A 46,507-nucleotide genomic window follows, 5' to 3' on the forward strand; every position below is an offset into this window, starting at 1 on the left:
AAAAAGAAAATGGCAGGGTTAGATGATAAATATCGTTCAACCCTGTTGGAGAGTGGGATTAAAATGCGCTAGCCGTACCATTATGTTGTTGAGCCATATAAAGCATTGACTGATGTGGAATAAGTAAACACTTTTGCGCCATTTCAACAGCCCCCTTTTGTTCATATAAAAAAGCGAGTTCATGATAGCTCGCAATCCAATCACATAGTACTTTTACACACTTAGGATCTTTGCTTAGCCTTTTCTCACAGTGATAAATAGCTTCTCTATGATAGCGCTCAGTATGAAAAAAATGACTATTTTCATGCGTTGAGAAATCAACGGGTACCACATTATTAAATACATCCATATAAACCTCACGTTACATTTGAAAATTAAACAAACCAAATTATGATAATAAGTATCATTTAGATTTAGTTAATTGTAAATGCCTATTCGAGTGATTTTATTAAAATGTGAGACAATCATATTTAAGACCCTTTTTTGATCGACTTAAAATATTCCTAGCTAAGACTCAAAAACAAAACACAATGTCGGCTAACAGTTAATTTAATCATTAATGATTTATTACAAGCCGATATCCATGCGTTATCATAAATAACTAAGACAATGACTCAATATAAGAAGCAATATAAATGAATGATATAACAGATATAAAAACGGAAAGGCTCATTTTGCGACCATTCCAAAATGGCGATTTTGAAAAAGCCTATCAATTATTCAGCGACCCTATTGTGATGCGATTTTCGCTTAATGGGCCTTATTCAGCAGAGAAGTGTAAAAAATTTATTGAGCAATGCATGTTGAAGTCAAAAAATAATGAACCTAGTTTATTAGCGGTTATCGATAAAAAAAGTAATCAATTAATTGGCTCTTGTGGTTTTTTTCCTCAAACAATACAAGGTATGGCGGAACTTGAATTAGGCTATCGACTATTAACTGATTTCTGGGGTAAAGGCTTAGCAACAGAAGCAGCAATGGCAATGAAGTCACATGCCTTCAATGAAATGGGATTAACGCGATTAATTTCCCTTATTGAAACAGAAAATATCGCTTCGGTTCGAGTTGCTGAAAAAAACGACTTTAAACTGGAAAAGGAAATGCTTTATGACGGAAGAATTGCTGTAGGGTTGTATGTAGCCATTCGCTAGGAATGGCTATTTAGCGTCGATTAGTGACTTTGGCTAAGTTAAAAGAACATACTCGCAGCCCATGCAACTAATACTAAAATAGTTAGTATTATCATTACCTTCGTTTTATGTTGACTGATAATGCGTTCAGCCTGATTACCTGCGTAATACACAACAATCGCTAACCCGAAATAACGAATAGAGCGTGCGATTGCAGAAGCAATTAAAAATAATAATAATGAGTATTTCGTTGCACCTGCGGCAAGCATCGCAATTTGAAATGGAATCGGAATGATGCCTAGTGTCATGACAAACCAAAAGCCTTGGTCTTGCATTTGCTGTCTAACATTTTCAAACTGTTCAGGGCTTGAGAATGTGTTTATCACCCAATCACCCACCACATCAAATAAATAATAACCTAACGCATAACCGAATAATGCGCCGACAATACAGCCTAATGTTGCCATTAACGCAATAGCCCACAGCTTTTCTCTACGAGCTTGCATTAACGGCACTAATACAGCTTCCAAAGGAATCGGTACAATAGTCGATTCTAAAAATGAAGCAATCGTAATACTACTAAGCATATGTTTAGAATCGATAAAGTGTCGTGTTTTTTGTTTAATTTTTTTAGGGATAGACATTATGCTTCCTTTTAATAACTAATATTGAACATGACCATATATTAAACATGACCATATAATGTTCGATATATAGTCATGTTCGATATTATGGATGTTCAATATGCTTAAATATCATTTGAAGTAAGGTTTGGCATTGCAGTTTCTTTTTTCAAATTAACTAACTTATTATCAATGGGCTGCACTTTTTGAAAAAACATTCATAATTACAACACCAGTAATAATTAGAGCCATCCCTATAATAGCCGCTGTATCAGGGATTTCTTTATATACAATGGCACTTATTGATGCGACCAATACAATCCCCATACCAGCCCAAATTGCATAAGCAATACCGATAGGGACAGTCTTAAGTACTAATGATAAAAAGTAGAATGCAATCACATAACTAACGATACAAGCTAAGCTATAAAACCAATGGGTAAATTCATTTGAAGCTTTCAGTGCTAATGTACCAATCACCTCTGAAACAATTGCAATTACTAAAAACCAATACCCCATCACATACTCCAGCTATAAATAAAAAAGATAAAACACCATTTAATCGTTCATAAGTTCATCTATATTAATAATAAAAAAATAGGATTAATCATTAATAATAGAATGAATATCATAAGCTAAAATACAGCATTTATATCAATAGGTTAAATTAAAAATTGAAACTTAAAACTAATTATTAGTCTCGATATTATTGATAAGCATCCTTCATAACATGTAATTTTTAGTTATAGCGCTTTAAAGTACAGTTATTCTTCCGTTATTTTAATTCAACATTTTTTAATTCAGCATTAAAATACTGTCACATTGTTCTACAAAATTAGCGTAATCCTAATATATTCAAGTAGTACTATTACTTCTTTAGGCGCTTAATAAATTCAATTCGAAGTAGTTCTCTTCAGCAAACTATCGTTCCTACTACTACTTTATAAATATTTTTTAATCATTAATTTTTCAATATTCCACCGGCTTATCTTCCTTATAAAGACTTTAAACCTACATATAAAATCTAAGCATTTGTTTTTAAAGTTCAATATTTATCATTGATTAAAAGTAAACCAAACCCTGAATAGCTACGTATAACGAGGTATAAACCAAAAAGGAGTTCACTATGTTTTCAATTTTTAAAAAAGATCCCACTAAAAAGCTCAAAAAAGAGTTATCTATTAAGCTAGAACAAGCAATGAATGCACAAAGAAATGGAGATATCCGAACATTTTCACAATTAAGTTTTGAAGCACAGGAAATTGATAAAAAAATTGAAGCGATAGAACAAGCTGAAGAAAATCTAGCTTAATAACTTATAAAGTTACTTATTTCAGCTTCTTTTTATATTGATGGGTGGGCGCAGTTGATTAACGCCCACTTAATTATCGAACTAATTGATAATTAACAACATGTGATAACTAAAAAACGATTAAGACGTCGACTTTTCAAACTCTTTCTTTGATTCATCTTTAGCCATTCCATATTTCTCTTGCATCTTGCCTTGGAATTTTTCAAGGTTACCATCAATTTCTTGTAGGTCATCATCAGTTAATTTACCCCAATTAGCCTTAAGCGTACCTGAAACCTGTTTCCACTTACCTTTCATAATATCGTTATTCATTAGAGTGACTCCTTCGTTCATTAAAAACAGCGGTAAAAATTAAAATGGCTTACCGCGAAAATACGTTCACTATTAACGTATCAAGTTCCATGCCAAAAAATAAAGCATTGATTTTAATATAGAATTTACAATCAAGCTGAATACAAGAAAGTTTACTATGTAACTATTACATAGCGTTTTGTCAGGTTTTCAATATCAATAAAATGAATTTTCCCATTACCTTGTGTTACTAAAAAAAACAAAAAGCCCTAACAAAAAAATAAGTTACAGATTTTAGAGCATAGGTTATATCCCGCTTACTTCTTTACTACATAGACTAACTCACTTAATAAAGGAAAGTGGTCTGAGTCGATCGATGGCATTCTGTGTATTGCACCTAATTCAAAATGTTCACTATGAAAAATATGATCTAAAGGCCAACGCAAAAAGGGATAACTAGCATGGAAAGTGTTAAACATACCTCTTCCCATTCTTGGATCTTTCAATCCACTAATACGCCTAAACGCGCGAGTAGTCGGAGACCAAGCCACATCATTTAAATCTCCGGTGACAATAATAGGCTCAGTTTTACCTGCAACTTGTTTTGCAATCACAAGTAACTCTCTATCCCTTGGTGTCGACGTTTCGTTTTCAGTTGGACTTGGAGGTGCTGGATGAAGAAAATGACATTTAACTTTAATCTCATTTTTTAATACTAAATAACAATGTATTGAAGGGATCCCCTCCTCTATAAGATTTAATAACTGCACATCCTCTAAAGGCAGTTTACTATAAAGGTGCATGCCGTATAAATTATCCAATGGTTGATTAACACGATGAGGGTAATCAACATGAAGGGGTTGTAATGCTTTTTGCCACCACAAATCAGTTTCTAGCGTCACCAACACATCTGGTTGATGTCGATTAACTAACTCAATTAATTTATTAGCAGAATGATTCGGCATCAGAACATTGCTGGTCATTATTTTTATTTTTGTTTGTTCATGGCTAGAGGCGGCTTTACGAACCTGTATCGGATAGAGCCTTGTATACGGGAATATCCAAGCTATTTGATAACTGGATAGTAATCCATTTACCACAATCAAAGTAATCTGCATGATAGGTGAATCAATATAAAAACTCGCAATAGCAAGAGAAACGGTAATCACTGCAATTTGTACTCTAGGAAACTCCCATACTCTCGATAACCAATGATTGGTTGGTAATAATGGCGCTAAGGTAATGCTAAACATAAGACAAGTTAGCAGTATGATGGACATTTGAAACATTAATTATTTTCCTCAATGTGACACTAGAATAATAGAAAAACGGTATGATTAGATAATTTTTTAATAAGACGATTATGATTAGCACCTAAGCACAATCTACTATTTAATTGACTAATATATTATTAATCAGTTAGCCCCCTTTCTTGACGAGCTTCTTCGATACTGCCTGCGTTGTGTAGGTTTTTATATCCCTCTCGTTCTAGAGCAGAAATTGCGATATCCGATCTCCCGCCTGTTTTATCATAAAAATGAAATTCAGTATTTTTATCTGGATAAAGTTTACGTACTTCTCTCACTATGTTGGAATGCGATATACGAAGATCTCCTTCAATGTTATCCCTTTGATTTTCAACCAAAGTACGAACATCGATCCACACTGTTTCAGCAAAAGAAAAAGAGCTAAACAGCGCGGTTATCACAAATAAAGCGGACAAATTAAACGCTTTAATTTTCATTATTTAACTCCTTCTGTCTCTAGAATAGATAGTTTAAATAAATTCATTTTATTCTTGAGTTGCAAGTGCAACACAACTCAAGAATAAAACCGTTTATAGATGGCAGTATTACACGTGTTTATTAGCGTTTTCTCTACATTCTTGCATAGTATAAACAGCTGATTCGACTCGTTCGATATAACTGTAATCTGCAAGAGGTGATAAACCGAATATGGCACGACGTAACATATCGAATGCAATAGCAACCGTTAAGTCACGTATGTGGTTTCTATTACGTTTAGCGGAAAACTTAATCTTTTGGCAAATAACCTGTTCACCTGTTTTCACTGCAATAACCACTGTGCCTACTGGATTTTCAACGCTGCCTCCATTAGGTCCAGCAATACCGCTAGTTGCTATAGAGAAATCTGACACTGCAGTTTTTAAATTAGCACAAGCGGCTCCTGCAGCCATTTGTCCAACACAAGCGAGTGAAACTTCAGATTGATCTGAAATAGTGTGTTCGTTAACCTTCAACAATCCTATTTTTGCTTCATTACAGTAAGTAACAATGGCATGTTTTAGATAATGAGAGCTACCTGAAAACGCAACTAATTGACTACATATTTCACCGCCAGTTAATGATTCGGCAATAGTAAGTGTTTTTTCTCTTTGTATAAGGAGATCATGTATTTCTGCCGCTAATGTCCCTTTATTACGAGCGACGATACCATCACCTAATAATGTTGTTGCCTGTAATATAGCTTTATCTTGTTCTTCTTTACTGACATCACGCGCAATTAACTTTAATTCAAGGTAAGGCATATATGAACGATAACCTAGCGTGATCCCTTCTGGCCAAGTTAATTGTTCCAATCGCCCTGCCATGTCTGACTCGCCAATACCTAAACTTAATAGTTTTGTTACTTCTACTTTAGTTTGTGAATTAGATTGCGATTTTACAAAGGGAATAAATTGCTCTAATACCATTTTTTTATATTCGTGTGGTACGCCTGGCGTAAAGAAAAACCAGCTTCGATTCAATTTAACGCGAAACCCACAAGCCGTGCCAACAGGATTATCTACAACAATTGCCCCCTTAGGTAATAAGGCTTGCTTTAGATTTTTTGGATTCAATTCAACATGACGCTCTTTAGCCCACAGCACCAATATTTCACGCCAAGCAGCATTTTCTTCTAACTCAACGCCCATCGCATCAGCCATCGCTTGCGCTGAAAGGTCATCCGCTGTTGGACCTAAGCCACCATTGACTAAAATGATATCTGCAAACGTACTGCGCTCTTGAAAGACTTCAACTAAATCAGCTAATCGGTCACCGACTGTCGTTCGACGGTGCATTTCAAAGCCATTATCCATCAATTGATTACCTAACCATGCAGCATTAGTATCGACAATTTGTCCCGCAAGTACTTCTTCGCCTGTGCATATCATTTCTAGTTTCATTAGCGTCTCATTATTAGATTGTTGGTGATTAGCAATTTAGTGATTTAATCTGTTACTAAGTCATTACTGGAAGATGTTTGAATAATAGTTAAGCCTAATTGGGTTTAATTAAAAGGCAGAATAAATTCTAAAGTGCATAACTTATTTACTTTAACATGCTCTCTACAAAACAATCACTAAGGAGTGAATAAAGTTAATCGTTTTATTTGTTTTTTCAAACAGGTTTATCTTCTATAAAAGTCATTCTATCAATGACTCTTTAAAAATAGCGCTGTTTTACAGTGCTTAATTTATCGTTCATTAAGTCATTTACTGACGTTATAAATCGGTAAGGTACATTATGATACGAAATTGCTGTAGCATGACTTTAATATCAAATAAGTCTTAGTTTTCACCTAGAAAAAGTCAATAATAAAAAGCATGGTTAAGTTAATATGAATAATGAATTACTCCCTGACATCGTGTCTTTTTTACAAACTATCCCCTCTTTTAATAAACTATCATCAGATACGCTTAAAGAAATAGCCGAGACGGTTAACATTATTCAGCTTAATGCGGGTAAAATTTTAAATCATGACCCTGATATTTCGTACCTTTATATTATTCGTAATGGAATAATCGAACAAAATAACCCCGATGGAAGCCTACGTTCAAAACTCGGCCATGATGATATTTTTGGCTTTAATCAGCAACCGGGTGATAGCTTTCAACATTATTCAATTAGTGCGGTTGAAGATACCTTACTTTATCAATTTAACTATGAATCTCTCGTTAAACTGATCAATGACTATCCGCATATATTAAACCAACTTGATTTAAGTTTACAAACTCGGTTAGAAGCAAGTACAACTGAAGCAGACGAATCTCGACACTCTTTTCATCAATATATGCGCCCATGTCACGATGTCATGAGTGCTAAATTAGCTTTGGTTTCTGTTAACGATACGATTCAAAGTGTCGCACATAAAATGCGTAACATAACCGGTATCTCTTGTGCTTTTATTGTCACAGAAGATAAAACCTTAATTGGCTTAGTAACCGATAAAGATATTACCCAGCGAGTTGTTGCCGAAGCGTTAGATGTACAGCAACCGATTGGTTCGGTTATGACAGAAAATCCACATACTATTTATGCGAATGAATTGGTAATGGAAGCCGTACAATTGATGACTAAATATAATATTCAAAACATCCCTGTTATTGATAAAAAACAGCATGTTATTGGTTATATTACACCGAAAGACTTGATACAAAACAGCGGTGTACAGAGTATTTATTTAGTCAATAAAATTCGTCACGCCAGTTCATTAAAACAACTTATTTCATTATCTGAACAACGTAACACTGCTTTTAAAGAAATAATGGAAAGTACCTCTTCACCAAGTTTAGTGGCACAGATTTTAACCACTATTTATGATGCTTTTAATTGTCGATTAATTGAATTAGCGATCGAAAACTTCGGTACACCTCCCTGTGCTTTTTCTTGGGTAGTGGCAGGCTCTCACGCCCGTAATGAAGTACATTTAGCATCAGATCAAGACAACGCATTAATACTCGATTCTAATGCCACAAACTCCGATCGGATTTACTTTAACCACTTAGCGATGACGGTATGCAAAGGATTGGCTGAACTGGGTTACACGTTATGTACAGGACGGTTTATGGCCGCAACACCAAAGTGGTGTCAAAACATTAAAGTATGGAAAGAGTATTACAATACGTGGAGCAAAAAGCCTGAGTATGAATCATTATTAAACTTGAATGTGTTTGTTGAGATCCGCCATATATATGGTGATAAGTCATTATTTAGAGAACTAGATACGCATCGCCATCAACAGGTCATTCAAAACTTTCCGCTGACAACTGCATTGGTCAGAAATGCATTAAGAACACGCCCTCCTCTTGGCATTTTTCAACACTTAGTATTAGAAAAAGATGGAAACAATAATAAGGTGCTTAATATCAAAAAAGCATCGATAGCTTGTATTGTCGATATTGCGCGTATTTATGCCATCATCCATGACTGTCGAGAGATCAATACGAATGATCGCATTAAGTGGTTATATCAAGCGAAGATATTAAATAAAGCAACCTATCAAGATTTAATGGGTACGTACCAGTATGTTAATAATTTGCGGTATCAACACCAGCAACAGTCAATTGAAAATAACGAGAAAATAGATAACCTATTAAAGCCCAATTTGTTTGGGAGTTTTGAACGTCAGCACTTAAAAGATTCGTTCCGTATTATCTCGAATTTCCAAAATATACTTAAGATGAAGTATGTAAAATAATAGTGTGAGTATCGATTTTTATGATGGGAAGATAGAATGAAATTACCTTCATACTATCTTCTCATCATCTATCTGAACTTAACATCTTATAATTAAAAAATAATAACAAAGGATAACGTTGGTTATTAACTCTCCGTTAACCTCAAACTAACTATGATTAGATTATACACATTAACTACTTTCAATTTTTATTAAGGCAACCCTATGCTTTTTGTTAATACACTAAAATATTCTTTACCGCTTTTGCTTACACTAAGTATCTTAGGCTGTAGTGACCAAACAGAGTCAGATAAAAGACCAGCGCAAACTATCCATGTTGATACAACTACCTTAGCTTATTCAACATTGCGTTTAACTACCGAATTACCAGGACGTATTACTGCATTTAAAGAAGCTGAAGTAAGGCCACAAATCACCGGAATAATAGAAAGCCGTCAGTATAAAGAAGGTAGCTATGTAGAAAAAGGAGATGTTCTTTTTCAAATAGACCCGACAACTTATCAATCAACCGTGAACAGTGCGAATGCTGAGCTAAAAAAAGCTTTAAGTAGTGAAAGAAATGCGAAAAAAGAAATGGCACGTTATGGCGAGTTATTAAAGAAAAAACTCAGTAGCCAACAATTATATGATACAGCAGAGGCAACTTACCTAGAAGCAAAAGCTGAAGTAGCAGTACGTCAAGCAACCTTAGATTACGCAAATATAGAATTATCTTACACTAAAATTAAAGCGCCAATCTCAGGTAGAGCAGGGTTTTCTCAAGTGTCTGAAGGTTCTTTATTAACATCAGGACAATCGGACTATATTACCACCGTCATTCAAACTGATAATGTTTATATTGATATGCAACAGTCAGCCGTTGCTTTTTATAAAATACAACAGGAGTTTAAAGATGCTAAGACTACTAACCCAACAGTGCCTGTCTCAATCACATTAGAAGACGGTACTGTTTATGAACAAACGGGCCAATTAGAGTTTACAGACACGCAAACCAATGGGTCAACGGGTACTGTTGCATTACGTGCGATTATTGCAAATCCAAATAATTCATTATTAGCAGGTATGTATGTTAGAGCTAACATTTCAATGCCTGAAGCCCGTGATTACCTTGTTGTCAAACAATCAACTGTCGTAAGAAGCCAATCAGGATTACCTTCGGTATTTATTGTTGATGATAATAATCAGGTAGTAAAAAAATCTGTCGTATTAGGCAATGAAGTAGATAACGGATGGATTGTTAAAGAAGGACTAGAAGCAGGTGATAAGGTCATCATTAATAATTTTAATAAAGTTAAAAATGGCTTAACAGTCATTGTTGATAATGCCTCTGATACGCCAACAACCAACGATGACAATCAATCAAAAGATCAGGATTAATTACATGTCTAACTTTTTTATTCACAGGCCCATTTTTGCTTGGGCGCTCGCCATTGTAGTTATGATGGCAGGTATAGCCTCTATATTTACATTGCCTATCGCGCAATACCCGACGATTGCACCGCCAGCTATTTCTATTTCGGCAAGTTACACTGGTGCATCAGCAAAAACTATCGAAGATACAGTTACCCAAGTTATTGAGCAAAGTATGACAGGGTTAGATAACTTGCTTTATATGTCCTCAACCAGTGACTCTTCAGGTAAAGCAGAAATCACTTTAACGTTTAGTGCAGAAACCGACCCTGATACAGCACAGGTTCAAGTATCAAATAACTTACAGCAAGTCAGCAGCCGTTTACCTTCTGCAGTGCAGAATGCAGGTACCTCTGTGACTAAAAGTACCTCTGGATTTATCTCAGTAACCACCATCTATTCTGAAGATGGTTCAATGAGTGCTGGTGACATTCAGGATTATGCAAACTCTAATATTAAAGATATCGTCAGCCGTGTAAATGGTGTGGGTAGTGTCACTATCTTTGGCCCCTCTTACGCCATGCGAATTTGGTTAGATCCAGCGAAATTAAACAGCTATAACTTAACACCTGTCGATATCTCAGCCGCAGTATCGGCACAGAATAGCCAAGTAACAGTAGGCCAATTAGGGGGTACTCCATCAACAGACACACAATTAATTAATGCGACTATTACGGCACAAAGTTTATTAACCACAGTAGATGAATTTAAAAATATTTACCTTAAAGTTAACTCTGACGGTTCTCAGGTACGACTTAAAGATGTGGCGCGTGTTGAACTTGCCAGTGAAAGCTCAAGTGTTATCCCTACTTTTAATGGCTATGCAACCTCAGGTATCGCAATAACACTTGCCTCAGGTGCAAATTCATTAGATACGCAAGCGGGAGTCGATGAAAAATTAGCACAGCTATCGGAATCATTTCCTGCCGGTTTAGAAATAGCGAAAGCAGTTGATACCAATGCCTTTATTCGTATATCCATTGAAGAAGTCGTTAAAACATTAATAGAAGCGGTTGTATTAGTGTTTTTAGTGATGCTGTTATTTTTACAAAACTTCCGCGCAACCTTAATACCAACGATAGCAGTACCCGTAGTATTACTGGGTACCTTTGCTATCATGTCGGTGTTGGGCTTCTCTATTAACACTTTAACCATGTTTGGCTTAGTGCTGGCCATTGGCTTATTGGTGGATGATGCAATTGTTGTTGTCGAAAATGTCGAACGAATAATGCATGAAGAGAAACTATCCCCATTTGAAGCAACCAAAAAATCAATGGGGCAAATTACCAGTGCATTAGTGGGTATTACCATGGTACTAATGGTGGTATTTATTCCAATGGCCTTTATGTCAGGCTCGACTGGCGTTATCTATAAACAATTCTCTTTGACCATTGTATCGGCAATGGGGTTATCAGTATTAGTGGCTTTAATCCTCACACCAGTGCTTTGTGCTACTTTATTAAAACCAGTTGATAAAGAAAAAAATCTAAAAATATTCAAAGCATTTAACCGTTTGTTTGACAAGTTATTAGGGAAATACCACGGCTCTATTAAACATTTGTTATTACGCCCAATACGCTTTTCATTAATCTATGTTCTATTATTCGGCGGTACTGTTTATCTGTATAACGCATTGCCAAGTTCTTTTTTACCTAATGAAGACCAAGGTTCATTTATGGTAATGGTGTCAACACCAACAGGGACAACCCTGAAAGAAACCAATGTAGTCATGGACGAAGTAAAAAACTACTATCAAGAAAATGAGCCAGATCTCGTTAATTCTGTCTTTACCGTTTCAGGGTTCAACTTCTCTGGTACTGGCCAAAATGCCGGTATGGCGTTTATTGGTTTAAAAGATTGGGAAGAAAGAACCGCACCTGGCACTGATGCAGACGCGATTATTGCACGTACAATGAAGCATTTTTCGGGTTATAAGAAAGCCTCTGTATTTGCATTTAGTAGCCCTGCGATTAGAGAGTTAGGGCAAGCGACTGGTTTTGATTTTTATCTTCAAGATGTAGGTAGTATTGGTCATGAAAAACTCATTGAAGTACGTAACCAATTATTGGGAAAAATAGCACAAAGTCCATTAATACAAAATGCGAGACCAAATGGTTTAGAAGATACGGCACAATTTTATCTCGATATTGATTATGAAAAGGCCAAAGTATTAGGTCTCGATATTGATGATATTAATAACTCATTATCTATTGCTTGGGGCTCTTCTTACGTCAATGACTTTATAGACCGAGGTCGCTCTAAAAAAGTGTATATTCAGGCCGATGCTGAATATCGTATGACACCAGAAGACATGGATCTTTGGTTTATACGTAATGATAAAAATGAAATGGTACCATTGTCAGCTTTTAGTTCGTCACATTGGGGAACAGGATCTCCACAATTAACGCGTTTTAATGGTAGCTCTGCCGTCGAAATATTAGGTGAAGCAGCACCAGGCTATAGTACTGGGGATGCAATGGCTGAAGTTGATAAAATAGCCGCAGAGCTTTCTAGTGATGTACAAGTTAGTTGGACGGGGATGTCATATCAAGAGTTAGAGGCAGGCAACCAAGCTCCTATTTTATATGGTATTTCAATATTAATGGTCTTCCTTTGTTTAGCAGCACTTTACGAGAGTTGGAGCATTCCAATCGCGATCATTTTAGTAGTGCCACTAGGTGTATTGGGTGCGTTAGCAGCCATAATGGTACGAGGGCTTGAAAATGATGTTTATTTCCAAGTAGGTGTACTCACCACGATTGGATTAACTGCAAAAAATGCGATTCTAATTGTCGAGTTTGCCAAAGAGCAATATGAAAAAGGTATTAATTTAATTGATGCAACCATACACGCTTGTGAGATGCGCTTACGTCCGATTATTATGACATCACTTGCATTTGGTTTAGGCGTGTTACCGTTGGTATTGAGTAGCGGTGCAGGTGCAAATGCACGTAATGCTATTGGAACATCTGTATTAGGCGGGATGATGGCAGCAACATGCTTAGTTATCTACTTTGCTCCTTTATTCTTTGTTCTTATCATGAAATTATTTACGTCTAAGGAAGAAACAAAAGAAGTCATTGAACAACAGAAATAGTCATTAAAACTTATTTACATGTTGTGGAAACAACATGTAAATAAGTATTCATTATCGTTAACCTCATAAACCATCAACTTAACAGCTTCCTTAACACTCAAAAAGCAAATCTAAGTTAACCAGGTTTATGCTTTACTAAACTCATGCAAGCATAATAGCGTTGTCATTTATTCGATAAAAAGGCATTGTACTGATTGATATTAATTTAGATTAGACTCGATTAAGTAACATTGTCCTGTAGAGTCAAAAATGTCATGTTCAGTGACAATAAACGCTTTACATTCAGTCATAAAAATCAGAATTTTCAGCGAAATAAATAAGCGAATCATTTCTTTCTATAAAGAAGAAACAAGACCAAACAACTATCCATACGCCTCAACAAATAGTTTTTTAATGTAAACGCCGTGGATGCTAAGCGCACTCGACTCTTTTAATTCCAGACCTCACATAAAAAAAAACCTAGAGTAACGCTTCTAAATCTCCAATAATCTCATTTATTTTTTCATTAAGATGCTTTAACTGCTTCTCATTCAACGATGTGATGATTTGGTACAACGTATTGACCCTCACTCTTTGATTATGATCTAATATGTTTGAATATTTGTCCGAACGTAATGAGTTTAATTCTAGAATTGATTGTTTTAATGCAAGTTCAAAACCTTTCTTTTTCTTGTCTGTATCACCGAGGCTTCGAGCTCGTATGACATAAGCTCCTCTTATAGAATCTGCCCATTGACGACGAAATTGAATGCGTTCTTGAAAACTAGATAATAATTGATTATTACCATCATTAAGGAGTTTCTTTTGTTGTGCATTTAATCTTCCAATAAATGAGCTCAACTGTTCTTCAAACTTTTCAAGCCTCTTCTCTGTTCGCCTTTCTTTGCTTTCTTGTTCAAACCTTTCAATTTTATCAAGATTCTGTTGCTCAAACTCAACTAAAAAACTACCAGCTTGTTGATCACTTAACGAATAAGCCAACGCAACGACTTCAGGCTCCGCCTTGGTTAAAGCAACGTCTAAAAAGGTTTTTACAGACGTAACATAACTTTCAATATCAGAAAGGGTAACGCCTTTATTGAAATCTGCTTGGATAGCTTTAATTTGAAGAATATAATTTTGTAGCTCTATATTTCTATGCCACACCAAAAAAGCATCTAACTTAGTATCAAACTCATCTTCTTGACTGTCAGTTAAATTTACATAGTCATCTACATACCAAGAAGCAAGCCAATCTAAATTATTATAAGCTAACTTTGTGCTACATGAGGTAATGCTCAACATCATCATGACTAACATAAAAGCATAAATTGAATTTTTCATTTTCAGAGACCTCCTTCTTATGCAACTAGCGATGTAATTGACTGTGTATTAACAATAAATTAGGGCTAATACCAATCACGCTAATTATTTATCAATACCCCGTTATTGCTTTAATAATTCGCCTAAACTACGCAAAACTAACGGCCCTGACTAGTCAAAAAATATAACCTTATGATGTTAAATATAATGACGCTTTCATTAACCAGAATTGAGGTTAAATAGATTGGTAGATTTGAAAATTAAGCGTCTGTATTAACAAAACGACTGTAATGTGAAAAATGGATATTTGACCCTAGGTGTTTATTTCTTTATTTCAGCTAGCTTAATATGGATAGCAAGTAACACCTCGTCACCCATTAATTCTGCAGTATGACCATGAATATTCAAATCAAAGAGTTCATTTTCTTGTAGGCGATCTTCAGCAATAAAAATATCTCCAGCGATAAAGTCTCGATAATCTCCATTACGTAGTCCTATACGTAATGTTCCAGAACGGACAATAATTAGAGTTGGGTCGCCTGCGACATGCCATGAACTAAAATAACCGGGCTCACTCATCCTGTGACGAAAATTAAGCGCATCCAATCTGTCAGTGATAAATAAACCGTTATAGTCTCGGATGGAATACTGCACATCATTAAAGGCTGAATAACCTGTATTACCAGAGCGGTTAATAATTGATGTTAGGACTGGGACATTAATATGGTTCAATATAAGAGACTCCTAATAGATAAGTGATTATTCATAACTTACCGTATTAAAAGCCTCTTTAACAAGTTCTATCTATAAGATAAAACTAATTTCACCGTTGCGGCCCAATAGTTTCGTTCCATAGAGTCACTTTGTTACGGCCATTTTGTTTTGATTTATACAAGGCCAAATCAGCTTGATGAATCAGATCTGCTGGCGTTTGAGCATTAAATCGAATAGATGTTACCCCAAAGCTACAGGTAACCGTTATCCCATCGAAATAACTCACTTCTATTTTTTGGCGGATTGCCTCTACAATTAACATTGCTTGTTCCGGCAAGACACCTGATAAAACAAGGCAAAATTCCTCGCCTCCGTAACGCACCGTAATATCATCTTGGCGAACACCAGCTTGTAAAATATTTGCAATGCCACGAAGCACTGTATCGCCCACATTATGTCCATGAGTATCATTAACTTCTTTAAAATGGTCAATATCCACCATGATAATACAATACTCGTCCAGTGACTCTAAATCAGCAAAGCTTTGATTCATAAGATCAAATAAAGTGCGTCTATTGAAGCAGTTAGTCAATGGATCTCGTGCAGCAAGGTAATCAAGTTTTTTATTCAATTTTCGTGATTGATTAAATTGACGGTAAATAAAACAGACTGCAAATAGACATATCAGCAGTAAAGTGGCTAAGATTAAGTTCGCATATTTGTTTTTCGTCAATTCTAAATCAGCGATTTTCTGATCTTGTTTTGATATTTCTATTTCATTGTTTTTCTTTACTATTTCAAGTTGATCTAATCGGGCTTTTTCTTTTAACTCCGCTAACTCTATCTCTTTTTTATGCGAATATAACTTAGCCTTAACTAAAACTAGCTCTTCATCCTCTCGCTCTTGTTGCATCACTCTAAATAGCTCAATTTCTTTTTCTGCATAATGTAAAGACGCTTCAAAATTTTGTCGTGACTTTTCCGCTTTTTTTAATTCTCGATAAGCGTATAACATATGGTTTGTTGAGTTAACTTTAGTCGACAAAACTAATGAATCTTTTAATAGCCTAATCGCCTCTTCATTATTTTTACCAATCAGAATACCTGCAAGCGGGATTTGTGCTTTTATTTGATATATCTCACTTTTTATTTGTATTGCTATATCCAAAGACCTTCTGTAATAAACAATAGCCGCCTCATCATCATTTTCTGCTCGGTATATATTAGCAAGAATACGAGCAGTCAATGATTCATTAGATTTTTCATTTTCTTTTTGATAAATGATATGCGCCCTTTTTATTTTCTTTTTCGCGGACTCATAATTGCCAGAGTTAAGATCTATTACTGCAAGTTCTCGTAATGCAGAAGCCATTGTTTTAGCATCTACTTCATTTTCAGGTAAATCGATTGTTAAGTGATAAAATGATCTGGCCTGCTCAAACTCTTTTAACCGAGTATAAATAAGCCCTATTTGATTCGATGTTTTTGCAATACCGCTTGAATTATTTACTTTCAGATAATATTGATGAGCTTTATAAATATATTCTAATGATTTTTCATAAAGATGAATATATCGATAAATGATACCCGCGCCCATTAAGGCTTTACCTCGTCCGACAGGGTCATTTATTGTTTTATGTATTGCTAACCCCTGCATTGAATAATCAAGTGCAGTGTTATAATTACCAAGATATCGCTCCGCTTCTGCAAGCGTATTTAAGGTACGAGCCATTAACTTTCTATCTTGTATCTCGGTATAAATATCCAAAGCATTTTTATAAGAAACAGCCACCAACTCTCTATTTTTTAAACGCTTGTAAGACTCAGCTAACTTAGTATAGGTTTCGCCAAGTTCTTTTTTGATTAGCTTATCATTACTTTCATTTTTTTTAAGATACGCTAATGCCTCATTATATTGTTCGATAGCATCTTCATAATGTTTTTGTCGGTAATAGCTTTTACCTTTAACAATAATCGCTACAGCTGTAGGGTATGGCTTCCCGTATTGCTTTGCTATAGATATAATTTCATTGGTTTTTTCACTTACTTGATAATATAGTTTTCGATCTAAAAACGAATTTATATAACCAACAGAAGCAAGGATATAATGTTCTTTATCATCAAGTTTTTCATAAAAAAGAGAAGCTTGTAGAAAGTGAAATGTTGATGGTTTTCTATTCTTTAATTTTCTTTCTATTTCACCTAGCAGAAAATGAGCTTCAGCACTGATACGAGTATTGTGATTTTTTTCAGAAAGTTGAAGAGCCCTATGAGCCAAAATACGACTTTGTTTTCGATTACTGTTAATTTGTGATTGTGCTTTAGTGAGAAGTTCTTTTTCAGTTAAACCAGAAAATTCATTTTGTACGACAGTAGTTTGAGATGCGATTGGAGACTTAATTTGAGAGATTGCTTCTTGCGAAGAAACAACTGTAACGAAAAGAAATAGAATAAATAATAAGAAGTAACGTATTACATGCTTAACAAGAAATAGATTAAACAAAGCTAAAAATATTCTGGTATTACCATGCGCATCTTGATGATTAAAAAGAATAAGAGGCAATCCATATCGGGTTGAACAAAAGCACATAATGACTACCTAAATATTTGTCCTTTACGGAAATAGCCGCAAATATGTTAAAAGTAAATATATATTTCAAGACTCTGATGTGTAATTTAAAATCAAGGGGGACACGAGAGCACTCAAATATCACACTAAATAGTTAGATAAAAATCAATTCGAAAAGATTCAGGCTAAATACTTACTGATTATTTCGTCATTAATAACAAAACTAATAAATACGTAACACTTCATTAGTCATATTTTATGAATATATAATAAACATTAAATAATTTATCTTATTTTAGTGAATTTGTCATTTTTATACCTACAAAAACTAATTTTTTGTTACCTACAACATATTTTCACTTTGTTTATTCGATATAATCGACTTACAACTCGTCATAACCTATTAGTTAGTCTAGCAGGTTTAAAATTTGTCCATTTAAAAGACAATAATGAATAATAAACATTAATTGGTTATGTAGGTTTTAGCATGCTTAAGCTAGGTAATATCAATTCTAATGTAATATTCCTGTCTCCTTAAATAAGACAAAATAATAAAGAGTTCAAATGTGAACTCTCTCTGAGAAATCCTCTTCGATTAGCTTTTATTTGTCTTTAGCTAAAAAGATTTTAAAGTCATCGCAAATGCTCTGTATAATCAAATATTAATCAAAATTAAAATGATTTATTGTCTTATTCGCTATTCTCTACTATGTTTTTATTTGGATTTTACAAAAAGAAAAGGAATTCTTTAGTGCCAAACATTGTAAGGCTGTGTATTTGTTTACTTGTATTATTTAGCAACCTACTATCAGCAAATGAATTGAAACAAGTAACACTACAACTATCATGGTACGAGCAATTTCAATTTGCTGGTTATTATATGGCCAAAGAAAAAGGCTTCTATAATGAAGCAGGTTTAACGGTAAATATAAAACCTTTTGATATAAAAAACCAACCTCTTACTGCGCAGAAAGTAACAAATGGTGAAATTGATTTTGCGGTAGCCAAAGAAACCCTGATTCTTTCTAAGTCTCATAATGAAAAAATAGTCTTGTTATATGCACTCTTTCAATCAAGCCCCCTGGTCTTATTAAGCACTAAAGCATCACGCATAAAAGCATTTGAGGACTTTTCGGATAAAAGAATAATGGCAAGCATTACTGATGCTCAGCAGGCATCATTAAAAGCCATGCTTACCTCTAATGGCATTAAAGAAGATAAATTAACCTTTTTACAACACACTCATCGCATAGAAGACTTAATAAATAATAAAACAGATCTTATATCTGCTTATATCTCCAAAGCTCCTTATTATTTAGAAAAAATGGGCGTGGAATATAATATTTTTAATCCAAAAGATTATGGATTTGATTTATATAGTGACTTTTTATATACAAGTGAACGCTTTATGGCCAACGATCTTGATACCGCTAAGGCATTCAGAGAAGCATCTCTAAGGGGATTTAAATATGCCTTTGATAATATAACTGAAACGGTCGATGTCATATTCGAACAATATAATGAACAAAAATTAACTAAAAAAGCATTGTTTTTTGAAGGTACGGAACTTAAAAAATTGGCTTATTTAAACACCTCTAAAATTGGAGTGATCAACGAAAACAAAATTAGAAAAAGCTTCGAACTTTATAAAGTATTAGGCATTGAAAAAGAGACGATTGATTTCACTCAACTTATTTACAATGCTAAAGAACCGACGATATTTTTAACCGAACGTGAAAAAAGTTACCTAGAAAAAATACAAAAAATAACACTCTGTATCGATCCTAACTGGTTGCCTTATGAAGGATTTGACAATAATGGGAAACATATTGGCACTAATACAGAGTTTCTTGATATTTTTAGAAAGCAACTTCCTATCCCAATAGAAACAGTCGAAACAACTTCATGGAGTGAATCTGTTGTATTTGCACAGCAAAGAAAATGTGATTTATTATCTTTAGCGGCATCAACCCCTGAAAGAAAGAAGTATCTTAACTTCACATCCCCTTATTTAATTTTCCCTCTTGTATTGGTTACTAAAACACACTCCCCTTTCATCAATAACTTCACCCTCTTAGCAAATAAAATTATTGGGGTACCTAAAGGGTATGCTCATCAAGACATTATTAAGAAAAATTATCCGGACATCATAATAGTAGAAGTTGAAACAATAAAAGATGGACTTGAAAAGGTAGCGAATGGCAGCCTTTACGGATTTATTGGTAGTTTGAACACTATCGATTTCTTTTTAGAGGATGAATTCTTAGGTAAACTCAAAGTAAGTGGTAAATTTGATGAAGATAGAAAAGTAGGTATAGGGGTGAGAAATGATGAGCCATTATTATTGAGTGTTTTTGAAAAGTTAGTTAGCAATTTATCTCAAGAACAAATAAATAATATTACGGAAAAAAAGACATTAATTAAATACGTAGATAAAGTCGATTACAACTTATTGAAGTGGATATTATTTATCGTATTGATGATCGTGTTGGCATTTTTATATAGGCAAAGTGTACTAAAAAGTTTAAACAAAAAACTTAATAGGAAAGTAGCAGAAAAAACCAAAGCTTTACTCTATTTAAATGCGAGTCTTGAACTCAGAATTCAAGAACGTACTGAAAAAATAGAGCACTCAAAAGAACTATTACAAAATGTTGCTTATCGAGATCACTTAACGGGTATTTTTAATCGACATTATCTTTTAGAAAAATCCGACTCCTTTTTTCAAGAGTCTGATTTATTTAATCATCCATTATCTATATTGCTGATAGACATCGATTATTTTAAAAAAGTAAATGATGTTTATGGTCATATCACTGGCGATAAAATATTAAAATACTTTGTAAAAAATATACAGAAAACATTAAGAACAGATGATTTATTTGCCCGATATGGGGGAGAAGAGTTTATATTACTGCTACCTAAAACGAGTCTCAATGAAAGTTTAATCGTGGCCGAAAAACTCAGAATTATCATAGAGCAAAACCCATATCACTCCGAAAGATTAAATACTGCTATTAATATCACTATTAGTATAGGAGCAAGTCAATATAAAAAAGGAGATATATTAGAAGGGTTAATCGATAAAGCTGACTCCGCATTATATCGCGCTAAAGAAGAAGGAAGGAACCAAGTTCAAATAACCAGTAGAGAGAGCCTTTAATGCAATAAAGTAGAGTCATTTATTAGAGAACATAATGCCAGTGATGACAAGCATAACGTCATAGAGGTGCAATATTGTAAGTTATATTAGATAAAACGTTTAAGCATGTGATCAATGAGTAGTATTGGTTTATGATTTCATAGTATATTTATTTTTTACAATAATTTGTCTTTACACTCGCATTATTTACTCCTTTATTTTTGTGACACTCTATACCTATCATTTAATATCTATAAGTAAGAAAAATTATAATAAGGCAATAAGTAATATAGAACAGTACGAATAATAAACTTATATCGGCCAAATCAGCTGTACAGCAAGGAAAAGAAATGGCAGAACGCGAAGATCATTCACCAATATCACTAAAATTACAGTGCTTTTTATATGCTTTCTGCTATTTATATTCCTTTCAATATAAAGTGATTAATCAACTCGTTTTACCTATAGAAAGAGATAAATTAAATTTAATCACATTCATTTTAACAGTCACTCTCATTGTATTTTTGTTTTATACCTCACTTTTATCTAGTCAAAAGTTATGAATGTAAACTCATTTCCTAACTTGGTACTGAATAATTCAGATCCGTTATTTAAAATGATTTTCAGCCAACAGCTTCAATATATGGCGGTTCTTTCTCCGGATGGGCAAGTGCTAAAAGTGAATGACATCGCTTTAACTTTTCAAGGTAAACCAGAAGTAGATTATATTGGAAAGCTATTTTGGGAATCCCCTGCCTGGTGTAATACACCAGCATGGGAAAAAATTTGGAGAAAAAGATTAAAAAAATCTTCTAATCTAAAGCAAATGGTTATATTTGAAGACAGCTTTCAAATGACAGATAGTCTTCGAATGAATGACAACTCTAACGTTAATATTCCCCTCCAAATTAAAAATACGATTGACGATAACGATAACGGTGACGTTGACGTTGACGTTGAAAGCAGTTTTCAAATTGACCACAATGCTATTTACTATGCAAATACATCTATCACCCCTCTCTATACACCTGAAAATAATGACCAACTATCAGGCTATATTATTCAAATAGTTGATATTACCAAACAGCGTAATATAGAAAATCAACAAAAAAAGAATGAAACTAAATTAGAGTTGGTTTTAGAACAAAGTTGTATTGGTAATTGGGAACTTAATCTTGCAGATCAAACGTCTCATCACTCTCTGATACATGACCAAATATTTGGTTACGACTCACTAGTGCCTGATTGGACCTACGATACATTTCTTCAACATGTATTACCCGAAGAAAAAGACGAAGTTGATAACAAACTCCAACAAGCGATGGCGAATAAAGTTAATTGGCATATCGAATGTCGAATCCGTCGAAAAGATGGTGAAATACGTTGGATTTTAGCCTCAGGCGGGCATACCTTAGATGTATCAGAACAAACAAAATTGATTGTCGGCATAGTACAAGATATTACAGATTTAAAACTCGCAGAAGAAATTAACTTACATCATCATGCTGAATTAAAGAGTTTATTTAATGCTTTACCTGATACTTATTTTCGAATTATGTCCGATGGGGTTATTTTAGATTACCATACACAAAGTAATGATAAATTTTATAATGATTCAAACGACTTTATTGGTAAGCGCTTACAAGATATTTTTCCACAAGATATAGGCTTACTTTTTCAATCTAAAATGAATGAAGTACTACAGACAGATCAGATACTTACTTTCAAATATCAACTAATGATTGACGATAAAATCACTTATTTTGATGTCCGTCTTAATAATATTGGCTTTAATAATCAACTAATTTGTATTATTCGAGATGTTAGTAATGAATTACGTTCTCAAGAGTCTTTAGCCGTTAGCGAGCAATTGTTCCGAACTATTTTTGAACAAGCAACCGTTGGCGTTGCATTAATCAGTTTCGACATAAAAAGTGTCATTCGTATTAACCAACGATTTTGCGATATGGTTGGTTATGGTATGGAAGAAATGTCTGATGTGAACATTTTTGAAAAAATTACACACCCTGATGATTTAGAAAAAAACTTAAGCCATAGAAGAAAAATATTAACGGATGAGCAACATGAAGGGACGATAAAAAAACGCTATATTCATAAAGAAGGCCATATTATTTGGGTTGAATTAACCGTTTCACCTACTCGCCAAATTGGTTCTCAACCTAAAACTATTATTGTCATTGCTCAAGATATTAGTAAACGTAAAAAAGCAGAAGATAAACTTCAATTATCTTCAAAAGTATTTAGCGATACTAATGAAGGAATTATCATAACTGATGCTAATAAATTAATTGTTGATGTCAATTCTGCATTTTTTAAAATAACAGGCTATAGCAGAAAAGAGGTTATTGGCAAATCCCCCTCTTTGTTAAATTCTGGAAAACAAAGTCCTCAATTTTATGAACAAATGTGGCAATCAATTAAAGAAAGTGGTCATTGGCAAGGCGAAATATGGAATAGAACTAAACAAGGAGAGCTTTACGCAGAGCTCCTTAATATTACATCATTGACTAACGAAGATGATCAAATAACCCATTACATTGGTGTGTTTTCAGATATCACCAGTATTAAGCAGCAACAAGAAAAACTTAACTTGATGGCTCATTATGATGTATTAACTAAATTGCCAAATCGAGCTTTATTTATAGATCGATTCCATCAATCAATCGCCCATAGTATACGTACAGGCCATCAACTTGCCATATGCTTTTTTGACCTAGATGACTTCAAACCTGTGAATGATAGTTTTGGTCATGACGCAGGTGATCATTTATTAATTGAAGTCGCTGAACGCATTACAGGCTGCATCAGAGAAGAAGATACTGTGTCACGACAAGGTGGGGATGAGTTCGCAATATTGCTTAATGACATTAAATCCAATTCACAATATGAAGCAACGATTAAACGCATTCACCAAACCTTAGCAGTACCTTATATCATTGACGGTGTTCAACACCAGATAACCGTTTCTAGTGGCATTACTTTATATCCATCTGATGAAGGCGATATAGATACATTATTACGTCATGCAGATCATGCGATGTATCAATCTAAGTTAGCCGGTAAAAATCGTTCAAATTTATATAGCCCAGATTCCGATCAACGAATCATTAAAAAGAACCTCCAATTAGAAGAAATCAATAACGCTTTAGAAAACAATGAATTTCAATTGTACTATCAACCAAAAGTTAATATGGCAACAGGTAATGTCTTTGGTGTTGAAGCTTTAATTCGCTGGTTCCACCCAGAAAAAGGATTGCTTCCCCCGTTAGACTTCTTACCTCTGATCGACGGTACACCATTAGAAATTAAAGTGGGAGAATGGGTTATTAAAAATGCTTTACAACAACTTGATAACTGGCAACAACAAGGCATTAAATTAGAAGTTAGTATTAATATTGCTTCTAATCACCTGCACTCTTCTTCTTTCTTTATTATGCTTGAAAAACACTTAGCAGAGCACCCTTCTGTTAATGCAAAATATTTACAATTAGAAATACTAGAGAGCTCTACTTTAGGTGATCTCAATACAATTACTCATATTATCAAGGCTTGTCAGAGTGGCTTAGGTGTCACCTTTGCATTAGATGATTTTGGTACAGGCTACTCATCACTAACACACTTAAGAAGTTTACCTGCGGAAACGATAAAGATTGATCAAAGCTTTGTAAGAGACGTGCTTGATGACCCAAGTGACTACTCTATTATTGATGGTGTTATTTCGTTAACAAAATCATTTAATCGTAATGTTATTGCTGAAGGCGTTGAAACAACAGATCATGGGTTAATACTTTTACTGATGGGGTGCGAAAAAGCCCAAGGATATGGCATCGCTAAGCCGATGCCTGCAATAGACTTTTTTCAATGGCTAAATCATTACACACCAAATACAGAGTGGCTAGCCTGTGGAAGCACACATTACACAAGGAAACAAAACACGTTAGCAATTTTCAAATTAATGACAACAAAATGGAAAGAGAAATTACAAAATAAGATTTTATCGTCACATGACGTCATTTCATTTTGGCCTATCTTGGATAATGAATTTTGTCATTGTGGTAATTGGCTCTATCTTCAAAAACAAACACAGTTACTTGATGAAGAGGAAATCCAAAAAATTGAAAACATACATTATAAAATTCACGACATTGCCAATTCAATACAACATAAATATCAAACAGGAAAAATCCAAGAAGCGCGGAATGATTTAACAGAATTAGAATTAGCTTTTAAAGAAATGCATAACGCACTAAGTTCAGAATAAATAGTGAATAACTCAAAGCGTTTAGGCAATTCCTAGCGAGATAACATAGATAGATAAAGTATAGGTACATAACATGGATACATAACATAGATACATAACATGGATACATAACATAGATACATAACATGGATACATAACATAGATACATAACATGGATACATAACATGGATACATAACATGGATACATTACATGGACATACCGCTCTATATGCTAATTACCGATGTTTATAGAGAGTCATTAGCATATAGACAAACCATCGTTAGCTTGGTTGCAATACTGTTTGTTTACAACGAGAAAATAAAGGTTTCTTACGTTGAGTCAATACATTCCCTAATATGACTAACACCAACCCTAATGTTGACAATAACGTCCAGTGATAATCTTCAAAAACAGCGGATGCACTTAAGGCTACAATTGGTGTTAATACTAATATATAAGCGGCATTACTCGCCCCTAAGCGATCTACCAATATAAGATAAAAGGTAAATCCAAGCACAGAAGCAGGAATAGCAAGATACAATAAACTGCCTATGTATTCTGTCGTCATCGTAAATTCAAAAGACAGCCCTCGAACTAAAATAATCAACAATAATGCAGCACAACCATAAAACATCGCATAACTGGTTGCCGTAAAAGGCTGAATATTATTTTTTGTATTACGTATGCTAAGCATATTACCAATGGAAAAACACCAAGTGCCTAGTAGGGCAAAAAACAGTCCGTATAACGTATCTTGTGACCAGTCTGTTTTCAGTAAATCCCCTGTAAATAACAAACTAATGCCAGCTAACCCTAACACCACACCTAACCAAAAATTAGCACTAGTTTTAGTTTGATAAAAAAAGCGACTATGCACCGCATTAAAAATAGGAGCCGTCGCCATGAAGACAGCGACTAAACCGCTCGGAATATATAAAGTTGCACTGTAAAAAGCTAAGAAATTACAACAAAATAAACAAAGACCTTGCAGCGCTAAAAAAGGTTGATCTCTTGGTTTTACTGGTTGAAGTTTTCGCCAACACTTTCCAATGATGAACATAATAATGACAGCAATAGCAAATCGATAAAAAATAGACACTTCCATTGGTACATTACCATGTTGCCATTTAATCGAAATCCACGACAATCCCCAAATAAAAACCATTGATATATAAAGTAATACTGACATTGTTTACCCTTAAGAATAAAACTTATAATAGAATCACATCATGCAGTATTTAACTTATAAGAAATATCACAATCCCATTAAAACTAACACAATATTGCGGTTTTATAATCATGGCTAACGTCGAAAGCAGAGTATAAGTTGAGCTATTTAATATTAGTGTTAATGTGAGTATTAGAGTTGTCTTGGCCATTTTTTAGTCGTTGATAAAAACGGCTTATAACCATTTACGTCCTCCTATAATATTTTATAGAGGAGCCTATCAATGCAATGTTTATGAATGATATTACTATGGATAATCTTAGTGCGGTGCATACCAATATAAAGAAAACCAATTTACATTTTGAGTCTTCTAATACTAGCTTTCAACAATCAGCTAACAAAGTCTGTTTAAGAGAAAGATCTTTAACGGATGCATTATCTTGGGCGCATTATCAGAATAAAAATGAACATGTCTATTATATAAATGAAAAACAACATACCTTAAGTTTATATCTAACAGGTGGGTATCAAACACATCGCACCGACATTCGTTCAAGATTTGGTGCACCAGGTAAATTTTGTTTAATGCCAAAAGACTCTGAAAGTCATTGGCAACTTGGTCAAATGCAACAGTTTATGCATTTGTACTTTAATGATGACTACCTTAAACAACTTGCCTTGAAAGTATTTGATATTGACCCACGTATGTTACAACTACCAGAATTAAACTTTACTACCGATGTGGCAACTGAAGCTTTATTTCGACACTGTATGGCAACCAGCGATTGGCAAAGTAAAGATAACCATTTAGCGATGGAGCAAGTTACCAATACGATATTAGTGTCCATGATACAAAATATGGGAATGGCTAAGCTAATAGGCCCTATCAAAGGAGGCTTATCGCCAAAGGTGACATCATTAGTGTGTGATTACATGCAAGCCAACTTTCATCGCCAAATTTACCTTAGTGAATTAGCAGAATTAGCCCAATTAAGTGAATACCACTTTTGCCGTATGTTTAAACAGAGCCTAGCACAAACACCCCAGGCTTATTTATTAAGCATTAGAATAGAACAAGTTAAATTACGACTACATAATAAATTAGAAAGCATCAGTGACGCTGCTTTACATTGTGGTTTTTCTAATCAAAGCCACATGGGACGATACTTTAAAAAATTAGTGGGGATATCACCACGTCAATATCGCAATGTTATTGCTAGATAAAAACGATGTAAATAGAAAACGGTTGAAGGCGGTGAATAAAACGGTTTAATAAAGCGTTTCAATAAACCGTTTTACTTAAAAAGCCATTGCAGCTACTGACATGACAACAATCTCAAGTGAATTCAAGACATCATTAATTAGCTCATTTTACCATAATGATAAACTCAACCGAGAAAACATCATTGTCTACTTGAGAAACACCGAGGTTAATCTTACATTTTGCGTAAGATTAAATATTAAAATAATATATACATTCTTTAATATTCACCCTTATTTTTGGGTTCTGCTTTAGAACCTTGTTTTAAAAAATTGTTTTAAAAGAAAGGTGAATTAATTAAAGAATCGATAAAGATAAAACTAATTTATAACGTTATTTATAAATTAGTTTGTAGGATTTAATGCTATCACATTACAAACATGTGAAAGCCAACGCCTGCGATACCAGCGCCTAAGTATCTTAATAATTGAGCACCACTTTTTAGTTTCAATAAGACAAGACCAATGAAGACACCTGCAATATGTATGATCGCAGTACCAGCAACAAAACCAAGTGCGTAATACATAGGTTTAGCTAGATAAGGCATTTCTGAACCATGTGCATGGCCATGAAAAATGGCAAAGATGCCAACAAACAGCATTGCTAGCAAAGCGGGAAATTTTTTCTCTGATGCAATAGAAAGGCCTAATGCAAACACAGACAAAATAATGCCTAATTCAACAGAAAAAAGTTGAATATCTTCCATACCAAGAATGCCACCAATCAGCATAACGATGACAAAAGTGGCAGGTACTTTCCATATTGCTTTCCCTCCCATTTGAGCACTCAAAATACCCACACTTAACATAGCAAGAAGATGGTCAAATCCTAGTACAGGATGACTGAATCCAGACATAAAGCCACCAGCACCAGGTACAGTGTGTGCGTAAGCTAAATTAGGGAGAACTAACATGATTCCAAGCAGTGTAATTAGTACTTTTTTCATTCGATTACCTATGAAGTTTATTATTATTGTTTTTATGATAGATAGTTTATGACAAATGGCTTTATTACAAATAGTGCTCATAATCCTTATTGCTATCAATAATCATTAAGTTTAATGAAATTAAAAAATTATGCGAGAAAAAGTACGATAAAAAGTCATCATTATGTACTCAAAGAGGCTAATATTTCACTAACCTCTTTGAGTACAATAAGATCCTATTTTAGATAAAATTATATTTTTTCATAAATAGAGTGGAGAAGACTCACAACCTTTAAGTGTTGAGAATAAAGCTGTGCTGAGGAATATTAATCAACTCTTATTAGATTTCAGTGAGCGTAAAAATAGCCCAAGCCCACCAACGGACAATACTAAAATAACAATAAGATCAAACGAGGTCATAGTACGCATACTGAACCTGACGCTAGATATAACGCCAAAGATTAATGCAGTAAGAGAGCCAATAGAAAGGATCCAACCTAAAATGTTTCTAGCATTATAAAAGATAAGGCCGATACCAAAAATAAAAGGGATCATCACCATACCACTGGTAATGCCCATACCACCAAAGTTATTAAAACTATAAAGTCGAGAGCCAAAACCAAAACTGGATGTCACCGTGATAGCATTAAGCAGCATATAAAATCCACCGCACATCATAATCAAACCAATGAAAAAGTTGCCAACACCGCCTGAACTTCCACCTGCTCCATTCATCTTATTCTGAACCTTTTTATGTAATTGAAATAACTTAGGTTAATATCATAAAAGTATAACGAATAAAGCAGTGAAAGTACCCTAGTAACCGATATTAAATTAGTACTTTTAATTTAACAAACCAGTCCTAATTGCCAAGAACTCATTGCATTCCTGTTATCGCAGTAAGGTAGGCATCATGTTGATATAGTTTAAGCGAGTCTGGTAACTCGATATTATTTTTCTTTTGCATTGCTGATATTGTTTGTGGTGAAATCAACATCACGTAGTTAACTGCTAAAATTTGAATTAAACCTTCCATTTTAAACGTATTCGCCCCACCAGCAAACCGCCCTATTTTTCCACGTTTTTTAATAAATATTTTTTCTATCTGATTATCGAGAACAAACGTCTCAATGGTTTCTTTGAAAGATAAAACGTCAGCATTAATATCTCCATCACCTAATGAAACTTTCTTTGTTTTTAAGTTGATATGATGAAAGTCTTCACCCTCTGTTTCTAAGACCACTAAAATGGCATCACTTGCTTTTAACTCTATTCCACATATTTTCATAATAATCCTTTTTAGAAAGCCTAATAACGCCATCACTTATCTTAATAAAGCTTACTTAGTCACTGCTCTTTTCGTCTTAGGTTTAGCATTCGTACTAGCCTTAGTCGTTTTCTTAAAGCCCGTTGTTTTTCTAGCCGTAGACTTTCGCTTAGAGAACGATTTTTTAAACCCTGCTGGACTAGCCGGTAAATTAACTAATGCTTGCGGACCATCAGCAATCGCTTTACTGATAATATTGCCTAGTTGATCTTGTAATGGGAATACAAAGCCTTGATAAGTTTGTTCCTTTTGGCTGATCGCATTTAACTGCATTTCCCACAAGGCGGTCATATCTGGTAAGGTTAAGCTATCCGGTAAACTTTCAATGAGCTTTCGACCGACTTCTGTTGCTTGAATAGTTTTACCGATTCTTTGTAAGAATTGACGCTTAAACAGTAATTCAATAATGCCCGCTCTAGTCGCTTCTGTTCCTAACCCATCTGTTTCTTTTAGTATTTTTTTGAGCTCAGGATCTTTTACAAAACGTGCAATATTACTCATTGCTGCCAACAAGGTTGCATCAGTAAAGAAAGCGGGAGGCTGTGTATTTTTATCTAGCACTTCGCCGCGCTCACAATGTAAAACTTGGCCTTTTTTGAGCGTGGGTAAAAAGCTTTCAGTTTCTTTTTGTGGGAAGAGTATCTTCCAGCCATCGCTTTGTTTTGATTTTGCTTTACTAACAAACAAACCTTGGTTTATTTCAATTTCAGCAATGCATTCCGCATAACAATAGTCATCATAAAATTGGCAAAGATACTGACGCGCAATTAATTGATAAATATTCTTTGAAATTAAGTCTAACGTGTTGGTTGATTTTTTGGTATCCGTAGGAATAATCGCATGATGCGCATCTACTTTGCTGTCATTCCATGCACGCCCTTTAATGGTTAAATTGGCACCTTGTACAGCTTCTTGCATCGCACTGTCATTATTCGCAATGGCTTGAGTAACATACTTAGCCTGTTGATGATGATTGCGTGGTAAATAACGCGAATCTGAACGTGGGTAAGTAATTAATTTATGACGTTCATAAAGTGCCTGTGCAGCATCTAATACTTGTTGTGCGCTGTATCCAAACCGTTTTGCCGCATCAATTTGTAAACTAGATAAATTATAAGGTAGTGGCGCGACCTGTTTTTTATTTTTATTAATAAAGCTTTTAACTGTTGCAGGTTGGTTAGTAATGCGCGCCGCAACGTTCTCTGCTAATCCTTTAACGAGAACACGACCTTCAGAGTCCTGATAAGGTGCACAAGCGTCACTCGGTTGCCACTTAGCAGTAAAGTTAGGCTGGTTTTGTTGTTGGTTAATAACTTGGCAGTGCGCGAGTACTTCATAAAATGGTTTACTAACAAACTGCTCAATTTCTTTATCACGCCTTGCGACTATGCCCAATAAGGGTGTTTGCACTCGGCCAACCGAGATCACCCCTTTGTAACCGGATTTTTGCGCTAATAAAGTATAAGCTCTGGTTAAATTTAAACCGTATAACCAATCTGCACGGGTTCTTGCTAAAGCAGACGTAGAAAGTGGAATAAAATCTTGATTTGAACGTAATTGTTGCAATGAACGTTTAACAGCATTAACCGTTAAATCACTGATTAAACAACGTTCTACTTGTTTTAATTTATTGCCTTTTACGCCACTAAAATGAATCACTTCATCAACGAGAAGCTGACCTTCTCGATCTGGGTCACCCACATGTACCAACTGCTCAGCTTGTTTAATTAACTTTTTTAAAATGCTTAATTGTTTACTCGTAGTGGCAACCGATTTTAGTTTCCATTTCTCAGGAATGATTGGCAGGTGTTCGAATTTCCATTGCTTAAAACTAGGATCATAGGCTTCAGGATCAACTTGTGTTAATAAGTGTCCAATACACCAACTAACGACATCGCCATTGCCTGCATAGATACATCCATCCGCTTTACGGTGTGGTTTTGGCAGTGCATCTGCAACGGCACGTCCTAAGCTTGGCTTTTCAGCAATATATAATTTCAACGAACACTCCAACTGTTTTTATAAACAGTATTTTATATAGTGTAATAATTCAAGTTTTAGGGGCCTTTATTTACAACTAGTTTTACTATTGTTTGACTAATCACCAATGACTCTTAAAATACTCCTCATATTTAAGGTATAACACCCACATCAATTAATTAGCTTAACTTGTTTTATATAAATATATTCAGAATAGACTAATGAGTATCACCTCATAGGAATTGAGATATGAAAATGTCAAAAAAAATAACATCATTATGTTTTAGCACTGCCTTATTACTGTCAGCCTGCGGTTCTGAGGAAAATACTGAAAAGCAAATAAGCGAGCCAATGGCGATTGATCTTCAAGAAGAAGTCCAACAAACCAGTGAGGCTAAACCAACTTTATTAGAAAGAGCAAAAATAGCCGCTTCTGCAGCGAGAAAAACAGATCCCACTAAGTCTTGGGATGCCGTAGGTAAATCCAGCGAAGAAATTTGGGAAAAAAGTAAAAAGACCAGCCAAGATATTTTAACGTTAGGCACAGAGTCGAGTAAAGAAGCCTTGCAGAAAAGCAAAGAGATAGGTCAAGAGATCTGGGCAGATAGTAAAGAAGTAAGTATAGAGCTTTGGGAGAATGGTAAAGGCTCTAGTGAAGACGTCTGGAATGAGAGTCAAGAAACAACTAAAGCACTTTGGGATAATGGAAAAGAATCTAGTACTGAATTATGGAATGAAGGCAAAGAAACCGGTACAGAGCTTTGGAATGAACATGCTGAAAAATTAGAGGGCCTATTTGATAATAATGAAAATACGTCTGAGAATGATGCATTTAATAAAGCTAATGAAGCATTTGAGGCCGATGATATTTAATATTGTTTGAAGAGTTCGGAACACTTACTTTGCTTATAAATTGAATTAAGTAGCTATGTGTTTAGAGACGATGTTTAAGGTTATATAGAAAAGAAATGTTTGGAGGAGAGACTTCAAAATAAGTCATTGTAATGGTTCTTTGTAATGCTTCTTTGTAATGGTATGGGTCTTATCTGTCATTAGGCCAATACAATAAATAACCCACTACTATTATGACGTTAACAATACTCATAAAATAAAACCACCGACGAAAACTCGCCTTGCTGGTTTTGTGATTAAAGACTATTTGACCTAACACACTTGCAGGCCAGCCAGATAATAGCGCTAAAGCATAAAAGTGTTTTTCAGGTGTTCTTTGCCAATGTTTGATCGCTGCCAGTTTATCCATGCCATAAAATATAAAACTTAATAAGTTACTAGTGGCTAATAGATATAGCGACCACACAGGTAGCCGCTGTATTGATTGGTAGTAAAAAATAAAAGCGATATAAGTAGTGGAGATAAGTAATAATAAAAGGTTTTTCATTTTTATTTACTTTACCTTTATTACTTTGAAAAAAACTATTATTTTAACGTTGAAACCATCGCTAACAATGCTGCTTTAATTTCTACACCAACAACTTGGTTTGTCACAATATCAAAATTATCAAAAAAGTTAGGTACTGACAAAGACCCTTTTACATCCGCTGCAAAATAAGTTGCCGAACCAACAGCAGAGGCTAACACAGAAGATGCGCCACCCGGCCCAGGAGAAGTCGCTAACATTAAAATAGGTTTGTCTTGATATACTTTCATATCAATACGAGAAGTCCAATCAAACAGATTTTTATAAGCTGCAGTATAAGAACCATTATGCTCTGCAAAAGAGATAATTAATGCATCTGCTTCTGTAATTTTGTCATAAAATGCTTGAGCTTGCTTTGGTTTACCTAACTGCACTTCACGTTGAATGCTGTAAATAGGCATTTCGAAGTCGTTAATATTGATTAACTCAATGTCTGCATCTGGGATTAAATGTGCAGTATATTCTGCTAACTTATGGTTGATAGAATTTTCTGAGTTACTGGCTGCAAATGCGAGTACTTTCATGCTGAGCTCCTTATTATACCTACAATCTAAAATAGCCGGACAATAAACTATAAAAATAAGGTATCAAATATCACTTAATGAATAACTAATTTTATCTGTCATCACAATCTTTTAATGCAACAAAAATGTCACAATATAACGATTATGTTACTACTATGTAACTGTAAATCAATGCTAATAAGATATTGGTAAGCAAATGTCTTATCTACTTAATTTTTGATTAAATATAGAGAAGAGCAATGACGACACTCTTTCATTTACCATCACATTAACGCTCGACATTAGATCATATAGAACTGATAATTGATATCATTATCGAAAACTAATAGTAAGTTTAACGATCCAATTAACACTCTGTAAAAAACCATCTAAAAAGAACCGCTTCATTTTAATCGCTCATTGAATTTAGCTTTTAGATCTTTTAACCATGTTTAATCTGCTTCAACAAGTTCATTTTATAGCACTGCAATGATACCCATCGCACTCATTAACTGATCTATTTTACTGGTTAAAATAACTTATTTGATGTAATCGATATGACATCAAAAAAATAGTCGAAAAAAAAGGCTGATGTTTCCATCAACCTTTTTAATCACAGATAAAATTGCTATATCCCGTGTAATTTCATTTAGAGCGTCATCAAAAGCATAAGATATCAATGCATGATTCTTGAAACCCACTAGTACACAGTAAATAGAATTTATCAGTCCAAATTTTTAACTGTCGAGGTAATCTAAATCGTCGTAATCATCACCTAATAAATCTTTTAAACGTCTTCTTTCTTTAATTTCTTCAATGCTACGGCGAACTCGCCCTCTTTTTCTATCATTCATTAATGCTTGTTTCTTTTTAGTCGATGAGTCGTCTTCATTCCAATCATCTTCAGAAAAAAAATCATTCACATCTTGTACATCATCGTCTTCAGTTTGTAGAGAGTTTGTATTGGTATTTGTCATTTTAGTTCTCCAATCATGACAGTATTGCTAAGCCTTTATCGGCTTTTTATAACTACAAAAAAATTGTTTTTGACACGTCACGTATAAGCGTTTTTATCTTCAATTAAATAAAAAACTATACCCTCTCTTTTTAACCCATTATTCAAAAAATTCAATAAAAATATTCAATTTAGATTAACTAAAAATTCAATTTCTATAAAATATGAGATTTAAACGTTATTTTGACGTTAATTTCGACCATTAATTATCAATCCTATTATCATATTTATAAGTTCAGCTTAATGCTCCGACCACTTCTCTCCGGTAATATACAAAAGAGCCATAAGCAGTTACATTAGTCGACTAATTTCGACAATAATAAAAAAGGGTGAATATGCAATTTTCAACTTTAGGCAGTAGTGACGAATCCGTTTCTCGTGTTTGTTTAGGTAGCATGACGTGGGGGTTACAAAACAATCAGCAGGATGCCGACCAACAAATTGCCTACGCATTAGCGCAGAATATTAACTTTATTGATACTGCTGAAATGTATGCAGTGCCCCCTTCTGCTGACACTTACGGTAAAACAGAATCAATTATTGGGCATTATTTAAAAAATAATAAGAGTCAACGTAAAGACATCATATTAGCGTCTAAAATTGCGGGCCCAGGGCTACCTTGGGTAAGAGAAGGTGGTCCTATCACAGGTGACACTGTGATCAGTTCAGTAGAAGCCTCTTTAAAGCGATTACAGACAGATTATATCGACCTATATCAATTGCATTGGCCAAATCGTCAAACGCCTCACTTTGGTCGTAATGCCCCAAATCATTTTAAATTTTCTGATAGTGATAGTGCAGAACAAACAGAATCGATGTTAGATATTTTGCAAGGTTTGGAAAAATGTGTGAAAGCAGGAAAGATACGCCACTGTGGCTTGTCTGACGATACACCATGGGGCATAAATAGTTTCTTAAAGCTCAGCGAACAACATAACCTGCCGCGTATGGTTTCCATTCAAAATGAATTTAGTTTATTGCATGCGAAAGATTGGCCATATTTAATTGAAAACTGTGTACATGAAAATATCGCTTATTTACCTTGGTCACCATTAGCAACAGGCATGTTGAGTGGCAAGTACCTTAATGGCGCCCGTCCTGAAGGGAGTCGTTGGACACTTCAACAGCGTAATGGTTTATATAGGGATACCGAAACGAGTCAAGCAGCAATTAAAGCTTACCAAGAAATTGCAATGGCCAATGGCATCACCACGGCAGAGCTAGCATTGAAATGGTGTGACCAAGTTGATGGTGTAACGTCGACTATTATTGGTGCGACAACAATGGCGCAGTTGAAAGAAAATATTAATGCCTTTAAAGATCCGCTATCAGAACAAGCTTTATCAGATATTAGTGCGGTAATTAAATTATACCCAGCACCTTATTAATAAAACGTTAATCTCGATTTAGCTGAATATTATCAAAAGCCGATGTCTGTAAAGCATTGGCTTTTTTGTATCCACTAAAAAAGAGATATTCATTAAAACAACGACATTTGATCTGACGTAATAAGATTAAAATCTTTACCTAAAACAGGTAAAATAGCTTCTGCAATGGGCTTTAACTGCTTATCAATATATTGCTGATAATCAATATCAGAATGGCAATACTCTTGTGGTTCAGGGCCGTTAACCGTTAATAAGTACCCTATTCTACCATTGCGTTGATAACGTAACGGTAAACCTAGTGCCGCATTTTGTTGATCCGCTAACCGCGCAGCCCTCACCTGAGGGGGGATATTTTTCACATAATCAGCTAATGGACGACGTAGACGTTTGTGATAAACCAATTTGTCGTCTAACAAGCCTTGTTTTAATTGTTCAATAGTGTCCATGATATATTCATCGACTGGCATTTCTGCAAAGACTTTTTGATACAATGTTTTTTGAAAAGTTTGTGCCAACTCAGTCCAATCTGAACGCACGGTTTCTAACCCTTTAAACACCATTTTTTCGCCAGTCTCTGTCACAGTTAGCCCTGCATAGCGTTTTTTAGAGCCAGTATCTTGCCCACGTAAGGTTGGCATAAAAAACTTAGAAAAAGCGGTTTCAAACTCAATCTCTAAGAAGCAATCTAAATCAAACTCATCGCGTAATAAGGTTTCCCAATGCTGATTAATATCAATCGCTAACTGCTGTCCAATTTCATTGGCTTGCGCTAGATTTTTACAGTCTTTTAAATAGACAAAAGTAGAGTCAGTATCGCCGTAAATAACTTTCTGCCCTTTGCTTTCAATAAAGCGTGCCGTTTGCTGCATGATTTGATGACCACGCAAGGTAATCGAACTCGCCAATCGAGTATCATGAAATCGACAACCTGCTGAGCCTAATACCCCGTACATACTGTTCATAATAATTTTAATGGCATGTTGGAAAGCGTTATTTTTTTCTTTTTTCGCCTGCTCTCGCGCACTGGTTAACGTATTAATGATTTTAGGCAAATGGTGCTCTGTACGACTAAATCGGGCGCCTCTAAAACCAGGAATAGTCTTTTCCTTCGGCTCTAACAACCCTTCTACCATTCCTAATGGATCAATTTTAAAACTACGCATAATATTTGGATACAAAGATTTAAAATCAAGCACTAATACCCATTCATATAAACCAGGAATGGAATCCATCACAAATCCACCAGGTGAATGCTGTGCTTGTACATCTCCTAAGTTGGGGGCGATGTAACCGCTACGGTGTAATAAAGGTAAGTATAAGTTAATAAATGCAGCAACCGAGGCGCCCCGTCTTTCTAACATCAAACCGGTTAACCTAGCGCGTTGAATCGTATATTCTGCTAATTGCTTATCTTCAAAAATACGCTCTACTAACAAACAATCTTGTAGATTATAACGAGCCAGTGTTAACGGTTCTTGTTCAAATTGGCGTTTTATTTCTAAGCCTTTATCGCTATTAGTTGCAATTAACTTACCTTCACCAAATAAGCTTTGACTCACAAACTCCAAGCTATAACTTTCAAAATGTAAACTTGCGTTTTTTAAGGCATCAATACCATCCAACACAACTCGACCATTTAATATGACCGAACCAGATTCAGGATCATCTCGGTGTGTTAGCCATTTTAATGCGCTACCGTCACGACCAATCGTTAAAGGTACATTTAATAATTGTGCTCGTTTTGCTAATAAACGCATGTCAAAATTAGCCACAGCCCAGCCAATAATGGCATCGGGATCATAGCGTTCAAACCAGATAATTAATTGTGATAATAATGCCCGTTCATCTTTAACCCAGATGATATTGATATCGGTCGCGGCTTGCGGTTTACCAATCATCAATACGGTATGATGCGCTTCTTTTTTCTGTCCAACATTCCCCATGCTCAATGCAATACTGTACAACTCACTTTGCGGACTACATTCAACATCCAATGACACCATTTTTAATGTTGCATTGGCTTTGATGACATCAGGATCGATTTCGCTCGCAATGGTTGCATGCTGACATGACCAATAGCTGCCTAACCAATCTATTTGTCCTGACACTTTCACTAAACCATAGATAAACCGTTCCATTAAGTAACGATCGCTCAGCTTAATATCACCTTCATAAGTCGCAATGCTTTGCTGCATTAACGCTAATTGGCACCACTTGTGTAGTTGTTGCTTAAAGGTATAAACAGCACACACTTTTTTGCCATTAAAGGTTTTAATATCAAGCGGACGGACAAAATTAGGCTGACAATTTTCTTGTTTCCAAATAGCTTCGGCTTGTTCTCGTTGATCTTGTTCAATTAAAAAAACATAACGCTGTTGTGGAATAACAAAACGACAAGGTCCGCGTTCGGTGCTTAACCAAAAAACAAGATCAACGCCATTCGCAGTCTCAATTTGCTGACGCGATAAAATCAAACCAGATAGGGAAGTAATAGAAGATTCATTCATAGGGTGCATCATAAAGGAGTTTATAAGAAAAGGTCATTATTTATGAGCATAAGCGATAGCTTAATGAAATTAATTTTTTGATAATAAAGATTTAATGATGAACATAGCTATTTTAGATAACTATTGCAGATAACTATTGGGAATAAATACTCAACAATAAACATTTAAGATTCAGATTAAGGCAAAAAACAAATAAGGAGCACGAATGCCCCTTACTTTTGTAACCTAGTAACGACTAAGCGTTATGCTCGATGACGTGGTAATACTAGATTAAGTAAAATAGCCACTATCCCACAAAGACTAACACCTTGTAAGCTGAATGAACCAATACCTAATGCCATACCGCCAATACCAAACACCAAGGTAACTGACACAATACACATATTACGTGGTTGCGATAAATCAACACGATGACGGATCATCGTATTTAAACCAACAGAGGCAATCGTACCAAACAACAACATCATGATCCCGCCCATTACCGCACCAGGAATGGTTTGTAATACTGCACCAAACTTACCAACAAAGGCAAGTAAAATGGCAATAACCGCCGCCCACATCATAATTTTAGGGTTAAAGTTACGCGTCAACATAACCGCACCAGTCACTTCAGAGTAAGTTGTATTAGGTGGACCACCAAATAATGACGCAGCACTAGTCGCAATACCATCGCCAAATAAGGTACGGTGTAATCCAGGTTTTTTCAGATAGTTTTTACCCGTGACATTACTGATAGCAAGAATATCACCAACATGTTCAACAGCAGGCGCAATGGCAACAGGGATCATAAATAATACCGCATGCCAATTCCATTCAGGAGCAACAAACTTTGGAACACTTAACCATGCTGCATTAGATATTACAGTGAAATCTAAAATACCAAAAAACAGCGATAACAAGTAACCAACAATCACACCACAAAAAATAGGCACTAATTTAAAAATACCTTTCGCTAATGTCGAGACGATCAAGGTGGTAATCAAAGAAGCAAAAGAGATGATCATCGCGGTATTTTGGTCAATCAATACCATGCTTGCATCCCCCGTTTTACCCAGTGCCATATTCACAGCAACAGGCGCTAAGCCAAGACCAATAACCATGATCACTGGCCCCACTACAACAGGAGGTAATAAATGATGAATGAATTCAACACCTTTCAGTTTTACAGCGCAAGACATCAACATATAAACTACACCGGCAGCAAACAAACCAGACATAGTCGCAGGGATACCCCACGTTTGAACGCCGTAAGCAATCGGAGCAATAAAAGCAAAAGAAGAGGCTAAGAAAATCGGAACCTGACCTTTAGTGACTAAATGAAATAACAGCGTCCCAATACCAGCAGTAAATAAAGCAACATTAGGATCGAGGCCAGTGATCAAAGGCATTAAGACCAATGCACCAAAGGCAACAAATAACATTTGAGAACCCGCTAGCATTTGTTGAAATATATTAAGATTGGCGGTGAGATCTTGTTCAGGTAGCGTGGATTGGTCTTCTGGGGCAACATCAGACATGAATAATTCCCTTTAATAATTTACATTTGAATATTGTTAGCACGCTGACTTAAATATTATATTAAATCAACATACTCAATTTTTTAATAAGGCAATCATTCACCTTATTTTTATTTATTAATACTATTTATTAATACTATTTATTAATACTATTTATTAATACTATTTATTAGTGCTATTTATTAATGCTACTTAGTACCAAATATTTTATCACCCGCATCGCCTAAACCAGGCACGATGTAACCACTTTCATTCAGGTGAGAATCGATAGAAGCGGTATACACTTCAATATCAGGGTGTAATGCTTCTAATGCTTTTAAACCTTCAGGTGCAGCCACTAGAATTAATACTTTGATATTAGTACAACCACTTTCTTTAATAAGATCTAATGTTGAAATCATTGAACCGCCAGTGGCTAACATTGGGTCAACAACTAATGCTAAACGTTGATCGATTTGGCTTACTAATTTTTGGAAGTAAGGCACAGGCTCTAGTGTTTCTTCATCACGATAGATACCAACAACACTTACTTTTGCACTTGGTATGTAATCTAAAACACCATCCATCATACCTAATCCAGCACGTAAAATAGGCACTACTGTTACTTTTTTACCTGCTATTTGTTGAACTTCTAACTCTCCTTCCCAACCTTGGATTGTGACTGATTCTAGTTCTAAATCTTTCGTCGCTTCATAGGTTAATAGGCTTGCAACTTCACGTGCTAGCTCACGAAAACGTTTGGTACTAATATCCGCTTCACGTAATAAACCTAATTTATGTTGAATAAGGGGATGTTTTACTTCAACTACTTTCATGATATTTCTCCAAATGGGTAAAATTTAAAATCGGCTGATAATAACAATATAAAATGATTCAAATTATGTGCTGCATCATTATAAATTGAAAACGCACTTTTTTGTTAAAATTAGTCAACTTTTAAAGTAAAAAGGCCAAGAATCTCTTCTCAGCCTTTTGATTTAAAACGTTTCAATATTCTAAAGCACACTCCAATGGGTAAACTTGAATACCATAATGAACATAATAAATAATATAAAACCTAGTTATTAGTTAAGTTAGTTGCACCAATTTTATGAATCGCGACATCAGCACCATTAAACTCATCTTCTTCACTAAGACGAATAGGCATAATGGCGTTCACTATTTTATAAACAATGAATCCACCAACAACAGCGAATAATACGCCCGCTAAAGAACCAATTAATTGACTCATAAAAGTAACACCGCCTAAACCACCAAAGGCTTCAAGTCCGAAAATACCAGCAGCAACACCACCCCATAAACCACACAGTCCATGTAATGGCCATACACCTAACACATCGTCGAAACTAGCAAATTTATTTTGCACGTAGGTAAATACCCAAACGAATAATCCACCAGCAACCAGCCCCGTCATTAAAGCGCCGATTGGATGCATTAAATCAGAACCCGCACAAACAGCCACTAAACCAGCTAATGGCCCATTATGAATGAAGCCAGGGTCTTTTTTACCAATAACAAGCGAACTAATAATGCCGCCAACCATCGCCATTAAAGAGTTCATTGCCACTAAACCACTGATGCCTTCAATTGCTTGTGCAGACATCACGTTAAAACCAAACCAACCAATAGACAGTATCCATGCACCTAATGCCAATAAAGGAATATTCGAAGGTGCAAACGCAACAACTTTACCATTACGGTAACGACCATTACGGCTACCTAAAACAATAATCGCAGCAAAAGCAATCCAACCACCTACAGCATGCACAACAATAGAGCCAGCAAAATCATGGAAGGCAGCACCAAAATTAGTTTCTAGCCAGCCTTGAAATCCATAGTTACTATTCCAAATTAAACCTTCAAAGAAAGGGTAAACAAGACCCACACACAATGCAGCAGCAATGAGCATCGGATTAAACTTAGCACGCTCAGCAACACCACCAGATATAATCGCTGGAATAGCAGCAGCAAAAGTCATCAAAAAGAAAAACTTAACGAGCTCATAGCCATTATTTTCAGCAAGTACTGCAGCGCCATCAAAGAATGTAACGCCATAAGCTAACCAATAACCAAAGAAGAAGTAGACCAAAGCTGATACACCAAAGTCAGACATGATTTTAACTAATGCGTTAACTTGGTTTTTGTGGCGAACGGTGCCGACTTCTAAAAAAGCAAAGCCTGCGTGCATGGCAAAAACCATGATTGCGCCTAATAATATAAACAAGGTATCCGCACTACTGATTAATGCAGTGACGTGATTTTGTACTGACTCCATAAATTCCCTCTCAAAGTCCTTAAAAAAAATTGTGCAGAACCATAACTTATCCGTACTCCACTTAACATCGTTTTATGCCGTTTTATGTCACTTTTAAGTGTTTATTTGATTTAAAATCAACAATCGGCATAAAAATACAATAAGAATAATGAGCAGGTTTATTTGCCTTTAGAAAAACAATATATTTCCTTAAGTTAATTCATTTTAAATAAAAAACATCAATGGCTAACTGAGATACGTCTATTGATTAATTTCAACTGATAATGAAAATTACTCACGTCTCTTTACTTGTTTATATAAAATGCCTTACGTATAGTCCTATTTAATATTTCCCCATTTCAAACATGTGCTTTTTAATACCTTAGTCGTTATAGGACTCTACTGCTTTGCTAAATAACCCATCTACGAATAACGACAAAAAAAGGTCAGAAAATACAATCTCATTGCAATGCTTTGCAGATTGTAAACCAGCTGCGTTTGAGTTAAATAATCTAGCCTGGTCACCCTATAAACACGCTCCATTACTTCATCCTATTAGTATTGCCGTTAATCCTGCTGAATTTGTTGCCGTAGTGGGACCAAATGGCTCAGGTAAAACCAGTTTATTACGTTGCTTATACCGTGTTAATAAACCTTCTTCAGGCCAAGTATTAATGGATGGAAAAGATATTTGGTCATTACCTGCTCGCAGCTGTGCTCAACGTATTGCAACGGTATTACAAGATACTGGCGCAGAATTTGGTTTGAGTGTATTTGAAATGGTTGAAATTGGTTTAACGCCTAAATCCACGAGTTGGAAACGCACCAAAGAAGATAATGAAGCCATTGAAGGCGTATTAGCGTTATTGGATGTCTCTCATCTTATTGAACGTAACTTTAACGCGTTGTCTGGCGGCGAACGACAACGCGTTATGATTGCCCGTGCTTTAGTACAAGGCCCTGATGTTTTGATTCTAGATGAACCCACCAATCATTTAGATATTCGTCATCAACTTGAAGTGCTTGAATTATTATCTGCATTACCTTGCACTATCATCGTCTCTTTACATGATTTATCGCTAGCAGCCGCTTATGCAGATCGTGTACTCGTGATGAAAGATGGACAGATGCAAGGTTACTCAGCAGCAAATGAAGCATTTACAGAACAACAAATTGAACATGTATTTGAAGTTAAAACCATCATTGACCAACATCCGATAACACAACGTCCGCGATTTTCTTTTTATACAAATAACCAACAGGATTAATTAACCATGATTCACCTTAGTGCCCCATTTAAATATACCGCCATTATATTAACGAGCTTATTAGCCAATACTGTATATGCAGCACAGAGCGATACAGGGCACTACCCTATTGAGATTAAAAGCTGCGATCGCGTTGTCACTTTTGAGAGCAAGCCAAAGGCAGCCGTTTCAAATGATGTGAATTTAACCGAAATGATGTTAGCACTTGGTTTACAAGATGAGATGGTAGGTGTAACGGGTATTTCTGGTTGGAAAACGCTTGATCCTGTTTTACGCGCTGGCATTGGAGAATTGCCAGAACTCTCACCTAAATACCCCACTAAAGAGGTTTTACTGGGAGCAGATACTGACTTCTACTTTGCAGGTTGGAACTATGGTATGCGTGTTGGTGGAGGAGTAACCCCAGATACGCTTGCTCCATTAGGTATAAACGTTTATGAATTAAGTGAAAGTTGTGTTCATATTATGAACAAAGATAAAGTCTCAATGGATGATCTTTATAACGACTTAACCAATCTAGGCCGTATTTTTAATGTTGAAGAACGCGCCAATAAACTAGTTGCTGGCTATAAAAAAGAATTAAAAGAGTTTCAGGCTAATTTAGCACCACTTGCTCACCCAACTAAAGTCTTTGTTTATGATTCTGGTGAGGAGCAACCTTTTACCGCAGGAATGAATGGTATGCCGACTGCATTAATTGAAGCGGCAGGCGGTAAAAACATTATTGATGATGTACAAAAGAATTGGATAAAAGTAGGTTGGGAATCAGTCATAGATCGTGCACCAGAAGTCATCGTTATTGTTAACTATGGCGATGTCACAGCACAGCAAAAAATTGATTTTCTACGTAATCATTCAGGACTTAAAGATATTCCCGCAGTAAAGAACAATCGTTTTGTTATTTTAGAATATGTTGAAGCAACGCCTGGACCACGAAATATCCAAGCCATCAAACATTTAGCTAAAGCCTTTAGAACGAAATAATGAAAAAATCATCTTCGACTAAAAAGCTAAGCTTTTCTGCTATACCATTAGGTTTGTTATTGATGAGCTTAGCTTTACTGCTCATTATCGCAATGGGTATCGCAATTGGTGTTGGCTCCGTGCCTATATCACAATCAACAGTATGGGGAGTGATAGCTCATAAGCTATCCTTCTCCAATAGCTTGCCTAGTTGGTCCATAGGACGTGAAAACATTGTATGGGCAGTCCGTTTTCCTCGTACTATTTTAGCAGCCATTGTGGGCGCTACGCTTGCTATAGTTGGTGCCGCATTGCAATCCATAACACGTAACCCGCTTGCAGACCCTCACTTATTAGGAATCTCTTCTGGAGCCGCTCTGGGCGCTATTATTGCGTTGCTACATACAGGTATGATTTTAGGGATGGTAACTGTACCTGTATTCGCTTTTATTGGGGCGTTGTTTGCTATGTTTTTAGTCTTAGGTGTGGCGAACTTCTCTATGGCTAACAGTGCCGGTAGATTAGTACTTGCAGGAGTCGCGGTCGCATTTGTACTCACTGCATTAAGTAACTTATTTATCTTCATGGGGGATCACCGCGCGTCACATACGGTTATATTTTGGATGTTGGGTGGATTAGGGCTAGCACAATGGAATCAGCTTTGGTTTCCATTCATCACTTTATTATTAGGCGCGAGTTATCTTATTTATAAAGCAAGATACCTCAATGCCATGATGTTAGGCGATGAGACAGCCAGCACGCTAGGCGTACCTGTACAACGCTTCCGCTTAATTGTTATTGTAGTCTGTGCATTGCTAACAGGTGCCGCTGTTGCTTTCTCTGGTGTAATCGGTTTTGTAGGGTTAATGGTGCCGCATATTGTGCGTTTGTTAGTGGGTGGAGACTACCGTAAAATTTTACCCTTATCGGCTTTACTAGGCGCATTATTTTTAGTCTTTGCAGATATAGTAGCAAGAATTATTATTCCACCAGAAGATATGCCTATTGGTATTTTAACGGGTTTAGCAGGCGGTATCGCTTTTGTCTTCTTAATGCGACAACGTCGTAATGTGGCTTTTTAAAAAGAACACAAGTAAAACTGAAACCTATTAGATAACTTTTTAATAGGTTTTTTCTTCACCCTGAATTCAATCAATAACCTCGCCAGTCATATTTAGTCAATTGACATACTAACGTTACTTATTGAACACTCGAACACTATTTAACAAACCTTATATTGAGTCTTTTTAATAAACCTCTTCTAACTAAGCTTGTGCTAGCGGCACCTTTATACTTTTAAAACAGGACAGTCGGTTATTCTATCAATTGATCTAAAAAGGAATTTCTCATTTTATTAATGTATAGGTAGATCATAAATTTTAGGCAAAAAAGCCTGAGCAATATGTTCAGGCTTTAATATGCCTCTATTGCTGGGCTTGAACCAGCGACACACGCTATATTTTCAAAACAGGATAGTCCGTTGCTCTACCAACTGAGCTAAAGAGGAATTCCTCATATTACTAATGTATGGGGAGATCATAAATTTTAGGCAAAAAAAAGCCTGAACAATATGTTCAGGCTTTTTAATGTGGCTCCTCTTGCTGGGCTTGAACCAGCGACACACGGATTAACAGTCCGTTGCTCTACCAACTGAGCTAAA

At 35.3% G+C, this 46,507-nt stretch carries 35 protein-coding genes and 1 tRNA gene; 13 read left to right on the forward strand and 23 right to left on the reverse strand.

Annotation, left to right across the window (positions count from 1 at the left end):
* Positions 1–58: 58 nt before the first annotated feature.
* Positions 59–349: a hypothetical protein gene (locus tag Q0794_RS14435; protein WP_298943048.1), complete on the reverse strand. Its 291-nt coding sequence runs from the start codon at positions 347–349 to the stop codon at positions 59–61.
* Between the two features lie 286 nt (positions 350–635).
* On the opposite strand from Q0794_RS14435, the gene Q0794_RS14440 reads away from it, so the two are divergent.
* Complete coding sequence (locus Q0794_RS14440) at positions 636–1,151, forward strand: GNAT family N-acetyltransferase (protein ID WP_298943050.1); 516 nt, start codon at positions 636–638, stop codon at positions 1,149–1,151.
* A 38-nt stretch (positions 1,152–1,189) separates the two neighbouring features.
* Here Q0794_RS14440 and Q0794_RS14445 read toward each other — a convergent pair whose 3' ends face one another.
* Both Q0794_RS14445 and Q0794_RS14450 read right to left on the reverse strand, forming a co-directional pair.
* Positions 1,190–1,774: a VTT domain-containing protein gene (locus Q0794_RS14445; RefSeq protein ID WP_298943052.1), complete on the reverse strand. Its 585-nt coding sequence runs from the start codon at positions 1,772–1,774 to the stop codon at positions 1,190–1,192.
* Between the two features lie 168 nt (positions 1,775–1,942).
* A complete protein-coding gene (locus Q0794_RS14450; protein WP_298943054.1) occupies positions 1,943–2,272 on the reverse strand; it encodes a multidrug efflux SMR transporter in 330 nt (109 codons plus the stop codon).
* A 607-nt stretch (positions 2,273–2,879) separates the two neighbouring features.
* Between Q0794_RS14450 and Q0794_RS14455 the strand changes: the two genes are divergently transcribed.
* Positions 2,880–3,065 carry a DUF6435 family protein gene (locus Q0794_RS14455; protein WP_298943055.1) on the forward strand — a complete coding sequence of 62 codons (186 nt, stop codon included), beginning with the start codon at positions 2,880–2,882 and terminating at the stop codon, positions 3,063–3,065.
* Between the two features lie 120 nt (positions 3,066–3,185).
* Here Q0794_RS14455 and Q0794_RS14460 read toward each other — a convergent pair whose 3' ends face one another.
* The 4 genes from Q0794_RS14460 to Q0794_RS14475 all read right to left on the reverse strand — a co-directional run bounded on the left by Q0794_RS14460 (position 3,186) and on the right by Q0794_RS14475 (position 6,543).
* Positions 3,186–3,377, reverse strand: coding sequence for a CsbD family protein (locus Q0794_RS14460; protein WP_298943058.1), 192 nt, complete (start codon positions 3,375–3,377; stop codon positions 3,186–3,188).
* 296 nt (positions 3,378–3,673) lie between these two features.
* A complete protein-coding gene (locus Q0794_RS14465; RefSeq protein WP_298943060.1) occupies positions 3,674–4,645 on the reverse strand; it encodes an endonuclease/exonuclease/phosphatase family protein in 972 nt (323 codons plus the stop codon).
* A gap of 122 nt (positions 4,646–4,767) precedes the next feature.
* Entirely contained in the window at positions 4,768–5,100 is a 333-nt protein-coding gene (locus Q0794_RS14470; RefSeq protein WP_298943062.1) for a rhodanese-like domain-containing protein, read from the reverse strand.
* Between the two features lie 108 nt (positions 5,101–5,208).
* Positions 5,209–6,543 carry a CinA family nicotinamide mononucleotide deamidase-related protein gene (locus tag Q0794_RS14475; RefSeq protein ID WP_298943064.1) on the reverse strand — a complete coding sequence of 445 codons (1,335 nt, stop codon included), beginning with the start codon at positions 6,541–6,543 and terminating at the stop codon, positions 5,209–5,211.
* Between the two features lie 434 nt (positions 6,544–6,977).
* Between Q0794_RS14475 and Q0794_RS14480 the strand changes: the two genes are divergently transcribed.
* The 3 genes from Q0794_RS14480 to Q0794_RS14490 all read left to right on the forward strand — a co-directional run bounded on the left by Q0794_RS14480 (position 6,978) and on the right by Q0794_RS14490 (position 13,344).
* Positions 6,978–8,837, forward strand: coding sequence for a putative nucleotidyltransferase substrate binding domain-containing protein (locus Q0794_RS14480; protein WP_298943065.1), 1,860 nt, complete (start codon positions 6,978–6,980; stop codon positions 8,835–8,837).
* Between the two features lie 204 nt (positions 8,838–9,041).
* Positions 9,042–10,214: an efflux RND transporter periplasmic adaptor subunit gene (locus Q0794_RS14485; RefSeq protein ID WP_298943067.1), complete on the forward strand. Its 1,173-nt coding sequence runs from the start codon at positions 9,042–9,044 to the stop codon at positions 10,212–10,214.
* Between the two features lie 4 nt (positions 10,215–10,218).
* Entirely contained in the window at positions 10,219–13,344 is a 3,126-nt protein-coding gene (locus Q0794_RS14490) for an efflux RND transporter permease subunit (RefSeq protein ID WP_298943069.1), read from the forward strand.
* Between the two features lie 459 nt (positions 13,345–13,803).
* Here Q0794_RS14490 and Q0794_RS14495 read toward each other — a convergent pair whose 3' ends face one another.
* The 3 genes from Q0794_RS14495 to Q0794_RS14505 all read right to left on the reverse strand — a co-directional run bounded on the left by Q0794_RS14495 (position 13,804) and on the right by Q0794_RS14505 (position 17,950).
* Entirely contained in the window at positions 13,804–14,667 is an 864-nt protein-coding gene (locus Q0794_RS14495) for a DUF6279 family lipoprotein (protein ID WP_298943071.1), read from the reverse strand.
* Positions 14,668–14,967: 300 nt separating this feature from the next.
* A complete protein-coding gene (locus Q0794_RS14500; protein ID WP_298943073.1) occupies positions 14,968–15,225 on the reverse strand; it encodes a hypothetical protein in 258 nt (85 codons plus the stop codon).
* A gap of 244 nt (positions 15,226–15,469) precedes the next feature.
* A complete protein-coding gene (locus Q0794_RS14505; RefSeq protein WP_298943075.1) occupies positions 15,470–17,950 on the reverse strand; it encodes a diguanylate cyclase in 2,481 nt (826 codons plus the stop codon).
* 730 nt (positions 17,951–18,680) lie between these two features.
* On the opposite strand from Q0794_RS14505, the gene Q0794_RS14510 reads away from it, so the two are divergent.
* Positions 18,681–21,092, forward strand: a complete 2,412-nt coding sequence (locus tag Q0794_RS14510) for a diguanylate cyclase (RefSeq protein ID WP_298943077.1) — start codon at positions 18,681–18,683, stop codon at positions 21,090–21,092.
* Between the two features lie 538 nt (positions 21,093–21,630).
* Positions 21,631–25,353 carry an EAL domain-containing protein gene (locus Q0794_RS14515; protein WP_298943078.1) on the forward strand — a complete coding sequence of 1,241 codons (3,723 nt, stop codon included), beginning with the start codon at positions 21,631–21,633 and terminating at the stop codon, positions 25,351–25,353.
* A 260-nt stretch (positions 25,354–25,613) separates the two neighbouring features.
* On the opposite strand, the gene Q0794_RS14520 is transcribed toward Q0794_RS14515, so the two are convergent.
* Entirely contained in the window at positions 25,614–26,522 is a 909-nt protein-coding gene (locus tag Q0794_RS14520; protein WP_298943080.1) for an EamA family transporter, read from the reverse strand.
* 273 nt (positions 26,523–26,795) lie between these two features.
* Here Q0794_RS14520 and Q0794_RS14525 point away from each other — a divergent pair, with 273 nt between their 5' ends.
* Positions 26,796–27,725, forward strand: coding sequence for an AraC family transcriptional regulator (locus Q0794_RS14525; RefSeq protein ID WP_298943082.1), 930 nt, complete (start codon positions 26,796–26,798; stop codon positions 27,723–27,725).
* A gap of 404 nt (positions 27,726–28,129) precedes the next feature.
* On the opposite strand, the gene Q0794_RS14530 is transcribed toward Q0794_RS14525, so the two are convergent.
* The 4 genes from Q0794_RS14530 to Q0794_RS14545 form a co-directional block, all read right to left on the reverse strand.
* Positions 28,130–28,708 (reverse strand): HupE/UreJ family protein, encoded by a 579-nt coding sequence (locus Q0794_RS14530; protein WP_298943084.1) that lies wholly within the window; start codon positions 28,706–28,708, stop codon positions 28,130–28,132.
* A 309-nt stretch (positions 28,709–29,017) separates the two neighbouring features.
* The gene (locus Q0794_RS14535) at positions 29,018–29,422 is read right to left on the reverse strand and encodes a hypothetical protein (RefSeq protein WP_025563811.1); all 405 of its coding nucleotides are present in this window, start codon (positions 29,420–29,422) and stop codon (positions 29,018–29,020) included.
* A gap of 142 nt (positions 29,423–29,564) precedes the next feature.
* Complete coding sequence (locus Q0794_RS14540; RefSeq protein WP_298943089.1) at positions 29,565–29,975, reverse strand: DUF3010 family protein; 411 nt, start codon at positions 29,973–29,975, stop codon at positions 29,565–29,567.
* 51 nt (positions 29,976–30,026) lie between these two features.
* Positions 30,027–32,015: a DNA topoisomerase III gene (locus tag Q0794_RS14545; RefSeq protein WP_298943091.1), complete on the reverse strand. Its 1,989-nt coding sequence runs from the start codon at positions 32,013–32,015 to the stop codon at positions 30,027–30,029.
* A 228-nt stretch (positions 32,016–32,243) separates the two neighbouring features.
* Here Q0794_RS14545 and Q0794_RS14550 point away from each other — a divergent pair, with 228 nt between their 5' ends.
* The gene (locus tag Q0794_RS14550; protein WP_298943093.1) at positions 32,244–32,867 is read left to right on the forward strand and encodes a hypothetical protein; all 624 of its coding nucleotides are present in this window, start codon (positions 32,244–32,246) and stop codon (positions 32,865–32,867) included.
* Between the two features lie 169 nt (positions 32,868–33,036).
* Here the strand turns inward: Q0794_RS14550 and Q0794_RS14555 are convergent, their stop codons facing one another.
* The 3 genes from Q0794_RS14555 to Q0794_RS14565 form a co-directional block, all read right to left on the reverse strand.
* Entirely contained in the window at positions 33,037–33,393 is a 357-nt protein-coding gene (locus Q0794_RS14555) for a DUF1294 domain-containing protein (protein WP_298943095.1), read from the reverse strand.
* A 38-nt stretch (positions 33,394–33,431) separates the two neighbouring features.
* A complete protein-coding gene (locus Q0794_RS14560; protein WP_298943097.1) occupies positions 33,432–33,956 on the reverse strand; it encodes an NADPH-dependent FMN reductase in 525 nt (174 codons plus the stop codon).
* A 716-nt stretch (positions 33,957–34,672) separates the two neighbouring features.
* Positions 34,673–34,912: a PA3496 family putative envelope integrity protein gene (locus Q0794_RS14565; RefSeq protein ID WP_298943099.1), complete on the reverse strand. Its 240-nt coding sequence runs from the start codon at positions 34,910–34,912 to the stop codon at positions 34,673–34,675.
* Positions 34,913–35,285: 373 nt separating this feature from the next.
* On the opposite strand from Q0794_RS14565, the gene Q0794_RS14570 reads away from it, so the two are divergent.
* On the forward strand, positions 35,286–36,338 hold the full coding sequence (locus tag Q0794_RS14570) for an aldo/keto reductase (RefSeq protein ID WP_298943101.1): 1,053 nt from the start codon (positions 35,286–35,288) through the stop codon (positions 36,336–36,338).
* Between the two features lie 92 nt (positions 36,339–36,430).
* Here the strand turns inward: Q0794_RS14570 and Q0794_RS14575 are convergent, their stop codons facing one another.
* From Q0794_RS14575 to Q0794_RS14590, 4 genes are all read right to left on the reverse strand, one after another.
* On the reverse strand, positions 36,431–38,845 hold the full coding sequence (locus tag Q0794_RS14575) for a DNA polymerase II (RefSeq protein ID WP_298943102.1): 2,415 nt from the start codon (positions 38,843–38,845) through the stop codon (positions 36,431–36,433).
* 242 nt (positions 38,846–39,087) lie between these two features.
* Positions 39,088–40,362 (reverse strand): uracil-xanthine permease family protein, encoded by a 1,275-nt coding sequence (locus Q0794_RS14580; RefSeq protein ID WP_298943104.1) that lies wholly within the window; start codon positions 40,360–40,362, stop codon positions 39,088–39,090.
* A 188-nt stretch (positions 40,363–40,550) separates the two neighbouring features.
* Positions 40,551–41,177: a uracil phosphoribosyltransferase gene (gene upp, locus Q0794_RS14585; RefSeq protein WP_298943106.1), complete on the reverse strand. Its 627-nt coding sequence runs from the start codon at positions 41,175–41,177 to the stop codon at positions 40,551–40,553.
* 242 nt (positions 41,178–41,419) lie between these two features.
* Entirely contained in the window at positions 41,420–42,637 is a 1,218-nt protein-coding gene (locus tag Q0794_RS14590) for an ammonium transporter (protein ID WP_298943107.1), read from the reverse strand.
* A gap of 386 nt (positions 42,638–43,023) precedes the next feature.
* Between Q0794_RS14590 and Q0794_RS14595 the strand changes: the two genes are divergently transcribed.
* The 3 genes from Q0794_RS14595 to Q0794_RS14605 are packed head-to-tail and all read left to right on the forward strand — an operon-like array spanning position 43,024 to position 45,929.
* Entirely contained in the window at positions 43,024–43,884 is an 861-nt protein-coding gene (locus Q0794_RS14595; RefSeq protein WP_298943109.1) for an ABC transporter ATP-binding protein, read from the forward strand.
* A 6-nt stretch (positions 43,885–43,890) separates the two neighbouring features.
* Complete coding sequence (locus tag Q0794_RS14600) at positions 43,891–44,868, forward strand: ABC transporter substrate-binding protein (RefSeq protein WP_298943110.1); 978 nt, start codon at positions 43,891–43,893, stop codon at positions 44,866–44,868.
* The gene (locus tag Q0794_RS14605) at positions 44,868–45,929 is read left to right on the forward strand and encodes an iron ABC transporter permease (RefSeq protein WP_298943112.1); all 1,062 of its coding nucleotides are present in this window, start codon (positions 44,868–44,870) and stop codon (positions 45,927–45,929) included. The genes Q0794_RS14600 and Q0794_RS14605 overlap by 1 nt, the downstream gene beginning before the upstream one ends.
* 337 nt (positions 45,930–46,266) lie before the next feature.
* Here the strand turns inward: Q0794_RS14605 and Q0794_RS14610 are convergent.
* Positions 46,267–46,353 (reverse strand) — tRNA-Ser (locus Q0794_RS14610).
* Positions 46,354–46,507: the final 154 nt, after the last annotated feature.

The organism is uncultured Psychromonas sp. (assembly GCF_947489755.1).
GTDB lineage: Bacteria > Pseudomonadota > Gammaproteobacteria > Enterobacterales > Psychromonadaceae > Psychromonas.

Bases quoted from the DNA above. Each gene is read 5' to 3' on its own strand.
- Q0794_RS14435 (WP_298943048.1), bottom strand. From the start codon at position 349: ATGGATGTATTTAATAATGTGGTACCCGTTGATTTCTCAACGCATGAA.
- Q0794_RS14440 (WP_298943050.1), top strand. From the start codon at position 636: ATGAATGATATAACAGATATAAAAACGGAAAGGCTCATTTTGCGACCA.
- Q0794_RS14445 (WP_298943052.1), bottom strand. From the start codon at position 1,774: ATGTCTATCCCTAAAAAAATTAAACAAAAAACACGACACTTTATCGAT.
- Q0794_RS14450 (WP_298943054.1), bottom strand. From the start codon at position 2,272: ATGGGGTATTGGTTTTTAGTAATTGCAATTGTTTCAGAGGTGATTGGT.
- Q0794_RS14455 (WP_298943055.1), top strand. From the start codon at position 2,880: ATGTTTTCAATTTTTAAAAAAGATCCCACTAAAAAGCTCAAAAAAGAG.
- Q0794_RS14460 (WP_298943058.1), bottom strand. From the start codon at position 3,377: ATGAATAACGATATTATGAAAGGTAAGTGGAAACAGGTTTCAGGTACG.
- Q0794_RS14465 (WP_298943060.1), bottom strand. From the start codon at position 4,645: ATGTTTCAAATGTCCATCATACTGCTAACTTGTCTTATGTTTAGCATT.
- Q0794_RS14470 (WP_298943062.1), bottom strand. From the start codon at position 5,100: ATGAAAATTAAAGCGTTTAATTTGTCCGCTTTATTTGTGATAACCGCG.
- Q0794_RS14475 (WP_298943064.1), bottom strand. From the start codon at position 6,543: ATGAAACTAGAAATGATATGCACAGGCGAAGAAGTACTTGCGGGACAA.
- Q0794_RS14480 (WP_298943065.1), top strand. From the start codon at position 6,978: ATGAATAATGAATTACTCCCTGACATCGTGTCTTTTTTACAAACTATC.
- Q0794_RS14485 (WP_298943067.1), top strand. From the start codon at position 9,042: ATGCTTTTTGTTAATACACTAAAATATTCTTTACCGCTTTTGCTTACA.
- Q0794_RS14490 (WP_298943069.1), top strand. From the start codon at position 10,219: ATGTCTAACTTTTTTATTCACAGGCCCATTTTTGCTTGGGCGCTCGCC.
- Q0794_RS14495 (WP_298943071.1), bottom strand. From the start codon at position 14,667: ATGAAAAATTCAATTTATGCTTTTATGTTAGTCATGATGATGTTGAGC.
- Q0794_RS14500 (WP_298943073.1), bottom strand. From the start codon at position 15,225: ATGAGTGAGCCCGGTTATTTTAGTTCATGGCATGTCGCAGGCGACCCA.
- Q0794_RS14505 (WP_298943075.1), bottom strand. From the start codon at position 17,950: ATGTGCTTTTGTTCAACCCGATATGGATTGCCTCTTATTCTTTTTAAT.
- Q0794_RS14515 (WP_298943078.1), top strand. From the start codon at position 21,631: ATGAATGTAAACTCATTTCCTAACTTGGTACTGAATAATTCAGATCCG.
- Q0794_RS14520 (WP_298943080.1), bottom strand. From the start codon at position 26,522: ATGTCAGTATTACTTTATATATCAATGGTTTTTATTTGGGGATTGTCG.
- Q0794_RS14525 (WP_298943082.1), top strand. From the start codon at position 26,796: ATGAATGATATTACTATGGATAATCTTAGTGCGGTGCATACCAATATA.
- Q0794_RS14530 (WP_298943084.1), bottom strand. From the start codon at position 28,708: ATGAAAAAAGTACTAATTACACTGCTTGGAATCATGTTAGTTCTCCCT.
- Q0794_RS14535 (WP_025563811.1), bottom strand. From the start codon at position 29,422: ATGAATGGAGCAGGTGGAAGTTCAGGCGGTGTTGGCAACTTTTTCATT.
- Q0794_RS14540 (WP_298943089.1), bottom strand. From the start codon at position 29,975: ATGAAAATATGTGGAATAGAGTTAAAAGCAAGTGATGCCATTTTAGTG.
- Q0794_RS14550 (WP_298943093.1), top strand. From the start codon at position 32,244: ATGAAAATGTCAAAAAAAATAACATCATTATGTTTTAGCACTGCCTTA.
- Q0794_RS14555 (WP_298943095.1), bottom strand. From the start codon at position 33,393: ATGAAAAACCTTTTATTATTACTTATCTCCACTACTTATATCGCTTTT.
- Q0794_RS14560 (WP_298943097.1), bottom strand. From the start codon at position 33,956: ATGAAAGTACTCGCATTTGCAGCCAGTAACTCAGAAAATTCTATCAAC.
- Q0794_RS14565 (WP_298943099.1), bottom strand. From the start codon at position 34,912: ATGACAAATACCAATACAAACTCTCTACAAACTGAAGACGATGATGTA.
- Q0794_RS14570 (WP_298943101.1), top strand. From the start codon at position 35,286: ATGCAATTTTCAACTTTAGGCAGTAGTGACGAATCCGTTTCTCGTGTT.
- Q0794_RS14575 (WP_298943102.1), bottom strand. From the start codon at position 38,845: ATGAATGAATCTTCTATTACTTCCCTATCTGGTTTGATTTTATCGCGT.
- Q0794_RS14580 (WP_298943104.1), bottom strand. From the start codon at position 40,362: ATGTCTGATGTTGCCCCAGAAGACCAATCCACGCTACCTGAACAAGAT.
- upp (WP_298943106.1), bottom strand. From the start codon at position 41,177: ATGAAAGTAGTTGAAGTAAAACATCCCCTTATTCAACATAAATTAGGT.
- Q0794_RS14590 (WP_298943107.1), bottom strand. From the start codon at position 42,637: ATGGAGTCAGTACAAAATCACGTCACTGCATTAATCAGTAGTGCGGAT.
- Q0794_RS14600 (WP_298943110.1), top strand. From the start codon at position 43,891: ATGATTCACCTTAGTGCCCCATTTAAATATACCGCCATTATATTAACG.
- Q0794_RS14605 (WP_298943112.1), top strand. From the start codon at position 44,868: ATGAAAAAATCATCTTCGACTAAAAAGCTAAGCTTTTCTGCTATACCA.